Source organism: Pseudomonas fluorescens (assembly GCF_000967965.1).
In the GTDB taxonomy this organism is placed as follows: domain Bacteria; phylum Pseudomonadota; class Gammaproteobacteria; order Pseudomonadales; family Pseudomonadaceae; genus Aquipseudomonas; species Aquipseudomonas grandcourensis.
In genome coordinates this window covers 56,432-113,260 of sequence record NZ_LACC01000022.1, presented here as the reverse complement: position 1 = coordinate 113,260, position 56,829 = coordinate 56,432, and the positions used below count along the sequence as shown (strand labels likewise).

Genomic DNA, 56,829 nt, shown 5'->3' with positions numbered 1-56,829 from the left:
AACTCGATGCTTGATGAGGTGGCGGTGGTCTTCACGCTGATCGGCGAATTCCGCAACATGCTGTTGTTCAGCGTGCTGCTGACAGGTTTGCTGCTGCTGATGCGCCAATGGCGCCCGGCGATCTTCACCGCAAGCACCCTGCTCTGCACGGCATTGGCGAACACCGCGACCAAATACCTCTTTGCCCGAATGCGCCCCGAAGTGTTGAGCGATCCGCTCACCAGCTACAGCATGCCCAGCGGCCATGCTTCAGGGTCTTTCGCGCTGTTCCTCGCCCTCGCCGTCCTGGCGGGACGCGGACAACCGCCTCGGATGCGTCTGACCTGGTTATTGGTGGGCTGCCTGCCCGCAACGGCAATTGCGCTTTCGCGGGTTTACCTCGGAGCGCATTGGCCGACAGATGTATTGGCTGGCGCAATGCTGGCGGCGTGTGTCTGCGCGGCGAGCCTGTGGCTCATCCAGCGCAAGGAGCCGCTCAACGCCTTGCCCCCCAAGGTCTGGTGGCTGGTGTTGCCGGCGTTGCTGGCATTGTTCGGCTTCTTCGTGTTGCGGCATTTGCCGCATACGATGCTGCGGTATGCGTATTAGCAAAAGCGCCTGTCAGGCAAACAACTCCCCCTGCAACTCATCCAGCAACGCCTGAATCGCATCCAGTCGTTGCTGCGGATCATCGAGTTGCAGCAGGTCGATCTTGTCCAGTTCAGCGAAAGGCAACAGGTACGCCAACTGATTGGCCAGCGACTGCTGGCCGGTCGCTTCGGTGCCCATGTTCAAGGCTTCAACCATTGGGTGTTCCGCCAGGGCCTTGAGCAATGCCACCAGATCGGCGTCCTCATCCTGCAGTGGCTGCTCCGGTTCGTCTTCCAGCCACTCGACCTCGGCGACGGTCAACTGATCGCGCTGGACTTCCGTTCGCAATACATGGAATCGCCGTCCACCCTGAACCCGAATCCCCAGCAGACCGTTGTCCTGCTGTTTGAAATCGGTAATCAGCGCTTCACAGCCCACCAGCGCGTAGCCGGCCGGAGCGATCCCGACCTCTTCACCCTCGAGGATGCATACCACGCCGAAACCACCGCCCTGCTTCATGCAGCGGCCGATCATGTCCAGATAGCGCGCCTCGAAAATCTGCAAATCGAGGATGCAGCCTGGAAACAGCACTGTATTGAGCGGAAAAAGCGGCAGACTCATAGACATTTCCTTACACCACCATCGACACCGCCAACGGCAGGAACACCGCCGTGGCCACGCCCATCAAACTCATCGCCAGCGCCGCGAAGGCGCCGCACTCTTCACTTTCCTGCATCGCCACCGCCGTGCCGACCGCGTGGGCCGTCATGCCCAGCGCCATACCCCTGGCTTCCGGGCTATGCACGCCCAGCCTGGTTAACAGGGCTGGACCGAAAATCGCCCCGATCACGCCAGTAATCAAGACGAACACCGCTGCCAACGCCGCGACACCACCGATCTGCTCGGCCACCAACATAGCGATAGGCGAGGTCACCGATTTCGGCGCCATGGTCATCAGGATCATATGTTCGGCACCGAACGACCAGCCCAGCAACACGCCCATCCCCGTGGCCACCACCCCACCTATCACCAGCGTAGTAAATATCGGCCAGAACAACTGCCGAATCCGTCGCAGGTTGAGATAAAGCGGCACCGCCAGGGCGACAGTGGCAGGGCCGAGCAGGATGCTGAGAATCTCGGTGCTCTTGCGGTACTCGGCGTAAGTCAGGCCGCAGCCCACCAGCACGCCGATCACCAGCAACATGGAGACCAACACCGGCTGCAAAAAGATCCAGCGGGTTTTCTCGAATGCCGCCAGGACGAGTTGATAGGCGCCAAGGGTAATGCCGATACCAAACAAGGGATGATGAATCACCGACGTCCAGGCGCCGTGCCAGTCGAAGATCATTGGCTGTCCTCGGAGTGAGCATGACCCTTGACCATGCGTTGCATCAGCACCCCGGCGAAGGCCATGGAAAGCAGCAGCGACAACACCAGCGCACCGACAATGGCCCAGAAGTCCGCCGCGATGTCAGCGGCGTAGACCATCACGCCCACGGCCGGCGGCACCAGCAACAGCGGCAGGTAGCGCAGCAGGCTGCTGGCCGCCAGGTTCAGCGGCTCGCCGACCTGTCCGCGACAGATGAGGTACACCAGCAATAGCAGCAACCCCACAATCGGTCCCGGCAGCACCGGCAAGAACAAATGATTGATCGCAGTACCGAGCAATTGGAACAGCACCAGCCACGTCAGGCCCCGTAACAACATCAAAGATCTCCCGCAAAATCCGTCACCCGCATTGGCCAGGCATTATAAGCATGCTCGCGCTATAGACCGGCATTCGCCAAAAGCATGGTCAGTTGACCGGAGCGTTTGGCCATGTTGATCTAAAGTGGTAAGCCGGGAGGTCAGATCCCCGCAAGCCAAAACCATAAAACCGATGAACCCAAGGAGAGTCTCAATGCCCTATGTTCCAGTTGCAGAGCTCAAAGATTATGTCGGCAAGGAACTTGGACGTTCCGAATGGCTCACCATCGATCAGGACCGCATCAACCTGTTCGCTGAAGCCACAGGGGATTTTCAGTTCATCCACGTCGACCCGGTCAAGGCCGCGCAAACGCCATTTGGCAGCACCATCGCTCATGGTTTCCTGTCGTTATCACTGATCCCGAAACTGATGGAAGACATCCTCGTCATGCCCGAAGGCTTGAAGATGGTGGTCAACTACGGCCTCGACAGCGTGCGCTTCATCCAGCCGGTCAAGGTCAATTCGAAAGTGCGTCTGAAGGTCGACCTGACCGAAGTCATCGAGAAGAAACCCGGCCAATGGCTGCTCAAGGCCACCACCACCCTGGAAATCGAAGGTTCGGACAAACCGGCGTACATCGCCGAACCCCTGTCCCTGTGCTTCGTATAAACCGTCCTGGATGCGAAGCAGCTCACGCTGTTTCGCGCCCTCTGCCGGTACCTCGCCCTGTATAAGGGCACATAGCTGCGGCATACTCCCTCGCCTAATTGCCCGGAATCCGCTATGCGCCCACTTGCACTCCTCGCCTTGACCCTGATGCTCACCGCTTGCGGCAACGGCGAATCGCCATTGCCTCCTGACGCACGCCTACCCGACGGCGGACGCTATCGCGGTGACCTGGTCAATGGCTTGCTGCAAGGCAAGGGGCGTATCGACTACCCGAACGGCAGCTGGTACGCCGGCGAATTCGACAAGGGCCAGTGGCAAGGCCAGGGCGAATGGCATGGCAGCAATGGCGAAGTCTATCGCGGGCAGTTCAATCAGGGACTGTTCGACGGCCAGGGGGCACTGACCACCAACGCCAGCAGCTACAGCGGCGGCTTCAAGGCCGGCCGGCGCAACGGCGAAGGTACCCTCAAAGAAAACGGCATGAGCTATCGCGGAGAGTTCAAGGCCGATCAATACGCCGGCCTGGGTCGCCTCGAACTCGAAGACGGCAGCTCCTATCAGGGCCAGTTCGCCCACGGCAAACCCAATGGCGAAGGACAACGCGGCGACGGCAACGGCAATCAGTTCACCGGGCACTTCGTCGACGGCCAACTGGAAGGCAACGGGACTTTCAACAGCGCCGACGGCGACATGTATGTCGGCGGCTTCAAGAACAATCAACTGCACGGCAAGGGCCGCTACGAAAACGCCGACGGCGATGTCTGGCTGGGCCAGTTCAAGGAAGGCTCGCTGAACGGCAAGGGTGAGTTGATCGGCACTGACGGCAGCCACTACATCGGCCAGTTCAATGACTGGCGCTTTTCCGGCCAGGGCCGGCTGAACCTGTCCGACGGCAGCTTTTACACCGGCCAGTTCGACAACGACAGTTACCAGGGGCGCGGCACATTGGTGTTGACCGATGGCACCGTGCTCAGCGGCACCTGGATCAACGGCCAGCGTGTACGCGACGCCGAGGGCAAATTATTGCCCGACACCCTGGAGCTCGGCCTGCTGGCCCAGGGGCGCCTGCTCGACGCAGCGCTGGCCAACGTTCCACCCTCGACCCCGGCGGTGGAGCTGTATTCGTTGACCCTGGGTGGCGACGGCAAGCAAAGCGTGTTTCTGCGCGAATCCGACTACGTCGCCAACATGCTCAGCACCCGTTTTGGCACCCTTGGCCAGATCCGTCTGGTGAACCATCGTGACCACCTCGCCGACCGCCCGATGGCCACCCGGGAAAACCTGCGCCGGGCTGCCCTGACGCTGGCCGAACGCAGCGGTCCGGAAGACCTGATTTTCATCTACCTGACCAGCCACGGCACCAGCGAACACGAACTGGTGCTGGACCAGCCACGCATGGAATTGGCCGATCTGCCGGCCGACGAATTGGCCGCTGTTCTCGCCCCCCTGAAAAACCGCGACAAGATCATCGTGATTTCGTCCTGCTACTCCGGCGGTTTCATTCCCGCCCTCAAGGATGAACGGACCCTGATCATGACGGCCTCGCGAGCCGACCGAGTGTCCTTCGGTTGCTCGGAGGAAGCCAACTTCACTTACTTCGGCGACGCCCTGTTCGCCCAGGCCCTGAACCAGACCGATGACCTGGAACAAGCCTTCAAACTGGCCAAGGCCACTGTCGCCGAACGTGAGCTGGCAGACGGATTCGAAGCGTCCGAACCACAGATCTGGGCACCGAAAACCGTGCTCTCGCATTGGCAGTTACTGCGCAAACAGCAGGCACGAAAAGCCCTGCAAAGTGCGTCCATCGAAAGCAAGGATGCAAACAGCAACTAAGCTGAATAGTATCAAGGGAGAAACACTATGTACTTGACGCCTCAGCACGTATTGCTTGCCGGAGCCACCGGGCTGACCGGTGAGCATCTGCTTGATCGCCTGCTTAACGAGCCAACGATTACCCGGGTATTGGCCCCCTCACGCCGGCCGCTGGCCAAGCACCCGCACCTTGAAAACCCCGTCGGCAATCCGGCGGAGTTTCTGCCGCAGTTGAACGGCCGTGTCGACATCGCCTACTGCTGCCTGGGCACCACCATCAAACAGGCGGGCTCGGAACAGGCGTTCCGCGCGGTGGACCTGGACATGGTCGTGGCCTTTGCCAAACGCGCACGGGAGATGGGCGCACGGCACCTGATCGTGATCAGTGCTCTGGGAGCCGATCGCAGATCCTCGATTTTCTACAACCGGGTCAAAGGCGAGATGGAGTACGCATTGCGCGCGCAGGACTGGCCGCAGCTGACAATCTGCCGCCCTTCGCTGTTGCTGGGTGATCGCACTGAACCGCGACTGGGCGAGAAGTTCGCCGGTCCGTTGTCTCGGCTGATCCCTGGCAAATACCATGGTATCGAGGCATGCCAACTGGCTCGCGCGATGTGGCGTCTGGCGCTGGAAGAGCAGGACGGGGTCAGGGTTGTCGAGTCGGATGAGCTGCGCAAACTCGGCAAGTGATCCGCGGACCTGTGGCGAGGGGGCTTGCCCCCGTTGGGTCGCGAAGCGGCCCTCTTCGTTTGTTCAGTAACACTGAGTCGCACCGGATTACGACTGCTGCGCAGCCGAACGTGGCGGTGCGGCGTTCCGACAAGCCCCCTCGCCACAAAAGCGCTATACCTACAAACCACCCGTCGCCTGAAAACTCACCCCTATCACCGTCAGTAATGACAGCGGCAACAGCAGCGTGTCGAGCAACGCACTCGCCGGCAGATCAACGCCCGGGTAGCTCGGCGCTTCCGCGCCGAAACGGTCCATGGCGCAGCACCCACCGTTCATCGCGTACAAATCCAGACGAGTTCCCGAGTACACCACCGGCGCCCCCGGCTTGGCCGCATCGAGGGTGCGCGCCGTGGCGCACCCGGCCAATTGCAGCGCCAGCACCATCACCAGCAACTTATTCATCGCTGGTCAGATGATGCTCGCCCCAGCGCGGCAACATGTCCTGAGGAATATTCAGCAGGTTAAGGATCCGTGCCACGACGAAATCGATCAGGTCGTCGATGGTTTGCGGCTGATGATAGAAGCCCGGTGATGCCGGCAGGATTGTCACGCCCATGTTCGACAACTTGAGCATGTGCTCCAGGTGAATGCTCGAATACGGCGCTTCACGGGGCACCAGGATCAACTGCCGACGCTCTTTGAGCGTCACATCGGCGGCCCGTTCGATCAGGTTGTTGCAGGCGCCGGTAGCGATGGCCGACAACGTGCCCGTGGAACACGGCACCACCACCATTGCCGCTGGCGCGCCGGAGCCCGAAGCCACCGGCGACATCCAGTCTTCCTTGCCGTACACCCGAATCTGCCCGGCGGCAGCCCCCGTGTATTCGGTGAGGAACGCCTGCATCATCTGCGGCTTGGCCGGCAGCGTGACGTCGGTTTCGGTGGCCATCACCAACTGCGCGGCCTTGGAAATCATGAAGTGCACTTCACGATCTTCCCGCACCAGACAGTCGAGCAGGCGCAAACCGTACTGGGCGCCTGAAGCGCCGGTCATCGCCAGGGTGATGCGGTCCGGGCCGTTGTTCATTTAAGCGCCTCGGCCAGTTTGCCGTGCAGGCCGCCGAAGCCGCCGTTGCTCATGATCACCACGTGGGTGCCGGGCCGGGCCTGGCTTTTCACGCGCTCGATGATGCCTTCCAGGGAGTCGCTGACAATCGACGGCACGGTGCACAGCGCCGCGGTGCCCGCCAGATCCCAGCCGAGGTTGGCCGGTGCGTACCAGATCACCTGATCGGCATCGACCACGCTTTCCGGCAATCCGTCTCGGTGTGCGCCAAGCTTCATGGAGTTGGAACGCGGCTCGATGATCGCAATCAACGGTGCATCGCCGATGCGCTTGCGCAGGCCATCCAGCGTGGTGGCGATGGCAGTCGGGTGGTGAGCGAAGTCGTCATAAATGGTGATGCCACCGACTTCCGCGACTTTTTCCATCCGGCGCTTCACGCTTTTGAAAGCGCTCAACGCGGCGATGCCCATGGACGGCACCACACCGACGTGGCGTGCAGCAGCCAGGGTCGCCAGGGCGTTGGCGACGTTGTGCTGGCCAGTCATGTCCCACTCGACCACGCCCTGGGCGACACCTTCGAACATCACTTCGAACTTCGAGCCATCTTCACTGAGCAGCTTGACCTGCCACTGACCGCCGGCACCGGTGGTTTGCACCGGCGTCCAGCAACCCATCTCGATCACGCGCTGCAAGGCCGGCTCAGTGGTCGGATGAATCACCAAGCCTTCGCTCGGGATGGTCCGCACCAAGTGATGGAACTGCCGCTCGATGGCCGGCAGGTCCGGGAAGATGTCCGCGTGATCAAATTCAAGGTTGTTCAGGATTGCCGTGCGCGGGCGGTAGTGCACGAACTTGGAGCGCTTGTCGAAGAACGCACTGTCGTACTCGTCGGCTTCAATGACGAAGAACGGCGTATCGCCCAGGCGCGCCGACACCGAGAAGTTTTGCGGCACGCCGCCAATCAGGAAGCCCGGGGCCATGCCCGCGTGCTCCAGCACCCAGGCCAGCATGCTGCTGGTGGTGGTCTTGCCGTGCGTACCGGCAACCGCCAGCACCCAGCGACCTTGCAGCACGTGATCGGCCAGCCATTGCGGGCCGGAGACGTAAGGCAGGCCTTTGTTCAGCACGTACTCCACAGCCGGGTTGCCCCGGGACATGGCGTTGCCGATCACCACCAGATCAGGGGCCGGATCGAGTTGCGCCGGGTCATAGCCTTGGGTCAATTCAATGCCCTGGGCTTGCAGCTGAGTGCTCATCGGCGGATAGACGTTGGCATCGGAGCCCGTCACGTGATGGCCCAACTCCTTGGCCAGAACCGCCATTGACCCCATGAAAGTGCCGCAGATACCAAGAATATGAATGTGCATAGTCGACCTCGTAAAACATGGCCGCAGGTTAGCTTAGGGAGGGGAAAATCGCACCTTGTGTTTCAGTATATGAAGACGCCTTCGCGAGCAGGCTCGCTCCCACAAGGCCTGCGCAGACCCTGTGAGAGCGAACCTGCTCGCGAAGGGCGCGACACGGTCTACCGGGCAATCCCGTGTTTACGCAGCTTCCGATAGAGGGTGTTTCGACTGACCCCCAACTGCTCAGCCGTGTGAGTCATATGCCAGCGCGTCTGCCCCAGCGCCGTGAGCAACGCCAGCCGTTCGGCATCTTCCAGTGGATGCTCCGATGGCTCCTCGATAGCCTGTGCCACCGCCGGCCTGGCCGAACGAATCATCGCCGGCAAATCCTCCAGCCCGATCCGCCCGCCCTCACACAACGCCGACAACGTACGCAGCACATTTCGCAACTGCCGCACGTTGCCCGGCCAGGCAAACCCCAATAAGGCCTCCCGCGCCGGCCCGTCGATCAACACCGTTTCTCCGCCCGCTTCCTCGGCCAGCAAAAAATCGAGCAACCGAGATTTGTCGCTGCGATCACGCAAGGCCGGCAACGCGACTTCCAGCCCGTTGAGGCGGTAATACAAATCCTCACGGAAGCTGCCGCCCTGCACACGATCCAGCAAGTTGCGGTGAGTGGCGCTGATAATCCGCACATTCACCGCTTCCGGTTCGCCACCGATCGGCACCACTTGCCGGTCTTCCAGCACCCTCAGCAAGCGCGTCTGCAAGGCCAGTGGCATGTCACCGATTTCATCGAGGAACAACGTCCCGCCGTCGGCCTGTTGCAACTTGCCGCGCATGCCTTCTTTGCGCGCACCGGTAAAGCTGCCGCCGCGATATCCGAACAGCTCGCTTTCGATCAGGCTTTCGGGAATGGCCGCGCAATTGAGGGCGACAAAGGCTTTCTCCGCCCGCTGGCTGGCGTGGTGCACCGCTTTGGCAAAGGCCTCCTTGCCGGACCCGGTTTCGCCGTTGATCAGCAGCGGCACGTCGCGCTCATAGACGCGCAAGGCCTTGCGGAAGTCCGCCTGCAACGTCGCGTCATCCAGGCAAATGCCCGACAGGCGCGGCGCTTGTGCAACCTTGGCCGCTGGCACCATCGGAATCGGCAGCGGTCGCCGTGCCTCACCGCGCAATACCGCGAACAGCTTGCGACCATCACGGGTGCGCAACGGCCAACTGGCGGCGGCATTGGTGCTCGCGCGTCCGAGCAACTCATCGAGCGAGCAATCGAAAAACGCCTCAACCGGCTTACCCAGCAACCCGCCACGAATATGTCCCAACAGGTTCAGCGCACTCTGATTGACCGCGCAAATGCGCCCTTCCCCGTCGAACGCCAGCAACCCTTCGCTGAACAAACCGACGGACTCGGCCTGCAAGTGAAAACGCAGCAACCATTGATTGTCGAAGCAGCGCAGGAAGTAGCAACTCTCGATCATCTTCGCCGACAGATTGACCAGCGCCATGGTGTGGAACTGGCTTTGCCGCGACACATCACGCCGCGCCGACGACACGTCGAGCACCGCCAGCAATTCGCCATGGGGATCGAAGACCGGGCTCGCCGAGCAGGTCAGGCCGGTGTGGCGGCCGCGAAAGTGTTCGTCCTGATGGATGGTCAGCGACTGACGTTCCACCAGGCAGGTGCCGATACCATTGGTGCCTTCGCAGGCCTCGCTCCAGTCGGCACCAAGCCAGAGGCCGGCACGCTCGAAAATCTGCCGCTCGGAGGGCGCGGTGACGCAGTTGAGGATCACGCCGCGGGCGTCGGTCAGCAGCACAGCATGGCCGGCGCCGGAGAGTTGTTGATGCAGGCTGGTCATTTCATTGCCGGCGATGTGCAGCACTTGCTGCAAGCGTTCGCGGCTTTCCAGGACACGGCCGTGTTCCAGCACCGTCGGCGCGATGCTCAGGGCCGGATCGAGGTGATAGTCCTCAAGGCAGCGCAGCCAGGAACGGGCGATGGACGGATCACTGCCAGGACCGTGGAGGTGGGTCTTGCCCTGAGTCACCGTCAATACTTGCTGGGCATGGCGACTCAAATGATTGTCGTGCATTTCTTATTATTCTCCCCGGGGCTCGGCGTCCCGTGCATGAGGTGATGCCGAGCATCCTCCAGCCCGGCCCGCATTGCAATGCCTGCAAGACCGGTTGGTCACGAGCTGTGCCACAAAGGGTACAAAGTGTCACCATGGCTGTACCGAAAGCGTCACAGGCGCTGCCCGCCCGTCCGACAAAAACCTCGCAAGGCCTTGATTTACCTGACATGCAAGGCACTGGCCCGGCCCTTGCTCTACGCTTAAAGCAAGCGCACATGCGCGACTCCCTATAAGCACAAAAGCAAGGAGAGACCACCATGCGTTACGCTCACCCCGGTACTGAAGGCGCTATCGTTTCGTTCAAAGCCAAATACGGTAACTACATCGGCGGCGAGTTCGTCGCGCCTGTCAAAGGTCAGTACTTCACCAATACCTCGCCAGTGAATGGCCAACCGATTGCCGAATTCCCCCGTTCCACGGCCGAAGACATCGACAAGGCCCTGGACGCTGCCCACGCCGCTGCCGATGCCTGGGGCGCCACGTCCGCCCAGGCGCGCTCGCTGGTGCTGCTGAAAATCGCCGACCGCATCGAACAGAACCTGGAGCTGCTGGCGATCACCGAGTCCTGGGACAACGGCAAAGCCGTGCGTGAAACCCTCAACGCCGACATCCCGCTGGCCGCCGACCACTTCCGCTACTTCGCCGGCTGCATTCGCGCTCAGGAAGGCAGTGCTGCTGAAATCGACGGCAACACAGTGGCCTATCACATCCATGAACCCCTGGGCGTGGTCGGGCAGATCATCCCGTGGAACTTCCCGATCCTGATGGCCGCCTGGAAACTCGCCCCGGCTCTCGCCGCTGGCAACTGCGTGGTACTCAAACCCGCCGAGCAAACCCCGCTGGGCATCACCGTGCTGCTCGAACTGATCGGCGACCTGCTGCCACCCGGCGTGCTGAACATCGTCCAGGGTTTCGGTCGCGAAGCCGGCGAAGCGCTGGCCACCAGCAAGCGCATCGCCAAGATCGCTTTCACCGGCTCGACCCCGGTCGGCTCGCACATCATGAAATGCGCGGCGGAAAACATCATTCCGTCCACTGTTGAACTGGGTGGCAAGTCGCCAAACATCTTCTTCGAAGACATCATGAAGGCCGAACCGTCCTTCATCGAGAAGGCCGCCGAAGGCCTGGTGCTGGCGTTCTTCAACCAGGGCGAAGTCTGCACCTGCCCATCCCGCGCCCTGGTGCAAGAGTCGATCTACGACGAATTCATGCAAGTGGTGATGAAGAAGGTCCTGCAAATCAAGCGTGGCGACCCGCTGGATACCGACACCATGGTCGGCGCCCAGGCGTCCGAGCAGCAATTCGACAAAATCCTTTCGTACCTGGAAATCGCCAAGGGCGAAGGCGCCGAGCTGCTGACTGGCGGCAAGGTGGAAAAACTCGAGGGTAGCCTGGCAAGCGGGTATTACATCCAGCCGACCCTGCTCAAGGGCACCAACAAAATGCGCGTGTTCCAGGAAGAAATCTTTGGCCCGGTGGTGAGCATCACCACCTTCAAGGACGAAGCTGAAGCCCTGGCCATCGCCAACGACACCGAGTTCGGCCTGGGTGCCGGCCTCTGGACCCGCGATATCAACCGCGCCTACCGCATGGGCCGTGCCATCAAGGCCGGCCGGGTGTGGACCAACTGCTACCACCTGTACCCGGCGCACGCCGCGTTCGGTGGTTACAAGAAGTCCGGCGTCGGTCGTGAAACCCACAAGATGATGCTCGACCACTATCAGCAGACCAAAAACCTGCTGGTGAGCTACGACATCAATCCGCTGGGCTTCTTCTAAAAACCGGGGGCGACACAGGTGTTTCTGTGTCGCCCTTTCTACCGCCTTCGCGAGCAAGCCCGCTCCCACAGGTTTTTGTGGTGAATCCACCTTTTGAGACCTGACACAGAACCCTGTGGGAGCGAGCTTGCTCGCGATGGCATCCTAAATGACTCAACACTCAAGGCCTGGCCGCTCTGGCACGGGCCTTGCCTACCCATCATTCAGGATTTGCACCCAACCCGTCGTACCCGAAAGTCCAAAAGATCGAACAATAAAAATTAGAGAGGACTTATGACTACTTCTTCCACACAGCTCAAACCCACACTCGGCACCCTGCATTTATGGGGTATTGCCGTCGGCCTGGTGATTTCCGGCGAGTACTTCGGCTGGAGTTACGGCTGGGGCACCGCAGGCACGCTGGGTTTTCTCGTCACCGCGTTGATGGTGGCGACGATGTACACCTGCTTCATCTTCAGCTTCACCGAACTGACGACGGCGATTCCCCACGCTGGCGGACCGTTTGCCTACAGCCGCCGGGCCTTTGGTGAGAAAGGCGGGTTGATCGCCGGCATCGCCACCCTGATCGAATTCGTCTTTGCGCCACCGGCCATCGCCATGGCCATCGGCGCCTACCTCAACGTGCAATACCCGGAACTTGACCCGAAAATCGCCGCTGTTGGCGCCTATTTCGTGTTCATGGGCCTGAACATCCTCGGCGTCAGCATCGCGGCCACCTTCGAGTTGGTGGTCACTGTGCTGGCGGTCGCCGAATTGCTGGTGTTCATGGGCGTGGTCGCCCCGGGCTTCAGCTTCAGTAACTTCGTACTCAATGGCTGGTCCGGTTCGAACGAGTTCACGATGGGCTCGATTCCCGGTATTTTCGCCGCCATTCCCTTCGCGATCTGGTTCTTCCTCGCCATCGAAGGCGCGGCCATGGCCGCCGAGGAAGCCAAGGACCCGAAACGCACGATCCCCAAGGCCTACGTCAGCGGCATTCTGACCCTGGTGTTCCTGGCCATCGGCGTGATGGTGATGGCCGGCGGCGTCGGCGACTGGCGTCAATTGTCGAACATCAACGATCCGTTGCCCCAGGCGATGAAAGCCGTGGTCGGCAATAATTCGACCTGGATGCACATGCTGGTATGGATCGGTCTGTTCGGCCTGGTGGCGAGCTTCCACGGGATCATTCTTGGCTATTCCCGGCAGTTCTTCGCCCTGGCTCGCGCCGGTTACTTGCCCAAAGGCCTGGCCAAACTCTCGCGCTTCCAGACGCCGCATCGGGCGATTCTGGCCGGTGGCGTGATCGGCATCGCGGCGATCTACAGCGACGGCCTGGTCAACCTGCAAGGCATGACCCTGACGGCGGCGATGATCACCATGTCGGTATTCGGCGCCATCGTGATGTACATCATCAGTATGCTGAGCCTGTTCAAGCTGCGTAAGACGGAACCGAACCTGGAGCGCACCTTCCGCGCGCCGGGCTATCCGATCGTGCCGGGGATCGCGTTGTTCCTGGCGGTGGTGTGCCTGGTGGCGATGGCCTGGTTCAACACCCTGATCGGCCTGGTTTTCCTCGGCTTCATGGTTGCCGGTTACCTGTACTTCCAGTTGACCGCCAAGCAACGTTCCGAGGCACCGGCAGACGCTATGCTCGAAGGTATATGAATGCACCGGCGCCGGGCCCCGAGCCTGGCGCCTGCATTATTGAAGTGCATGCAATTCCCCACAGAAAAGCGGATCGAATTTTTGAATTGATCAGGAGGCCCCGCCCCATGGCCGTATATGCCCATTCCGTCGGCGCCCAGACCTATCGCTTCGACAGCCTCAAGGATGTGATGGCCAAGGCCAGTCCGGCGCGTTCCGGGGATTTTCTGGCCGGTGTCGCGGCCCTCAATGACGGCGAGCGCGTCGCGGCACAGATGACTTTGGCCGACATCCCGCTATCCCACTTCCTGCAGGAAGTGTTGATTCCCTATGAGTCCGATGAAGTCACCCGACTGATCATCGACACCCACGACAAACAAGCCTTCGCGGTCGTCAGCCACCTTACCGTCGGCGGCTTTCGCGACTGGCTGCTCAGCGATGCCGCCGACGAGCCGGTCCTGCGCGCCCTCGCCCCCGGCCTGACTCCGGAAATGGCCGCCGCCGTGTCGAAGATCATGCGTGTGCAGGATCTGGTGCTGGTGGCGCAGAAAATCCGCGTGGTCACGCAGTTTCGCGGCACCCTGGGCCTGCGCGGTCGCCTGTCCACGCGCTTGCAACCGAATCACCCCACCGACGAACCGGCCGGCATCGCCGCGAGCATTCTCGACGGCCTGCTGCACGGCAACGGCGATGCCATGATCGGCATCAACCCGGCCACCGACAGCATCGCCTCGATCTGCGCCATGCTGGAGATGCTCGACGCAATCATCCAGCGCTACGAAATCCCGACCCAGGCTTGCGTGCTGACCCATGTCACCACGTCGATCGAAGCGGTAAATCGCGGTGTACCGCTGGACCTGGTGTTCCAGTCGATCGCCGGCACCGAAGCGGCCAACGCCAGTTTCGGCATCAACCTCAATATATTGCAGGAAGGTTACGACGCAGGATTGAGCCTCAATCGCGGCACGCTGGGCCAGAACCTGATGTACTTCGAAACCGGCCAGGGCAGCGCCCTGTCGGCCAACGCCCACCATGGCGTCGATCAGCAAACCTGCGAAACCCGGGCCTATGCCGTGGCGCGGCATTTCAAACCGTTCCTGGTCAACACAGTCGTAGGCTTCATTGGCCCGGAATACCTGTACAACGGCAAACAGATCATCCGCGCCGGCCTGGAAGACCACTTCTGCGGCAAATTGCTCGGTGTGCCCATGGGTTGCGACATCTGCTACACCAACCACGCCGAAGCCGACCAGGACGACATGGACACCCTGCTGACCCTCCTGGGCGTCGCCGGGATCAACTTCATCATGGGCATCCCCGGCTCCGACGACATCATGCTCAATTACCAGACCACCTCGTTCCACGATGCGCTCTACGCCCGACAGACCCTGGGGTTGAAGCCCGCTCCGGAATTCGAACAGTGGCTGGCGAAAATGGGCATTTTCACTCAAGCCGATGGCCGGGTTCTCTTCGGCGACAGCCTGCCGCCAGCCTTCCGGCAGGCCTTGGCGCAACTGGGATGAGCATTGATATGGATAAACTACCCTTCGATCCACACAACCCCTGGTTGGAACTGCGGCGCCTGACGCCAGCGCGAATCGCTCTGGGCCGCACCGGCACCAGCATTCCCACCCACGCGCAACTGGACTTCCAATATGCCCACGCTCAGGCGCGGGATGCGGTGCACTTGCCGTTTGACCATGCCTCCCTCGGCGCGCAATTGGCCGAACGTGATCGCGAGTGTCTTTTGCTGCACAGTGCTGCGACGGATCGCAACACGTACCTGCAACGCCCCGATCTGGGGCGAAAACTCAGTGATGCATCGGCGCAGACCCTGCGTGATTACGCGACGGCCCATCCGGGAGGCGTGGATCTGGTGATTGTGGTCGCCGACGGCCTGTCGGCATTGGCCGTTCATCGCCATACCCTGCCGTTTTTGACACGCCTCGAAGAGCAAATGGCAGGCGACAGCTGGACTGTTGCGCCAGTCATACTCGTGGAACAGGGCCGGGTAGCCGTCGCCGATGAGATCGGTGAGTTACTTGGCGCAAAAATGACCGTGATTCTCATCGGCGAACGCCCTGGCCTCAGCTCCCCGGACAGCCTGGGTTTATATTTCACCTACAATCCCAAGGTCGGCCTTACCGATGCCTACCGTAATTGCATCTCCAATGTCCGGCTTGAAGGGCTGAGCTACGGCATGGCGGCACACCGTTTGCTGTATTTGATGCGTGAAGCCTGCCGGCGGCAGTTGTCAGGGGTCAATCTGAAGGACGAAGCGCAGGTTCAGACACTGGAGTCGGACACAGGAGGCGACATGAAAGGTAATTTCCTGCTCGGCCCCCCGAATGCCTGAACCACCTCCGCATTGCACATTCGTACCAGTTTCAGGCAGGATCGTTGCGCGGCCGCCAAGGGTTTCCCATCGCCGTCAGAGACGTAAGACAGCCACTTGAAGACGAGACCTACCATGCGGATTATTCAAGCGACCCTCGAACACCTGGACCTGCTGACCCCGTTGTTCGTCAAATATCGCGAGTTTTATGGTTCCCTGCCGTATCCGGACTCGTCCCGGGCGTTCCTCGAAAAACGCCTGCGTCGCAAGGAGTCGGTGATCTACCTGGCCCTGTCCGATGACGACAGCAACAAACTGATGGGTTTCTGTCAGCTTTACCCGAGCTTCTCTTCGCTTTCGCTCAAACGTGTGTGGATCCTCAACGATATTTATGTCGCCGAGGACGCCCGCCGCCAGTTGGTGGCCGACAACCTGATCCGCACCGCAAAAAAAATGGCCAAGGAAACCAATGCCGTGCGCATGCGTGTTTCCACCAGCAGCAACAACAAAGTCGCGCAGAAAACCTACGAGTCCATCGGATTCAAGGAAGACACCGAATTCAAGAACTACGTGCTGCCGATCAGCGACGAACTCTGAATCACCTGCACCCTGCTCGCGATGGCATCGACCGGACTAGACTGGCCCAACGATGCGCCGGCATCGCGAGCAGGCTTGCTCCCACCTGTTCGTTATCAAACATCAGCCCTGCGATGAAATTCCCCGCTACAATCTCGACGCGATTTTCACCTCTCGCCTCGTATAATCCCGATATTCCCGGCTTGTAAGAAAAACTACCCCTATCCGTAGTCTTACGCGAAGTCATCCGCACAGGCCTGCTGAGTCGGGCCGTCACCACAGGTGCTATCCATGGATTTCAACCCGATCGACATTGTCCTGCATCTCGACGTCTACCTCGACATGCTTGTAACCAACTACGGGGCATGGATCTACGCCATTCTGTTTATGGTGATCTTCTGTGAAACGGGCCTTGTGGTCATGCCCTTCCTGCCGGGCGACTCCCTGCTGTTCATCGCCGGTGCCGTGGCAGCCGGTGGCGGCATGGACCCGGTACTGCTCGGCGGCCTGCTGATGCTGGCGGCGATTCTGGGCGACAGCACCAACTACATCATCGGACGAACGGCGGGTGAAAAACTGTTCAGCAATCCGAATTCGAAGATCTTCCGTCGCGACTACCTGCAACAAACCCACGACTTCTACGACAAGCATGGCGGCAAAACCGTGACCCTGGCGCGCTTCCTGCCGATCATCCGCACCTTTGCACCGTTCGTCGCCGGTGTTGGGAAAATGCCTTATCCGCGGTTCTTCGCCTTCAGCGTCTTTGGCACCGTTCTGTGGGTCGGCGGGCTGGTGACGCTCGGTTACTTCTTCGGCAACGTACCGTTCATCAAGAAGAACCTGTCGCTGCTGGTAGTCGGCATCATCCTGCTCTCGCTGGTGCCGATGATCATTGGCATGGTGCGTAACCGCCTCGCCGGCTCGAGTTCCAAAGCCGAATCGCGCTGACACGATGTGGTCCCTGAGCGCCTGGCGTCGCCGGCGCACTCTGGCGAAGCACCCGATTGCCGATGACATGTGGCAACGGGTGCGCCATCACCTGAGCTTTCTCGATGGCATCAGCGCCGCCGAAGACCAATGGCTGCGCGAAGCCTGCGTGCTGTTCCTCGAAGACAAGCACTTGAGCGCCCTGCCCGGTGTCGAACTGCATCAGGAACAACGCTTGCTGCTTGCGGCCCAGGCGCAATTGCCGCTGCTGCACCTCGGCGACCTGAACTGGTATCAGGGCTTCCACGAAATCATCCTCTACCCCGACGACTTCCTCAGCCCCCAGCGCCATCGCGATGCCAGCGGCGTCGAGCACGAATGGGACGGTGAGCACAGCGGTGAAGCCTGGCAGCAAGGCCCGATCATCCTCGCCTGGCCCGGCGTAATGGCCAGTGGTGGCTGGGAAGGCTACAACCTGGTGATCCACGAACTGGCACACAAGCTCGACATGCTCAACGGCGTCGCCAACGGCCTGCCGCCACTGCATCCCGACATGCGCGTCAGCGACTGGGCCAGCGTCATGCAAGAGGCCTACGACGACCTCGACCGGCAACTGGAACGCAATCCCGATGCCGAAACAGCCATCGACCCGTATGCCGCCGAGAACCCTGCCGAGTTCTTCGCCGTCACCAGCGAATACTTCTTCAGCGCCCCGGATTTGCTCCACGAGGCTTATCCACAGGTGTACCAGCAGTTGAAGCTGTTCTATCGCCAGGACCCGTTGGCGAGGTTGAAGCAACTTCAGGCGCATGACCCTGTCTATCAGGCACACCAGTGAGCGCCATACGACTTCTGGTCCATGGCGTCGACACGGGAATATGCCTATAATCGCCGCCACTTTTTGGTCAATCCGGCCAAGTGTTTTTGGTCAACTAACGGGGGCAACGCCCAATGAGCTACAGCAAGATTCCGGCTGGCAAAGACCTGCCGAACGACATCTACGTCGCGATCGAGATTCCGGCCAACCACGCGCCGATCAAATACGAAATCGACAAAGACAGCGATTGCCTGTTCGTTGACCGTTTCATGGCCACCCCAATGTTCTACCCGGCCAACTACGGTTACATCCCGAACACCCTGGCTGACGACGGTGATCCCCTCGACGTGCTGGTCGTAACCCCTTACCCGGTTGCTCCAGGTTCAGTGATCCGCGCCCGTCCGGTCGGCATCCTGAACATGACCGACGACGGCGGCGGTGATGCCAAAGTCATCGCAGTCCCACACGACAAGCTGTCCCAGCTGTACGTCGATGTGAAGGAATACACCGACCTGCCAGCGCTGCTGATCCAGCAGATCGAGCACTTCTTCGCGAACTACAAAGATCTCGAAAAAGGCAAATGGGTGAAGATCGAAGGCTGGGCCGGCGCAGACGCCGCCCGCGACGCGATCACCAAGTCGGTTGCTGCCTACAAAGGCTAAGCTCGGCTGCTGGCTTTTAGCTGTAAGCGGCAAGAAAAACCCCGGGTAATCCGGGGTTTTTTGTGGGCGCTTGATAAGCACGCCAAACACCCCGTTTAAATAGACCCTCCAATGGTTTTTGCTTGTTTAAAATTCCCCAAGAGCGTCTTACATCCAGTCGTAAATTTCCCGCGAAATTTGAACGAGGCGTTTATTCAAACCCTTGTTAGCCGCCAGTAGACTCGCGTTCATGAAAAAGAACACTAGCGGCCCACGCTTCAAAGCGCTCCTCGAAGCAGCGAACATCACGACCACCGGATTTGCCGAATTCCTGGATACGGCTCCGCAAAATGTACATAACTGGTACACCCGCGGTGTGCCTGCCCATTGCATGGAGGAAGTCGCTCGAAAACTCTCCGTCAGCAGCGACTGGCTGAAAACCGGTGAAGGCTCGAAAGATGCCCAACATCTGCGCCTGCTCGACGAAACCGGCAACACCTTCGATGCCCAGACCATCCGTGGTGTCTACACGGTCATCGAGCCTGTCGACGTCGAACTGCCATTCCTCAAGGAAGCTGTCACCGCCCCGGGCTCCAACAAAACCCACGTCATAGAAGACTCCGAGAAATCCATCCGTCTGCCCCGCAGCCACCTCGACTCCCTGGAAATCAACCACGCCGACGCCATCTGCGCCCTGATGAGCGGCAACAGCATGGGTGAGAAAATCGAAGACGGTTCAACCCTGGCGATTGACCGTGGCCTGACCCAGATTGTCGATGGCGAGATCTACGCCATCGAACATGACGGCATGCTGCGCATCAAGTACCTGCACCGACTACCGGGCAACTCCCTGCGACTGCGCAGCCACAACCGCGCCGAATACCCGGATGAAATATTCAGGACCGCACAAATCGAAGAGCAGAACATCAGGGTACTGGGCTGGGTATTCTGGTGGTCGACCCTGAACAAACGACGGCCGACGGTGCCGTTTCTTTAAGCACTCCAGAACGCCCATCGGCCGCCCACCCGGGTGGCCAAACGGCTCTGCCCGGCACTTCCCGCTGGGAATTTCCATCAAACCTGCGTATGCTGCGCCCCACATTTGCGCATCGATCCGCCCTGCGGCTCAGATGCTCTGGCCTGACAGATGACTTTCTCACCAGGTCCCACAGCCGGACGCAAGATCCGGGTGTACGTTTTGAAGGCTGGCGCGGTTTACCAAAAATGATCCAAGCCAGTCCCCGAGAAGCCGGCCACAAGCCGGCTTTTTAATGCCTGAACGAAAGTGATTCACAACAAAACTCACTCAACCCCTTCAGTATTCAGTGCATAAAACTCCTGCAGCTTGGCTTGCAACAGTTTCTTGTCTGGCAATTGGGTGTGGTACTCCGCGATCAAGGCAGGCGACAGTGAGCGGTTCAGGGCGTATTCGACGATTTCGTCCTCTTTGCTCGCGCACAGCAATACACCGAGCGCCGGGTTTTCGTGTGGCTTGCGGACATTACGGTCCAACGCTTCAAGATAAAAATCCATCTTCCCCAAGTATTCCGGCTCAAAGCGCCCGACCTTGAGTTCGATCGCCACCAGGCAGTTCAGCCCACGGTGGAAAAACAACAGATCCAGCGCAAAGTCCCGTCCACCTACCTGCAACGGATATTGCGAACCCACAAAGCAGAAGTCCCTGCCCAGTTCGATCAGAAAATCCCTGAGCTTGTGCAGCAGGCCTCCATGCAAGTCTGTCTCTGCATGACCACGCTCCAGAGCCAGAAACTCGACCACGTAGGCATCCTTGAACACGTCCAGGGCCTGGGGATGAATTTGTCGCAGCGGTGCTGAGACTTTTGCCGGGCTGACCACTGAACGCTCAAACAGAGCCGCCTTGAACTGACGCTCCAGTTCGCGGCTCGACCACTTTTCCTGGATTGCCATGCGCAGGTAAAACTCACGCTCTTCCGGGCGTTTGCTCTGATTGAGGATGATCAGATTCTGGGTCCAGGGCAATTGTCGCAGCAGTGCTGCGACTTTTGCGTCATGCCTATAAGCCTCGTAAAACTTGCGCATGCGAAAAAGATTCGCACGGGTGAACCCCCGCAATCCAGCCTGCGTATAGGCCAGGTGCTGAGCCAGTTGTGCCACCACCCCATCACCCCACTCCGCCGCTTCAATTTTGCGACTGATGTAGGCCCCCACCTGCCAGTGCAACTCAATCAGTTCGGTGTTGACCGCCTGCATGGCGCGTTGTCGCGCGGTCACAATCAGTTGGGTGATTTCGTTGAAAGCAGAATCGAGAGAGGTATCGCTACGAAGATCATTCACGTCAGGGCATTTCCATGTCGGTTGGAGGGCCCTTTCAATTACTCCTGATACCGACGCAGAAACATTCACAATGTATTTCTGCATGAAACAACGCTAATAAGCCTCCATCCCACCCAGAGAACACTTGCCAAGCCAAAATGGCCGATGCTAAATCCACCCAGTCCAAAGACCGCTACCCTTACCCCGGAGAAGCTCTGCCGGTCGGACTTCGCTTTCAAGCTCAACGGGAACCTTCGCAATGGATCTGCACATCCCGACCCTGCTGGTAGTCTCGGTCTTCGTTTTCATTCTGATGGGTTTGTTGACCTGTCATGCCTGGTGGCGTGAAACCCGTGAGCGGCCTCTGGCTTATCTGGGTGCAATGATGCTGCTGGCTGCCCTTGGCGTGGTGCTGGTCAGTTGGCGGGGTCGTGGGGTCGATGTTATCCCGCTGATTTTCGGCAACATGGCTCTGTTGCTGAGCGCAGCGATGAACTGGACCGCCATGCGCGTATTTGTCGGGCGCGCGCCTTCGCTGCCGGGAGTTTTCGCGGGCGCCGGCATCTGGCTGATCCTGTGCCTTATCCCGGCGTTCTATGACGCCATGCCCGTGCGAGTCGTGGTGTATTCACTGCTGACGGCCGGTTATGGCGTGCTGACGGCATCGGAGTTCTGGCGCAGCCGGAAAAAGCTTGAAGTCGCGTACATGCCGGCGCTGGTTCTGACGCTGCTGCACACGGCTTTCTATATCGTTCGCAGCGTGATCGATAAGAGCCTGCCTCTGGATCAAGCGCTGTCAGGCATCGGCGATGGCGTACGTTTTTTCTCCTTCATGCTGTTCGAATCCATGCTGTATGTCATCGGGATCGCTTATGTGACGCTGGCCATGGTCAAGGAGCGCGCGGAGCTGAAGTTCAAAGCTGCCGCGTTCTGTGATCCGCTGACAGGGATCGGCAACCGTCGCGCCTTCATGTCGCACGGTGAACAATTGCTGACCAACTGCAAGCGCCGGGCAGAACCCGTTGCGTTGCTGCTGTGCGACCTGGATCACTTCAAGCGCCTGAACGATAGCTTTGGCCATCCGATGGGGGATCAGGCACTGATCGCGTTCAGCCGGATTCTGACAGGCAACCTGCTCAATCACGATGTGTTCGGTCGTATCGGGGGAGAAGAGTTTGCCTGCCTGCTCAAAGGGGCGGATGAGCAGGAGGCGGTTCAGGTGGCTGAACGCATCCGTCAGGCGTTTTCCCGGCTGTCGCTGCTGGAGCCGGGGATACTCAGTGTCAGTATCGGCGTCGTCACCACCGGCGAGTCGGGCTACGAGCTTTCGAGCCTGCTTTCACAGGCGGATGAAGCCCTGTATGGCGCCAAGGATCACGGGCGCAATCGTGTGCAAACCCTGCGCAAGTTGTACCTCAACCTCACGGATAGCTGAACGACTTCACCAACGTCAGCTCCCCCACCGCGCGCATCGGCACCAGGAACGTTTCCATCTTCTCGCTCGGCGTGCCTTCCTCGGTAATCACCGTCACCTGCGCCGTGGTCAGCGGTTGGACCGCGTCTTCCTGCCCCTCTTCATCACTGCTGTAGCCGCCGCCAAAGTAGTTCACGTAGACCAGATATTGCCCTTTGATCGGCGCGGGCATGGCGAAGATTTCCGGGCCGTAGCCGGTGGTGACGTCGACGTCGAGCGCGGCGCCGTTGGGGGCGACCCGGTCGCCGTACCAGATGTGCGCTCCGTCGGGGGTGATCAGGTGCAGGTCGAGGTCGGTGCTGTCGCTGTCCCAGGACAACAAAACGCGCAATTTGGCCGGAGTCGCACCGCCGCTGCTGTTGAGAAATTGCGTGCGCTGACGTTGTTGGCCATCAGGGCTGCGAACCTCGACGCTGTTGCTGCCGTTGGGGAATGAGAACGGGCGATCGAAGCGGCCGGCCGGGTCGATTTTCAGCGGCATGCTCACCCCGTTGACGATCAGCCGGCCGGGGTCTGTGGATTTGGCTGTGGCCTTGATCTGCCCGCTGATGCGAGCGGTGTTGGCCTGCCCTGCCGGGGTATTCACCGACGAGGCCGGGTAGTTGACGGTCTGTCGGAAGTTTTCCCCTTCGCCCTCAGGCGCGCCGGTGCGCCAGCCACCTGCGGGGGTGTCGAGTTTGACGCTGTCAGCCGCCATCACCGATGGCAACGCCACCAGCGAACAGAGCAACAGCAAGACCTGTGGATAACGGAGCTTCATGGACTATTCCAGCAAGAGGTGGCGGGCGAGCCCTTCGATGTAGGTTTCATCCTGGCCATTGGGATGTGCTTCGAAGGCCAGGTGCAGGTATTCATGGGTCAGGTCGAGGCGGTCTTGCAGTGTCTGCGCGCCACGCACGTAGATGCGCAGACGTTCGCGGTCGACATAGGGGCGGCCGAAGGCCAGGCGGCATACGGCGAAGGTGCTGACTTCGCTGTAGCCGGTTTCGCTTTCAAGTTTCTGGCGCCAGCCGCGCCGTTGTTTCTGCAGCCATTCTTGTGCGGCGGGCAACGCTTCGCAGGACGCGACCGGGTTGTCCCAGCGACTGAGACTGGCGCGTGGGTAGGCGTGCAGCAGGATGGCGTCGTAGCGCTGGCCGGCACGGGCCTGTTCGACGGCTTGCTGCCAGGACAATTTGTCCGGTCCGGGTTGATCGGAATGGTAGGTGACGGTGCTGCCGGCCAGCACCAGGTCGCTGGTCCACGCCGCGATATCGCGAGACTCGGACGACGCCGGACTCGGTGCGACCCGCTGACGGCTGCTGCTATCGTCGATGCTCAGGCAGTCACCGCTGCGCGTGGCGTTTTGCAGCAAGTATGTGCGAATGGCCACGGTCAGGGCTTTGGCGGCCTCGACCGGTTCGGCACTGGCTTCGCGCTGGAGAACGCGGGCGACGTACTCTTCGCGATCCAGACGAGCCACGAGCTTGTGGTTCAGCAGAAACAGTTCGCCGTCGCTGTGGATATCCAGCCCATTGCCGTTGGCGAATTCGACGCGGTAATCACCCTGCAACGCCCCGGAGGACACCACACCGTTCCCTGACAGCACGCGCCGAAGTGGGTAGCGGGAGAACAGGTCGACCTCTACGCACTGCCCTGCATCCGTAGGCCATGCAACAGGAATCACCGTAGACAGTGCCTGCGCGTAATCTCGAAGTACCCGTTGACTGGTACCGCGTCCACCGGCCCAGACCGGGGTACCGTCCGCCGTCCAACCGGCAAACCCGCCCTGACGCGATGTTGCATCCTGATCCGCCAGCCAGCTCCAGGTCTTCACCCGCAGGCGGCTGCCGAGTTCGCCGACGACATGACCATCAGCGGCATTGAGCAGCACATCGAGCAAAACTCGCCGGGCTTGATCCTGCGCCGGCAGCACGGCCAACACCTTCAACAGTTCCGCCACCGAAACCCGGGTAGCTGGTTGCAACGAAGGCAAATCCAGCAACCATTGCGGCGCCTGCCGCGCCTGCCAATAGGCTCGCCAGTCGGCATCACGAATGCCCAGCCGCGCGGGTTCGAAATACAGACCGCATGACTTCACCAACGCCTGATCACGCTCGATCCTGCCGCCCGCCGTGCAGCAATAAACCTCTTCTTTCGACTGCCCGCGGCATTCGTAAGCCGGCTCGCGCGCGCCGGTGTCCACCAGCCAGGCGTAGACGAACAACTTCCACACACTGCCCAGTGGCGTCTGCAAGGTCGGCGGCAATGGCTCGCGGGTGATCACCTGCGTTCGGCTCAGCGACAACAAATCGCCCTTGAAGGCCAGGCGCAAAGGTTCGTCCTGCGCCGTTGCCAGCACAGGGATCAAACACAGCAACCAACCTATCAGCAGCCTGTGCACGTCAGTGAACCGTGACCTGGCCAAGGGCGGCTTTTTGTTCAAGCGCCTGATGCTGCGGCGCATAAACTTGAGTGAAACGCACCGGCGGCAAGTTGAACTGCCCCTTCTGCGAGAAACGCACCAAGTGCCGCAGGCGCAATTCGCCACTCAAGGCATCGACCGGAACGGCATAAGCCATTTGCCCCGGTTCGAATCGCGCCTTCTCCAGCGATGTCGGTTCGGTGCCAGCCTTGCCCATGAGCTTGATGCCCCAGGTCGTGCGTTCGACATCGGCACCCGGTGGCAGCGGCACCTCCAGCAGGCCATAGCGCAACGGCCTGGCGGCTTTGCTGGTGACGATCACTTCATCGAGATAGAGGTTGTCGCTGGACAACGACGCGTTGCCGACCGCTTCGAGTTTGAAGGTGAAGGCTTCATCCCCCGGCACCAGTCGCGACAGGCGACGGGTGATGGTCACGGCCATCGGATCGACCGCCGGCTGTTGGCTGCGGTAGCTCAATGCAGCGCGCAGCGGACGCTCTTGCGCGCCAGTCAGCGTCAATACCGTCGGCACTGGCGCAGGCCCCTGCCACGTCCAATACATCTCACCAGAAACCCCGTACTGCTTCTTCCAGCCGTCACCAGGCGCCAATGCAATGGTGGGCGATGCCTGCTCGATGCTGCGTTGCAGCCAGGTGAGTGCCAATGCACGTTCCAGGGTCGATTGCTGCGGCAACAGGCGTTGCAGCAAGGCCTGGGCGTGAGACTGATCGAAGGGTTGCAGCGACAGGTTCAGCGCTTCGGCAAACGGCTGGGAACTGACCGCCAGACGTTGCTGTGCGTCGGCCAGTTGACGGTTGAACGCATCCGGCAATGCGACCTTCGCCTGCCTGGCCAGCGATGCCGTCAGCACTCGTGCGCCCGCCAGCCCCAAGGCTGAATCCGGATCGCTCATGACGAGGCTGTCTTCGCCGTCTTCCATCAGGTTCGCGGCAGTGCCCTCGCCCGCTTTCGCCAGGTCATCCATCAAGCCACTGAGCAAGGTATTGACCGGCAACTGCATTTGTTTGGCGAACGACAGGATCAGCGCCCGCTGCAACAGCGGCGTGTTCTTCGCCTGCTTGGCGTAGACCTCCAGCACCCGCTGCCAATGCTCCGGCGGCAGGCTCAGTTCCAGCACCTGGCTGGCGTGCCAGTCGGCGTAATAGGCGTAGGCGGTGAGGAAGGCATCCGGCTCGCCGTCCATGCCCCACCAGGTGAAGCTCGCCGAAGGGCCGGCCATTTGTACCAGGCGCAAGCGACTGGTTTGCATGATCAGGCGCAGGCGATCGCGGATCTGCGCATTCGCCGCCAGCGTCGGGTAGGCAATGCTCAACGGCAACAGGCGGCTGGCGGTCTGCTCGACGCCACCGTAGGGGTAGCTCAGCAGATCGTCGAGTGCAGAACGGAACAACGCTTGCGGGCTGTCGTCCAGACGCAGGCGGATATCACTGGCGTCTGCCGGCAACGTCAACGGCGTATCGCCCTCACCCGCATCAAGGCTCTGGGTTTGAGTCACCTGCCAACCTTCACCGGTCGCGCTCAAGTGTACCGCCAGGGCATCAGCGGTTTTGCCATCCTGCACCAGTTCGGCGCTCCACTCGCCATTGGCCAGTTCAAAGGTCGGCAACGGGATGTAGTTGATGCCGCTGTTCAGGGTCACAGGCACGCGCTGTTCATTGCCGGCGAAATGGGTGACCAGTTCGGCCTTGACCGGTTTCTCGGCCTGGCTGAAAGCAAACACACCGAGCTCCGGTTTGTCGCCAGCGCGGAATCGAGTCGGGCCGCTCCACTTCAGGTACAGCGGTTTTTCCGAGCGCACGAATTGCTTCTTCTGCCCGACCTGACCGCCATCGGCAATGGCCCTGGCAGTGATGCGCCAGCGGGTCAGGGAGTCGGGCATCTTGAAGGTGAAGCGGGTTTTGCCGTTGGCATCGGTCAGCAATTCAGGTTGCCACGCAGCGGTGTCGACATCCTCACGACGGGGTCGCTCCAACACCTTCACGCCCCGCTCACTGCGATTGGCTTTGCCCGGTGCACCGGGGCTGCCCGGCAAGGCGACGTCATAACTGATGAACGACAAACTGGCGCTGGTACGCACGTTGTTGCGGCGTGGGTGATAGAAGAACTGGTCGATGCTCGGCGCGACTTCAGGTTGCAGGGCGTAGACCATTTCATCGACCACGCTGACCGTCAGGTGCGCGGGAATCGCTTTGCCGGCGAACTGGGTGGTCAGGTCCACCGAGACGATTTCACCCGGCTGATAGGTTTCCTTATCCGTGGTGATGGCCACGTCGATCTGAGGCGTGACCACCTTGATGCCGGCGTTCTGGAAACTGTACTGGCCGCCCTTGGTGTACAGCACCGAGAAGGTCAGGTTCGGCGCGAAACCGTCCTTCACCGGGATGCGTGCGCGGTATTGGGTATCGCTGAGTTTTTCCATCTTCAGCCAGTCGCCGCCCTTGGACAGCAACGCGGTCGCTTCGACCTTGTCGCGTTCCAGAGACAGCAGCGCATCGCTCACTGGCTCGGGGAAAGTGATCAGTGCCAGCGCTTCATCGCCTGCGATGTACTCGGGCTTGTCGAGGACGATTTCCACGGTGCCGGGTACGGCTTTGACACCTTCGCCGGTAACCGAATGGCCGGTGGCGCCGACCACCCGGCCATGATCATCCTTGAGCGTCAGGTTGTAGGTGCCCGGCCGGTCAAAGGCCAGGGTGAAACCCTTGTCGGTTGCCGCGAGTTTTCCTTCGCCGGTGCTCTGGTCTTCCAGTCGTACCCAGCCGTAGCTGCCTGGCGTAACGGCATCGGCCTGCTCGCCTTCGCGGGTGTAGCTGAACGCAACCTTGTCACCCACCGCGCTGAAACGCCGAGGCGCGCTCAAGCGGAAATTCGCCGCGCCACGGTCGATCAGGATTTCCTTGGTGGTCTTGACCCGATACGCCGCACCGTCGCTGGCAAACACCGTGAGCATGTAGCGACTCGGTTTGTCGGCTGCCGGCAGGTCGAGGGACGCATTGCCCTTGGCGTCGGTGGTCAATTCGGTGCTTGTCAGCTCCACCGGAAACTGCCCGAGGTATTGCAGTTCGTTGTCGACCATCGACAGCTGTTGGGCGCGCAGGCTCAGGCTCAATTTCGCATTGGCCACCGGTTTGCCGTCCGGGTACAGCAGCACCAGGTTGCCCTTGACCGGCTCGCCAGTACGGTAATCCTGCTTGGCCAGATTGAGCGATATCTCGAAGTGCGGCTTGATGTATTCAGCGACGCGAAAGGCGCTGCTGTAGGCCTGATCCTTGTAGTTGAAACGCAGTTCATATCCACCGGCCACGGCGTTGTCCGGCAACTGGAATCGGCCCTGGGTGCCAGCCTTGGAATCGAGCTTCAGATCGAGGGATTGCAGCGCCGTGCCGGTCGCATCCAGCACGGTCACATTGACGTCGGCCGCGCTTGGCTGCACCGAGTCCCGCGCGTTCTTGAATTCACGGCCGACGATTTTCAGCGACACCCAATCCCCCGGCCGATACAGCGGCCGGTCGGTGAAGGCATAGAGTTTGGTGTCGTAGATTTCGCTGTCGTAGTAGAAGTTCTCGGAGACGAACACCCCGCCCTCTTCGTCCTCGCCGATCACGAACGAACGCTCGGGGCTGACGTGTTTCAGGCGTAGCAAACCATCGGCATCCGTGGCGCCGCTGCTCATCACACCGAGGCCGTCAGTCCACAGCACATTGACCTTCGGCACCGAGCTGCCTTCGTGTTTGCGCGCGGCCCACACCAGCAATTCGTCGCCGGCGATCTTGCTCACCGCCACGGTGTTGGAGACGAACACCATAGTGGTCGCGCGGTACTTGCCGATCAGCGCTTCCACCAGATAAAGACCTGGTTTGAGATTGCCCAACGGGATGTACACGTTGCCCGGCGCGACGCTGACGAACTCGCTGGAAGAACCGGCCAGGTTCACCCCCGCAGGTGGCTGGATCGGCTTGGCCTGCCACAACGGATAACGGAACTGGCTGACCACCGGCAAACCCGGTATCAGCGCGAATTGCGGCTGCGCATCGTAGGGCGTTGGCGCGGCCATCGCATTGCCCATCTTCAGTTCCGGCACTTCCTCGGTGACTTGTTTACGCGACTCGTAGGAAAACGCCCGCTGCATCACCCGACGGGATTTGCGATACCAGTTATCCCACAGGTAAGCGAGGGTGTTCGACAGACCTTCACCCTTGAACTGGCCATCGCTGACCACTCGATGCAGGTTCTTCTGGCGCTTGAGAAAATCCAGCGGTCTGTCGATGCGATACACCCGAATGTCGGCGCCGCCGTAGGGCTCCATGCGAAACCGGCGATAGTCGCGGCCCGGCGCTTCGAGACGCACCATCGCCTGTTCATCGCTGGCAAAACTGCTGTCGGCCAGCAGGAAAAAACTCTCGCCGGCCACCGGCGCATAGCCGCTGGACGGGACCGAGTCGTCGGCATCAACCGCCGAGAACGGCAGCACCAATACCAACATCAGAGACAGAAAACGCAGCATGCGGGCACCGGTCATTGGGAAACAAAATTCAGTCGATAGACGCCGATGAAGTTGGGGTTGGCTGCGTCGGGTATCCATCGGGTGTCCTTCCATGTCATGAGTTGCTGCAGGCTTGCCGAACGCATGCCGTTGTCGGTGGGTGTGCTGGTGCCGGTGTGATAGGCGATGTAACGGCCCATCCAGATCATCAGGTGCTGGTCGTCGCCCTGATCGAAAAACATCAGGTCGCCAGGGCGTGCTTGAGACACATCGCGGCTGACCAGATGGCTGTTGAACTGAATCAATTTGATTGCATTGACGTATGGCCCGACCTTGCCGCCGCCCTGCTGCCATTGCTGGGCAAGACCGCGCTGGGCGTCGCTCAGTTGCAGCTCCGGCGGCAGGTAACGATTGGACAGGCCATTGCTGCGCAGCCATTTGTCGTCATGGACTTTCAGCGCTTCATTGGCGGCGAAGCGCACCAGCCCGGCGCAGTCTTGCTGATACCAACGGGGGCTCGGCCCCTGGCTCAGTTGCTCCTGGGCGATGCGCACGAACCAGGCACGGAAGACCTGGGACTGCTGAGGGTCGAGCGATGGTGCCTCGATAGCCCGGGCACCCGCGCTCATCAACAAGGCCAGCAGGCCGAGACTTCGGATCAATGCCGTCACAGGGCTTTCCACTCCAGCGGCAGCCACTGCCAGTGGCCGTCCGGCTCGCTGCCTTCGGGCAAGGTCAGGGCGTATTTACCGTAGCCGCCGAGCTTGCGCAGTTTTGGGATCAGGTAGGTTTGCGCGGCGTTGTAGAACACCGGCTCCATGTCCTGGGGCAGGCTGTCGAGGGTTTCCTGCTGCATCAGTTGCGCCATGGAATCCGGGCCGAAATAGACCGGCATCAGCAGGTCCTTGGGCACCACATCGGCCATCGGCGGGAAGCGTTTGTCGAGGGTGCCGAGGGCCTTGTCCACAAGCTTGTCGTCGAGGGAAAACAGCAGCGTCGAACCATGCCGCGCCAGACTGACTTTCATGAACGCCTTGCCGGTGATGGCGTCGGGGTCTTGAGCGTCCTTGACCGCATAGGGACCGAAACTGGAGCTGACCTGACGTTGCCACTGGTGGCTCTGGCCTTCCTGTTTTTCCGCCACCGGGAAGGCCCCTTCTTCGACATTGCTCTCGTAGGCGCCGACCATCGAGCCGAACAGGCTGCCCAAATCCCCATCGAGTTTGCCGCTGTCGTCATCGTTGAGGCTTGCCACCAGCAAGGGCGTATACAACCGCGAATCGGCATACCAGCACAGGCCCGCCGCGCCGGCCATGTGTTCGGTCAGCGCCTGAGCCACCTTCTCCTCGGCACCGAGTTTCACCAGCAGCGGTTTCTGTTGCTCGGCAGCCAGCGGCAACGCCACGCAAGCGCTGGCGCCCATGGGCATGGCTTGCCAGATCGGTTTGAAATCGAAGTCCGGCTGATTCTCCAGTTCATCCATGGCCAGGAAGCTGTGCCAGCCCTTGTCGTCCATGTCGAAACGCAAACCGGCGAAATTCGGAATGAAGCGCTGATAACCCATGGCCAGCACGCTGGCATTCACCGACAGGCGTTGTTTCACCTCCGGCGTACGAGGCGGCAGGCCGAAGGCTTCGGGGAACAGTTTGTCGCCATTGAGCAACGCGGCAATGGCCGTGGTCGACACGCTGCCCGATTCTTCCGTTGCGCCACTTTGCGGATCGTAGAGTTTCGCCGGATTGGACAGCACCACCAATTTGTCGCCATGGGACGCGAACAGCAGCGCCTTGCTCGCGTTGTAACTGAGTTGATAGAGCCCCACGTCGTCGGTGCCGACCTTCACGTCAGCGACTTTGCTCAACTGCGAGTCGTCCAGCGCCACTTTGGCCAGCGGCTCCAGCACCTTGGCCAGCCCGCCGCGATCCATCACCAGCAGGAAATCCTTGAGCCGCCCATCCGCCCCGCGCCACAACGCTACGTCCGCCGGTTGATCGAACAGTTGCTCGATCAAGGTGTCCTGCAGTTTCAGGTCATGTTCGTAGATGATTCGCCGCAAGCTGCCGATCAACCCCAGGCGGTCGGCATGGGTTTCGTAATAGAAGACGAAGTCTTCGGTCAGGGTTTCCTTGAGGAACGGCACCGCCAGCAGGTCCTTGGGCAACTGGCTCAGGGAATGGGTTTCCAGCAGGCCATCCGGGCGGCTCATGCCCAGTTTGTCACTGGCCAACACAGGCGCTGGGGCCTTGGGTTTGTGCATGAACCACCCCAACCCAGCAGCCACGCCAACGACCAGGCATATCCCGATCAGCAGCGTCGGCCAATGCAGGGAAGATTTGGCCGCTGGTGCGCCAGCGGCCGGAGTAACAGTGCTATCACTCATGTTCACAAAACCCGATGTTCATCCGTGGAGCGGGGATGCTTAGTAGTTGAAAGTCTTGACCAGCAGCAGGTCGCCGATTGCGCGCAGGGGCACGATGAACGTCTCGCGTTTTTCATCGACGGTGTTTTCGTTGAGCACCAGATTGATTTGCGAGGTAATGACCTCGTTCTGATTGCCGGACTCATCGAAGTTATAGCCGCCGCTGCCGAAGTTGCCCCAATAGTTCACGTAAACAAGATAGGTGCCACGTAGCGGTGCGGTCATGGTGAACATTTCCGGACCCGGGCCATCGACGCCGTCAGGGTCGAGGCCGCCGCCATTGGTCAAGGCCGGGTGCGCCCAGAAGGCATGCTGGCCATCGGGCGTGACAATATGCAGGTCGAGTTCGGCTTTCGGATCATCCCAACCCAGCACCACGCGAATCCGCGCCGGGGTGCGCAGGTTGTTGGCTTCATAGAATTGAACACGCTTGAGGGACTGGCCTTCGGCGCTGCGCACTTCGACGCTGTTGGAGCCGGCGCCAAACGCATAGGGCCGGGCAAAACGCCCTTGCTCGTCGGTATAGAGATTCAGCGGATTGCCGTTGACCGCCAAGGTGTGCGGCCCGCGCTGGGTGCCGAGGGCCTTCAGTTGGCCTTCGATCATCGTGCGATTGCGCTGTACGCCCCGATCAATCGGCGGCGTGGGATAGGCGACTTGCGGGTTTTCGCTACGGTCCAGCAGACCGTTGTAACGCCAGCCGCCCACCGGCTCCGACAACTCGGCATTCGGCGCAGCCAGAATCCCGGGCGCGAAAACCAGCCCGATCAGCAGCAAAAGAAATGAGCGCATGCGACGCCTCCTGCCATGCAGGACGAAACCTTGCGCCTGATCCTGGGCGCGTCACAGATGTGAATACTGCGTTTCGTCTGAAAGACCCGTGACTATTGGGTCGTAGATGGCGCAAAGATTAGCCATTCGGATGTTTTTTAACAATCGGATAGCTCCGAAATTGCGGTGGGAATCACGATAACGGGTGGACGGTGAGCCGAATACGCGCCATATTCGGCTCATTATGTGAGCCGAATAACCTTTCCAATCGGCTCACCTCCCACTTAGAGCATCAAGTTCATGACACCTCAATGGATATGGCAGCAGCCTGATTGGCCGGGGTTCACCTGGAATGCCGAACGCCTGGCGCCCTTGTTACGCGAGTGCGTTCAAGCTCAAGGTCGGCTAATGGGCATGGCCAGTTCCGTGGGCAGTTCGCTGAGCGTGCAAAGTGAGCTGGATGCGTTGTTGCAAAACATCGTCACCTCATCGGCCATTGAAGGAGAACAACTGAACGTCGGCTCCGTTCGTTCGTCGCTGGCTCGACGCTTGGGCCTGGATCTACTTGATGGCGATAGAGTCAGCCAACGCAGTGAAGGTCTTGCGCAATTGATGCTCGATGCTACGCAGCATTTTGCCGAGCCGCTGACGCTGGATCGCTTGCTGCACTGGCATGAATGGTTGTTTCCAGAGCAGGACGGCGACCTCGCCGCCCGGGCGATACGTGTCGGTGCATTGCGAGGCGACGAACCGATGCAGGTCGTCTCCGGTCGTCTCGACAAGCCGACCGTGCACTTCGAAGCGCCGCCTCGACTGGGCCTTGAGCGTCAACTCGAAATCTTCCTCGACTGGTTTGAGAGCGGCCGAAACCAGGCCGGACTCGACCCATTGCTGCGTGCTGGCATCGCACACTTCTGGTTTGTCACACTCCACCCTTTTGACGACGGCAATGGTCGCCTCACACGCACCATCACCGATCTGGCATTGGCACAGGGCGAGGCTCAGGCGATTCGTTTTTACGCAATGTCGGCAAGCATTCTTGAGGATCGCACCGGTTACTACCGGGTGCTGGAAACCAGTCAAAAGGCTACGACAGATGTCACTGAGTGGCTGGAGTGGTTCCTGCAAACTCTTCTGCGCAGCCTGCAACAAGCCATGACGCGGATCGACAGTGTGCTGGGTAAGGCGCGATTCTGGCAGGCACACCAGAGATCCGAGCTGTCGGCCGAGCAAACAAAGGTACTTAATCGCTTGCTCGATGGCGGCGAAAGAGGCTTCGAGCACGGCATCAGTGCGGCTCAGTACCAGGCCGTCGCCAAAGTATCCAAAGCGACCGCGACCCGTCATCTGAGCGAACTGCTGAACAAAGACTGCCTGCAACGCCTGCCCGGTGGTGGGCGCAGTACCCGGTACCAGATCAAATACCCCGATACGACGGACACCTGATGCCTGTAGACAGGAAGCTTGTTCCCTCTCCACAGTGTTTGTTCATCCAGAAATTGCGACAGCAAATCCCCCCGCTCATTTGCCCATACCCCCCCTATCTGCTAGTGTCGCGCCGGTTTAACGTCAACCGGAAATCGCCGCCATGGCCCGCAAAAAAGCTGCACTGGATTTCGAACAGTCCCTCGCCGACCTGCAAACGCTGGTGGAGCGTCTGGAGAATGGCGAATTGTCGCTGGAGGACTCGCTGGCCGCTTTCGAGCAAGGCATCGGTCTGACCCGCGATTGCCAGGCGGCGCTGGCCCAGGCAGAGCAAAAGGTTCAGGTGCTGCTCGAGCGTGATGGCGAGCTGGCCGAGGAACCCTTCGACGCGGACCAACCAGAATGATTGCAGCGTACTCGGCAACCAGCCAGGCCCGCGTCAATGCGGCTCTGGAAACCCTGTTCACTGCACCGGGCCCCGAGTTGGCGCGTCTGTATGAAGCCATGCGCTACAGCGTGATGAATGGCGGCAAACGGGTGCGTCCACTGTTGGCCTACGCCGCGTGCGAAGCGTTGGGCGGCAAAGCCGAGCAAGCCAACGGCGCGGCCTGTGCCGTGGAGCTGATCCACGCCTATTCGCTGGTGCATGACGATTTGCCGGCGATGGACGATGACGATCTGCGTCGCGGCCAGCCCACCACCCACAAGAAATTCGATGAAGCCTGCGCGATCCTCGCCGGCGACGGCTTGCAGAGCCTGGCCTTCAGCGCCCTGCTCGACCCGCGCCTGAGCACATTGGACGCCGAGGTCCACCTGCAAATGGTCAGCGCCTTGGCACTGGCCGCAGGCCCGGCGGGCATGGTCGGCGGTCAGGCCATCGACCTCGGCTCGGTCGGTCTGAAGCTCGACCAGCAAGCCCTGGAGTACATGCACCGGCACAAGACCGGTGCGTTGATCGAGGTCAGCGTCAAGCTCGGTGCCCTGGCCAGCGGCCGTGCCGAGAAAGACGAACTCAAGTCCCTGCAGACTTATGCACAGGCCATCGGCCTGGCATTCCAGGTTCAGGACGACATTCTCGACGTCGAAAGCGATACCGAAACCCTCGGCAAACGCCAGGGCGCCGACATTGCCCGGGACAAGCCGACCTACCCGGCCCTGCTCGGCCTCGACGCCGCAAAGGCCTATGCCCTGGAACTGCGCGATCAGGCCCTGCACGCGCTGCGACCGTTTGACGCGGCGGCCGAGCCGTTGCGCGATCTGGCCCGGTATATCGTCGATCGCCGCAGCTGACGGCGATTGCGCCAAAAAAGACCAACGCGTGGGCAGGGGGCGAAGCATCAGGTAAACTGCCGCATCTTTTATACCTATAACGATTCGCCTGATGCCCACGACGTTTCATGAGATTCCCCGCAAGCGCCCGACCACGCCCCTGCTCGACCGCGCGAACACGCCGGACGGCCTGCGCCGGTTAGGCGAAGCCGAGCTGGAAACCCTGGCCGATGAGTTGCGCCTGGAATTGCTCTACACGGTCGGCCAGACCGGTGGGCATTTCGGTGCCGGCCTGGGCGTGATCGAGCTGACCATCGCGCTGCATTACGTCTTCGACACCCCGGACGACCGGTTGGTGTGGGACGTGGGTCATCAGGCTTATCCACACAAGATCCTCACCGGTCGCCGCGAGCGCATGGGCACCCTGCGCCAGAAGGACGGCGTCGCTGCGTTCCCGCGCCGCTCCGAGAGCGAGTACGACACCTTTGGCGTCGGCCACTCCAGCACCTCGATCAGTGCCGCGCTGGGCATGGCGATTGCCGCCCGCCTGCAAAACAGCGAGCGCAAGGCGATCGCGGTGATCGGCGACGGCGCGTTGACCGCGGGCATGGCGTTCGAGGCGCTGAACCATGCGCCGGAAGTGGACGCCAACATGCTGGTGATCCTCAACGATAACGACATGTCGATCTCGCGCAACGTCGGTGGCTTGTCGAACTACCTGGCGAAGATCCTTTCCAGCCGCACCTACGCGAGCATGCGCGAAGGCAGCAAGAAAGTGCTGTCGCGCCTGCCCGGTGCCTGGGAAATCGCCCGTCGGACCGAAGAATATGCCAAAGGCATGCTGGTTCCCGGCACGCTGTTCGAAGAGCTGGGCTGGAACTACATCGGCCCGATCGATGGCCACGACCTGCCGACCCTGATCGCCACCCTGCGCAACATGCGCGATCTGAAAGGCCCGCAGTTCCTGCACGTCGTCACCAAGAAAGGCAAAGGCTTCGCCCCAGCGGAAGTCGACCCGATCGGTTACCACGCCATCACCAAACTTGAACCCCTGGACGCCCCGGCCGCCGCGCCGAAAAAGGCCAGCGGGCCGAAGTACTCCGGTGTGTTCGGCGAATGGCTGTGCGACATGGCGGCTGCCGATCCACGCCTGGTCGGGATTACCCCGGCGATGAAGGAAGGCTCGGACCTGGTCGCTTTCAGCGAACGCTTCCCGCTGCGCTACTTCGACGTGGCCATTGCCGAGCAGCACGCGGTGACGTTTGCCGCCGGCATGGCCTGCGAAGGCGCGAAACCGGTGGTGGCAATCTACTCGACGTTCCTGCAACGCGGTTACGACCAATTGGTGCATGACGTCGCCGTGCAGAATCTCGACGTGCTGTTCGCCATCGACCGCGCCGGTCTGGTGGGCGAAGACGGCCCGACTCACGCCGGCAGCTTCGATCTTTCGTACCTGCGCTGCATCCCCGGCATGCTGGTGATGACCCCGAGCGATGAAAACGAGCTGCGCAAGATGCTCACCACCGGCCATCTGTACGAAGGCCCGGCGGCGGTGCGTTATCCACGGGGCAACGGCCCGAACGCGACCATCGAGAAAGACCTCGAGCCTATCGAGATCGGCAAAGGCGTAGTCCGCCGCCAGGGCAGCAAAGTCGCCCTGCTGGTGTTCGGCGTGCAACTGGCCGAAGCCCTGAAAGTCGCCGAGACGCTGGACGCGACCGTGGTCGACATGCGTTTCGTCAAGCCGCTGGATGAAGCGCTGGTTCGCGAAATCGCCGGCAGCCACGAGCTACTGGTGACCGTCGAAGAAAACGCGATCATGGGCGGCGCCGGTGGCGCGGTCAGCGAATTCCTCGCCCGCGAAAACATCCTCAAGTCGGTGCTGCACCTGGGCTTGCCGGACATTTACGTCGAACACGCCAAGCCTGCGCAAATGCTGGCTGAGTGCGGTCTGGATGAGGCGGGAATCGAAGCGTCCATTCGTGAGCGCCTGCAACTGCTCAACATCTAAACGCAAAACCCTGTGGGAGCGAGCTTGCTCGCGATGGCGGCCTGTCAGTCGACTCAAATGCTGACTGATACACCGCTATCGCGAGCAAGCTCGCTCCCACAGTGGTTTTCAGCGTCTATCAAAACTGTATTCGCCTCAAAGCACCAACGGACTCCCCATGAAACTCTCCCCCTTCGCCCTGACGCTGACCCTGCTGCCGGCCGGTCAATTGCTGGCCGACACCTTCGAACGCGACCAGGCCCTGAAGCTGCCCGACGTGTTGATCAGCGCCAACCGCCAGGTCGAAGCGCGTAACGACAGTAGCGCCGCCAACACCGTATTCACCCGCGAAGACATCGATCGCCTGCAACCCGATAGCGTCACTGACCTGTTGCGGCGGGTACCGGGTGTGCAAGTCTCGCAGTCCGGCGGGCGCGGCAGCATTCCGGGTGTCTACATCCGTGGCACCCAGTCGGCCCAGAGCCTGGTGCTGGTGGATGGCCAACGCATCGGCAGTTCGACCTCCGGCGACAGCAACCTGCAACACATCAATATCGAGCAGGTCGAGCGCGTGGAAGTGCTGCGCGGCTCCCGCTCGGTGATTTATGGCAGCGATGCGATTGGCGGGGTGATCCAGATCTTCACCCGCCGTGGTGGTGAGCAAGGCCTGCAACCTCGATTGCACATGGGATTTGGCAGCAACCAGACATGGGAGCGCAGTCTCGGTTTGTCCGGCGGTGATGAGCAAACCCGCTTCAACCTCGGCGCCAGCCTCGATGAAACCGCCGGCATCAATCGCACCCATGAGTCGTATCCCAGTGATGGCGACCATGACGAATATCGTAACAAGTCGCTCAGCCTGAGCCTGAGTCACGCCCTGACGGAAGACATCGAAGTCGGCGCCAACCTGCTGGATAACCGTGGCAAGAGCGAGTTCGACAACCCGTTCGGCCGCTTCGACATGAATACGTTCGAGTCGGTCCAGCAACAGCCCTACAGCGACTTCGATGTGAGCAGTGTCAGCAGCTATGTCGATGCACGGATCAACGATCTCTGGAAAACCCGCGTTGATGTCGGCCACAGTGAAAACCGCGAGAAGACCCTCGACAAGCTCAGCGATGAACGCACCGTATTCAACACCTATCGCGACTCGGTGACCTGGCAGAACGACCTGACGCTCAACGAGCGCAACAGCCTGATGCTCGGTGGTGACTGGTACGAAGACCGGATCAACAGCACCACGGCGTTCGACGAAGACAGCCGCTGGAACCGAGCCGCGTTTATCCAGCATCGCTTTCAGGCAGACAGTTTCTCCACGGAGTTGGGCCTGCGTCACGACGATAACCAGCAGTTCGGCAGCCAGAACACCTGGAGTGGCACCTTCACCCTGCCGCTGAACCCGGACAACGAAGTGCTGCTGACCTACAGCGAAGGCTTCCGCGCGCCGACGTTCAACGACCTGTACTACCCGGACTTCAGCAACCCCGACCTGAAGCCTGAAACCTCGAAAAGCTATGAGCTGCAATGGCGCAGCCAATTGACCGAGAACAGTCGCCTGGAGGCGTCGCTGTATCGCACCGACCTTGAAGACGCGATCATTTTCGGCAGCAACTCACGCCCTGAAAACGTCGCCTCGGCGCGGATCAACGGCTTCGAAGCCGCGCTGAAGCAGGAACTGTTCGGCTGGCAGAGCAATCTGGGCGTGGCGATCATCGACCCACGAGATCGTGACACGGGCCACACCCTGGCCCGTCGCGCGCGGCGCACCTTGAGCTGGGATCTGGACCGTCAGTTCGATCGCCTGGGCCTCGGCGCCAGTTGGCAAGCGGTCAGCAGCAGCTATGACGACTTGAACAATCAACAACCGTTGGATGGTTATGCCTTGTTGGGGCTGCGCAGCAGTTGGGAGCTCAATCGTGAAGTCCAACTGGAGCTGAAGGTCGATAACCTGCTGGACAAGGGTTACAGCCGGGCGCTGTACAGCTTCCAAGGTAGCCAGTACGGGTATCGCGAGGAAGGTCGGGCGTGGATGTTCGGGGTGACCTGGACGCCGGAGAGCTGAGGCTGGCGCGAATCATTGTGGCGAGGGAGCTTGCTCCCGTTCGACTGCGTAGCAGTCGCAATCAACGCTGACCGGGGCAATCAGACAAATTGCAGTGTTAGTTTTTGGGCTGCTTCGCAGCCCAGCGGGAGCAAGCTCCCTCGCCACAGTTACAAATTCGGTGCAATCAACTGGCAGAGTTTGGCAGTTGCCTCAATCATCTGCCCACTCGGCCGCTCCAGGCCCTTGTCCGTCACCAGGCGCAACTGTCCCTGTGCCACGGCCGCCACCTGCGGCCAGGCTTTCCACGCATCGAGCTGCGCCTGTTCGCTGGCCAGAATCACCTCGGGATTGCGCTGCAACACCGCTTCCACACTGACTTGCGGTGCCGGCAGTTTCAGGTCGGCAAACACGTTTTGCGCACCGCAGACCTCCAGCGCATCGCTGATGATCTGTTCACCACCAACCGTGTACAGCGGCCGATCCCAGACTTGATAGAACACTCGTAACGGCTTGTCCCGGCGATAGCGCTGACGCAACTCATCCAGCCGCTGGCGTAAATCGCTGGCCAATGAAATTCCGCGCTCAGGTCGACCGAGCTGAGCGGCTATGGTCTGAATCTGTGCGGCAAGCTGGTCCAGGCTGTGGGGTTCGGCGACGTAGGTGGGAATATTCAGTCGCTTGAGCTGGTCACGCTGGGCCGGGCCGACGCTACCAGGCCATAGCAGCAACAGATCGGGTTTCAGGCTGAGCAAGCGCTCCATATCCAGCTGGCCATAGCGGCCAACGGAAGGCAGGCCCTTGAGTTCGGCAGGTCGTTCACCAGCGTCCAGCACACCCACCAAGAGGTCGGCGGAACCCAATTCAACGACGATTTCAGAGAGCGACGGTGCGAGGCTGACAACCCGTTCGACCGCGATGGCCGGGCCACTGGCGGCCAGCAGCAACACCGCCAGCCAGAGCGCGCGCATCAACCGAGTTGACGCGGAATACGGTAGAGGTAGAACAGCACGGCGGTCGACAGTGCCAGCAACATCAGCGGCACGGCTTCGAGACCGACGAACACCGCCAGGGCACCGATCCAGGCCGGCAGCCCGGCGGCCAGGAATGCGGTGCGCCGCTTGGCCGCCAGACTGATCCAGGCGGCAGGTTCGTCAGGGGTATCGAGGGCTTTCTGGGTGGCGATCAGCGCGTGTTTGTAGGCGCCGAAAAACTTCAGGCTGACAAACATCGAGGCGACTCCGGCGATGAACAACGGCATCGCCAGCACCGGCAGAATGGCTTCGCCCTGGCCGAACAGCGCATTGATCACAAACAGCGGCAACAAGGCCAGTGCCAGGTATTGCCACCAGTTGACGGACAGTCGCCGCCGCACCTGACCGCGGGTCACGCCCGGTCAACCTCGCCCTGATGCTCATTGCCCATCATGTGGTCGAGCTTGCTTGCCTTGGTTGCCAGGTAGAGTCGGTTATGCGGGTTGTGGCCGGTGTGCAGCGGCACGCGCTCGGCGACCACGATCCCCATGTCGGTCAAGGCTTTGACCTTGCGCGGGTTGTTGGTCATCAGGCGCAGGGACTTCACGCCCATGTGCTCCAGCATCGGCAGGCACATGGCGTAGTCACGCTGGTCGGCGGCAAAGCCCAGACGTTCGTTGGCTTCAACGGTATCGGCGCCGCCATCTTGCAGCTCATAGGCGCGGATCTTGTTCAGCAGGCCAATGCCACGGCCTTCCTGACGCAAGTAGAGCAACACGCCACGACCTTCACGGGCGATGGCCTGCAAGGCAGCTTCCAGTTGCGAGCCGCAGTCGCAACGTTGGCTAAACAGGGCATCGCCCGTCAGGCATTCGGAGTGCAACCGGCCGAGTACCGGGGCACCGTCATCGAACTCACCCAGGCTCAGCACAACGTGCTCGCGGCCGGTGGCTTCATCGAGAAAGCCATGCATGGTGAATTGCGCAAAAGGTGTTGGCAGCTTGCAAGCGGCGACAAAAGCGACAGGCACCGGTGTGCTCCTGATCTAAAAGTCTGAAGATTCGCAGAGCCGGCATTGTAACAGCAGGTTCCGGAGGACGCTTAGGCTGAATTATCGGCGATAACTATCAAAATGTTTGATATACGCCCCGGCACATACCCTGTGGGAGCGAGCTTGCTCGCGATTGCGGTGTATCAGCAGCGTATTCGTCAACGGAAAGTCTGCCATCGCGAGCAAGCTCGCTCCCACAGGGTTCTGTGTCGGTCATCGGCTCTGGGAAGCATTCGAATCAAACGGATACGGCTGTTTCCAGCGTTCAAAAATCGGTTTCAGCTCGCCGCGTTTCACCAGTTGCTCCATGCGCTGGTCGAACAGGGCCATTAACGTACGCGCCTTCGGGGTCTTGGCGAAGCACAGATACAGCGGCAACTCGGCGATATGGGTGCGCCGCAGCTGGGACGGATCCTTGGCGCGGTTGATGACATAATCGACTTCGGTCAGGGCATCGATGTAGAAGTCGGCACGATTGTGGATCAGCATCGACACGATGCCGGTACGCCGCTGCACTTCGTCGAAGTGGCGCACATTGGGCAAGTAATCCTGGTAGTCGTAGCCGCGGACCCAGGCCAGTCGATAATTGCCCAGGGTTTGCGGGGTGGGTACCGGACTGCTGGCCAGGCCCAGGGCATAGATGTGATCGGTGTCGAAGCTCCAATGGGGATAGAGCACACCCTCGGACTCGTCACGATAGGATCCGACGCAGGCATCGACTTCGCCACGTTCGGCCAGGCCCAGCGAACGCAAGTAGGGTTCGGTGCGGATGTCGACCTTGACGCCCGCCGGCTCGAACACTTGCCGTAGTACGTCCCAACCCAGTCCATGACCGTCAGCGGCGGTGTAGTCTTCCCAGTCTTCGCTGGCCAGATGAATCACCGACGGCGGCGCAGCACTCCCTCCCCCCGCCTGGACAAAAGAGCAAAACATCGCGAACGCCATCACCATCAATCCGCGTACAGCCATCCCCCGCTTCCCCCGATAAACAGCTCTCATGATCAACGCCTGGAAATCCCCGGTCAGGCGAAAAACCACACCAGTCCCTGCATCGCCAACCAGGCGAACACCCCGGCCAGGACATCATCGAGCATGATGCCCACGCCGCCATGTACGTGCCGGTCAATCCAGCGTATCGGCCATGGCTTGAGAATGTCGAAGAAGCGGAACATCAAGAAACCCGCCAGCAACCACTGCCAACCTTCCGGCACCAGCCACAGGGTGATCCACATCCCGACCATTTCGTCCCAAACGATGCCTTCATGGTCGTGTACCCGCAAATCGTCGGCCACTTTGCCGCACAGCCAGAAGCCGAACAGCATGGTGATGCCCAGCATCAGCCAGTAACCCCAGTCGGGCAGCATTTGCCACAACGGAATAAAGGGTAGCGCAACCAGCGACCCCCAAGTGCCAGGCGCCTTTGGCAAGGTGCCGGAGCCGAAGCCGAACGCCAGGAAATGCCATGGATTACGCCAGACCGACGGCGGTACGAATTCCGCCGGAACCTGTTTGGGATGATCTGTCACGGTGACTCCCGAAAATGTTGATAACCCCGGGCTTGCGGGGTGATGTCTTGTCCGTTGGCATCCAGCAGTGTCACACCTTGCCCATTCACGACGCGCCCAATCACATGGATCGGCCAGCCATCGGCCAGCAATAGCGGCAACTCGACGGACGGTAAGGTGAAGGCCAGGACGTAATCGTCGCCGCCGCTCAAGGCCGCAACCTGTGCATCCGATTGGCCGAGAAAGTCGACCAGGCTCTGCGACAGCGGCAAACGATCCCGCTCGACCTCGATACCGACCTTCGACGCCAGCGCGATATGCCCGCAATCCGCGAGCAGTCCGTCAGAGATATCCATTGCCGAAGTGGCCTTGCCCCGTAGCGCCTGACCCAAGCCGAGCTGCGGTTGCGGCGACCAGTAATGCGCCAACAACGGCTCGGCAATGCTCGCTTCGGCTGTGCGCTGGCCGAGCACCAAGGGCAAGGCACCGGCGGCATTGCCCAGGTTGCCGCCGACACACAGCAGGTCGCCCGGTTGCGCACCGCTGCGGGTCAGCGCCAGACCGGCCGGCACGCGCCCGAACACGGTCATGGTCAGGCTCAACGGCCCGCGGGTCGTGTCACCGCCCACCAGCGCCACGCCACAGCTTCGCGCCATCTGGTTCAAACCTCGGGCATAGGCTTGCAGCCAATCGGCGGTCACCGTCGGCAAGGTCAGGGCAAGGGTAAAGGCAATCGGGGTAGCGCCCATGGCGGCCAGGTCGCTGACCGCAACGGCCAGCGAGCGCTGACCGAGCAGAAACGGATCGCAGGGATCGGCGAAATGCACGCCGGCCACCAACGTATCGGTAGAGATCGCCATCTGTTCCCCGGAGGGAACAGCCAGCAAGGCGCAGTCATCGCCAATCCCGAGGGCAACGCCTTCGCCGCCCTGCGCACAAGGCGCGGCGGCGAAGAAATTGCGGATCAGCTCAAACTCACCCATTGGGTATCCTGTCTCACCAATACTGTTCATTTTTTAGCGGCGTCTGGTGTCGCCATACTGCGTTGCCGCTCCTCGCCATAGCACGCTATGACTCGTCGCGGCGCCTTGTCTGACAACACCAGTCACTCGCTAAAAAACGAACGTATCGGCGAGACAGGACACTAGATCCAAGCGCTAATCAGCGCTTGAACGCCTTGACTTCAGCTTCACGCAGACGCGGGGCCAGCTTGTCGAGCACACCGTTGACGAACTTGTGGCCGTCGGTGGAACCGAAGACCTTGGCCAGTTCGATACCCTCGTTGATCACAACGCGGTACGGCACGTCGACGCGCTTGAGCAGCTCCCAGGTGGACAGGCGCAGAACGGCCAGTTCAACCGGGTCCAGCTCTTCGATGGTCAGGTCCAGGCATGGCGTGAGCGCGGTGTCGATTTCGGTCTTGAACTGCGGAACCCCGTGCAGGATCTCGCGGAAGTACGCGCCGTCGACATCGCTGAAATCGTTATCGACCCGGAACTGCGCTTCGATCTCGTTCAGCGACTGCTTGGCCATGTGCCATTGGTACAGCGCCTGGGTTGCGAGCTGACGGGCTTCGCGACGCTTGACGCTTTTCGATGGCTTGCCGGCATCCGCAGGCTTTGGATCGCGCGGGTTGAAACGATCGCTTTCGTCGCTAATCACTTGGCCTCCAACTGCGCCAGCAGGCTGACCATTTCCAGAGCGGACAGGGCAGCTTCAGCACCTTTGTTCCCGGCCTTGGTGCCGGAACGTTCAATGGCTTGCTCGATGGAATCAACGGTCAGGACGCCGAAAGCGACCGGAACGCCGAACTCCATGGACACCTGGGCCAGGCCCTTGGTGCACTCGCCAGCCACGTATTCGAAGTGCGGAGTGCCGCCACGAATGACCGCGCCCAGGGCGATGATTGCCGCGAATTCGCCTTTCTGGGCGACTTTCTGCGCAACCAGCGGAATTTCGAAGGCGCCAGGCGCGCGGATGATGGTGATGTCGCTTTCGCTCACGCCGTGGCGAACCAGGGCATCAACTGCACCGCTGACCAGGCTTTCAACGACGAAGCTGTTGAAACGGCCCACTACCAGAGCGTAGCGGCCTTTAGGGGCGATGAAGGTACCTTCGATGGTCTTCAGGGTCATTCGATAGATCTCTTAAAGAGCCGGGACGCGTCTCGTACGCGCCCCTCGGTGATATTTGAACCGCGAATTCAAGGCCGGAAACAACCGGTCATTATTCGGAGGGCACGTATTCTACAACTTCCAGATCGAAACCGGATATCGCATTAAATTTCATGGGTGCCGACATCAGGCGCATTTTGCGCACGCCGAGGTCACGCAGGATCTGCGAACCGGCACCGACAGTGCTGTAGGTGGTCGGTTTTTTCACCGCGGCGTGATCGGCGGTTTCGCGGATGTGCGCGAGCAACACGTCGCCATCGAGCGGGTGACCGAGCAACAGCACAACACCGCTGCCGGCCTCGGCAACCGTGGCCATGGCGGCGCGCAGGCTCCAGCGGCCCGGTTGCTTGACCATCAGCAGGTCGCGCAGCGGGTCCATGTTATGCACCCGAACCAGGGTCGGTTCTTCGGCACACACGTTGCCCAGGGTCAGCGCCATGTGCACGTCGCCTTCCACGGAATCACGATAGGTCACCAGGTTGAATTGGCCCAGTTCGCTGTCCAGTGGCTGCTCGGCAATCCGCTGAACGGTACGTTCGTGGATCATCCGGTAGTGAATCAGGTCGGCGATGGTGCCGATCTTGATGTCGTGCTCGGCGGCAAATGCTTCCAGCTCGGCGCGACGGGACATGGTGCCGTCGTCGTTCATCACTTCGCAGATCACGCCGCTCGGCTCGAAACCGGCCATGCGCGCCAGGTCGCACGCCGCTTCGGTGTGGCCGGCACGGGCCAGGGTACCGCCGGCCTGGGCCATCAGCGGGAAGATGTGGCCCGGGCTGACGATATCTTCAGCCTTGGCATCACGGGCGGCGGCAGCCTGCACAGTGCGCGCACGGTCGGCGGCGGAAATACCGGTGGTCACACCGGTGGCCGCTTCGATCGATACGGTGAACTTGGTACCGAAACCGGAACCGTTGCGCGGGGCCATCAACGGCAGCTTGAGCAGTTCGCAGCGCTCGCGGCTCATCGGCATGCAGATCAGGCCACGGGCGTGCTTGGCCATGAAGTTGATGTGCTCGGGCTTGCAGCACTCGGCGGCCATGATCAGGTCGCCTTCGTTCTCGCGGTCTTCGTCATCCATGAGGATGACCATCTTGCCTTGGCGGATGTCTTCAACCAGTTCTTCGATGCTATTGAGCGCCACAAGGCACCCCCTTGAGTCAGGATTTGAGGTAGCCGTTTTGGGCCAGAAAGCTTTCGGTAATGGTGCTGCCAGGCTTTTGCGAAGAGCCTGGCTCTGCGGCCTTGTCGCCCAAAAGCAGACGCTCCAGGTAACGGGCCAGCAAATCCACTTCCAGATTCACCCGGCGGCCAGGCTGGTACGACGCCATGATGGTTTCGCTCAGGGTGTGCGGAATGATGGTCAGCAGGAACTCGGCGCCATCGACTGCGTTCACGGTGAGGCTGGTGCCGTCGACGGTGATCGAGCCTTTATGGGCGATGTACTTGGCCAGGTCCTTTGGCGCGCGGATGCGGAATTCCACGGCGCGCGCGTTCTCGGTACGGGCAACCACTTCGCCCACGCCGTCGACGTGACCGCTGACCAGATGCCCGCCGAGGCGAGTGGTCGGGGTCAGGGCTTTTTCCAGATTGACCGGGCTGCCGCTTTTCAGGTCGTTCATGGCGGTGCAGTCGAGGGTTTCGCGACTGACGTCCGCCGCAAAGCCATTGCCCGGCAGTTCAACGGCAGTCAGGCACACGCCGTTGACCGCGATGCTGTCGCCCAGTTTGACGTCGCTCAGGTCGAGCTTGCCGGTTTCGACGTGAACCCGCACATCACCGCCCTTTGGGGTCAATGCACGAATACTGCCGATGGATTCGATGATGCCGGTAAACATGAGGTTCTCCTCGAGAACAAAGCCAGCGCTGTAGCGTTGACCGGAAATTATACGCTCGCGGTTGACGTAGGAATGGCAATGACTCGCCAGTCATCGCCCACTGCGCGAATTTCAATGATTTTAAGCTCGGGCGCATCCTTCATTTGCGCGAGCGGCCAGTCCAGCAGCGGCCGCGCCGAAGAGCCCAGGAACTTGCCGGCAATGAAAATCTGGAACTCGTCCACCAGACCGAGTTGGGCAAAGGCACCTGCCAGGCGCGGACCGGCCTCAACCAGCACCTCGTTGACGCCACGGGCTGCGAGTTCAACCAATAGCTGACGCAGATCGACCTGGCCGTCGTAACCCGGCACGATCAGGCATTCCGGACCATTGGCGTATTGCTCTTCCACCGCCACGCAGGTGGCAACCAGCGCCGGGCCGGCCTTGAAGAACGGTGCATCCAGTGGCACCCGCAGACGACCGTCGACCAGCACCCGCAGCGGCAGGCGGCTCATGGCCAGTGCGGTTTGCTCGGCATCCAGCCCCAGCTCATCGGCTCGCACGGTCAGCCGCGCGTTGTCCGCCAGAACCGTGTCGGCGCCGGTCAGTACCACGCTGGCCTGGGCACGAAGGCGTTGCACCGCAGAACGTGCGGCCGGACCGGTGATCCACTGGCTTTCGCCGCTTTCCATCGCCGTGCGCCCGTCCAGGCTCATGGCCAACTTGACCCGCACGAACGGCAAGCCGTGTTCCATGCGTTTCAGGAAACCTTGGTTAAGCTTTCGCGCCTCGCTTTCCAGTACGCCGCTTTCGGTGGCGATACCGGCCTGTTCCAGGCGTTGTAGACCACGACCGGCGACTTCCGGGTTCGGGTCCTGCATCGCCGCGACCACCCTGGCCACACCGGCATTGACCAGTGCATCGGCGCAAGGCGGTGTGCGGCCGTGGTGGCTGCAAGGTTCAAGGGTCACGTAAGCGGTGGCGCCACGAGCCTGCTCACCGGCCGCGCGCAAGGCGTGGACTTCAGCGTGGGGCTCGCCGGCGCGCTCGTGCCAGCCTTCGCCGACAATCTGCCCGCCCTGCACAATCACGCAACCGACCCGCGGATTGGGGTGCGTCGTGTAATGCCCCTTGCGCGCCAGCTCCAGGGCACGGGCCATGAAATGAGCATCGAGGATGGCTTGTTCTGCGGGCGTGGTCATTCTTTCACCGGTTCACGGGCCAGGCGATCGATCTCTTCGCGGAACTCGTTGAGGTCCTGGAAGCGGCGATATACCGAAGCGAAGCGGATGTAGGCGACTTCATCGAGCTTCTGCAGCTCGGCCATCACCAGTTCGCCGACCACAAGGGATTTGACCTCGCGCTCGCCGGTGGCGCGCAGTTTGTGTTTGATGTGCACCAGCGACGATTCGAGGCGCTCGACACTCACCGGGCGCTTTTCCAGCGCGCGCTGCATGCCGGCGCGGAGTTTTTCTTCGTCGAACGGCTGGCGACTGCCGTCGGTTTTGATCAGGCGCGGCAACACCAGTTCAGCCGTCTCGAACGTCGTGAAGCGCTCGCCGCAGGCCAGGCATTCACGCCGGCGGCGCACCTGTTCGCCCTCGGCGACCAGACGCGAGTCGATGACCTTGGTGTCGTTGGCACCGCAGAAGGGACAGTGCATGGTGGCAGGCAACAAAAAAAGGGAGGGCCATGGTAGCGCATCCCGGTGGCAAGACAAGCCATAGGGTTTGCGGTATACAGACGGGATGATCACTTGATCCATGGAATTCAGCTTTATGGAGCCACCAATGTCGTTACGTCCGCTCATTTTGCTCAGTGTTTTCAGCCTGCTGGTGGCTTGCGGCAGCGATGCACCCAAGCCCCAGCCGCCAACGCCTGGCCCGGCGCCGCAGCAAGCGCAGAAGAAGGCCCGGGAGGCCGCCAACCTCGGCCCCCTGCCTGCCTATCAGCGTGAACTGAGCGGTACCCTACAAGGCGTTCCAGCCGGCGCTGAAGTCGAACTGGCATTGCTGGTGATCGACGAAAAGAACCGCCCGCAGCAATTGCTCGCCAGTTCCAGCCTGATCGGCAACAACCAGGTGCTGGCGTTTCACCTGCGTTTCAACCCGGAATCCTTCCCGGCCGGGGCCCGCGTTGAACTGCGAGGCCGCGCCAGCCAGTCCGGACAGTTGATCCTGCACCTGCCGTCGCAGCTGATTACCCAGCCGACCACCCAGGCCCTGGGCCAACTGCAATTCGTCAAAGCCCCATGAATGCACCGCTCGACCTGCAAAAGGCGTTGGGTGAACTACTCGGTGATGCGCAATTGGTCGCCTGTGAGTTACCAGGGACCGACCTGAAGTTGTGGCTGATCGACGGCGACAACATGGACCGCGCCTTCAGCCCGGAAGAAACCCGGCGCATCCTGCATGAGCCACCGTACTGGAGCTTTTGCTGGGCCAGCGGGTTGGCCGTGGCCCGTTACCTCGCTGACAACCCGCATTGGGTCGAAGGCAAGCGTGTGCTGGATTTTGGCGCCGGGTCTGGCGTGGCGGGGATTGCCGCTGCCAAGGCCGGGGCGCTGGAAGTGCTGGCCTGCGACCTCGACCCGCTGGCGATTGCCGCGTGTCGGGCCAATGCCGAGCTCAATGACGTAGAGCTCAACTACTCGACGGATTTTTTCGCCGAGGCTGATCGCTTCGATCTGATCCTGGTGGCGGATGTGCTGTACGACCGGGCCAACCTGCCGCTGCTCGACCAGTTCCTCAGCCGCGGCCGAGAGGCGCTGGTGGCGGATTCCCGAGTGCGGGACTTCCGCCATCCGTTATACCGGCGCATAGAGATGCTGGAGGCGATGACCCTACCGGATCTGGCCGAGCCCCACGAGTTTCGGCATGTGAGCCTCTACCACGCCGCCCGCGCCTGACCGTATAGTTGCCCCATTCACGCTTTTACGAGATTGCCCATGAGTCAGGAAACGCCGTACATCTTCGACGCCACGACTGCCGATTTCGACCAGTCGGTGATCGAGAACTCTTTCCACAAGCCGGTGCTGGTGGATTTCTGGGCCGAATGGTGCGCGCCCTGCAAAGTGCTGATGCCGATGTTGCAGAGCATTGCCGAGAGCTATCAGGGTGAGTTGCTGCTGGCCAAGGTCAACTGCGACCTCGAACAAGACATCGTCGCCCGCTTCGGCATCCGCAGCCTGCCGACCGTGGTGCTGTTCAAGGACGGTCAGCCGGTAGACGGCTTTGCCGGTGCCCAGCCGGAATCCGCCGTGCGCGCCCTGCTCGAACCCCATGTGCAGATGCCGCCACCGGCCGCTGCCGATCCGTTCGAACAAGCCCAGGCGCTGTTCGATGACAGCCGCTTTGCCGATGCCGAAGCGCTGCTCAAAGTGATCCTGGGTGAAGACAACACCAACGCCAAGGCACTGATCCTCTACGCCCGCTGCCTGACCGAGCGCGGTGAACTGGGCGAAGCGCAAGCCGTGCTGGATGCGGTCAAGAGCGACGAGCACAAGGCCGCGCTGGCTGGCGCCAAGGCACAGATCAAGTTTCTCGGTTTGGCCAAGGACTTGCCGGATGCCGCCGACCTGAAGGCCCGGCTGGCAAAAGACCCGCTGGACGATGAGGCGGTCTATCAACTGGCGATCCAGCAACTGGCCCGTCAGCAGTACGATGCCGCGCTGGATGCCTTGCTGAAGCTGTTCATCCGCAATCGCAGCTACAACGAAGGCTTGCCACACAAGACCTTGCTGCAGGTGTTCGAGTTGCTGGGCAATGATCATCCGTTGGTGAGTACCTACCGCCGCAAGTTGTTTGCCGCGCTGTACTAAGCCGTCTCGATCCAGCTGTAGAGCGGCGTATCCCCGCCGCTCACTACCTTCACATCCGAACTATGGCGCAAACGCACCAGCAGGCGCTTGCCCGCCGCCGCGCTCCCGGTCAGGCCTTCGAGTTGATCGAGCAAGTCCGGCCCGCTCAACTGCCCGGTCTTGCGCAGCAAATCCCTGGCGATCTGCCACAGCGCATCATCCGGATTCAGCGGTTTCGCCGCTGGCGCGCTGACAGGGGATTTTTCCACCTGCAACTGCGCCCCTAGCCGCGCCCAGTCCGCGTCGTCCATCTCCAGGGTCAAATCCACCGGCCAGTCGCCGATGCTTCCGCGAATTCGCAACATAGGTCTGCTCCCGCACATTTCTTCCCGGCATGCTCCCATGGGACTTGTGCAACGCCAAGCGGGCAGTCAAACTCTCCGCACTTACGTTATAAGATTACATAACAATTTCTTCATTTTACTTTTCGGAGACTCGTCATGCGTCGTCTGCTTCTCGCCCTGCCGTTTGCCATGTTGCCGCTGGCTATCGCCCATGCCGCCGACGAACACGATCATGAGCATGGCAGCCTGGGTGCCCACGAACATGGCGTGGGACGCCTGAACGCGGTGCTGGATGGCAAGACCCTGGAGCTGGAGCTGGAAAGCCCGGCCATGAACCTGGTGGGTTTCGAGCACGTCGCCACCAGCGACGCAGACAAAGCCAAAGTCACCGCCACCCGCGCACAACTTGAGCAACCACTGGCCCTGTTCAACCTGCCAAAAGCCGCCGGTTGCGTGGTAGAGAACCAGGAACTGGAAAGCCCGTTGTTCGGCGACAAGCCCGATGCCGACGATGATCACGATGAAGACGCCAAGGACGAAGACGGCCACGAACATCATCACGATCACAGCGAAATCCACGCTCGCTATCAGTTCACCTGCGCCACGCCTGCGGCACTGAAGTCGCTGGACCTGGCGAATATTTTCACCAGCTTCCCAGCCACCCAAAAAATTCAGGTACAACTGATCGGTCCGAGCGGGCAGCAAGGGGTTGATGTGACGGCCAAGGCTGCGGCCCTGAAGTTCTGAATTCACTCACCACCAACCAGACCGGTTTCACATGACCCAAGCACTCATCGAACTGTCCGACCTGAGCTTCAGCTGGCCCGGTCACCCGCCGCTGCTGGACATCCCGGCGTTTCGCCTGGAGCGCGGCGAGACCCTGTTCCTCAAAGGCCCCAGCGGCAGCGGCAAGACCACCCTGCTCGGCTTGCTCGGCGGCGTGCAGAAGCCTGATCGCGGCAGCATCCGCCTGCTCGGCCAGGAACTGACGCAACTTTCGGCCGGCGCCCGCGACCACTTCCGCGTCGATCACACCGGCTACATCTTTCAGCAGTTCAACCTGCTGCCGTTTCTGTCGGTGCGTGAAAACGTCGAACTGCCCTGCCACTTCTCGAAACTGCGCGCGGAACGGGCGAAACAACGCCACGGCAGTGTCGACAAAGCCGCCGCCACGCTGCTCGCCCACCTGGGTTTAAAGGATGAAAACATCCTCGGTCGCCGCGCCGACTCGCTTTCCATCGGCCAGCAGCAACGAGTCGCCGCCGCCCGCGCGCTAATCGGGCAACCGGAACTGGTTATCGCCGACGAGCCGACCTCGGCCCTCGATTACGACGCCCGCGAGAACTTCATTCGCCTGCTGTTCGCCGAGTGCCGCGAAGCCGGGTCGAGCCTGTTGTTCGTCAGCCACGACCAGAGCCTGGCGCCGCTGTTCGACCACAACCTTTCGCTGGCCGAACTCAATCGCGCCGCTACCCCGTCCGAGGTCTGAGATGTATCTGTTTCGTCTAGCCATGGCCAGCCTGGCTAACCGTCGCTTCACCGCGATCCTCACGGCGTTCGCCATTGCCTTGTCGGTGTGCCTGTTGCTGGCAGTGGAGCGCGTGCGCACCGAAGCCAAGGCCAGTTTCGCCAGCACCATCAGCGGCACCGACCTGATCGTCGGCGCCCGCTCCGGCTCGGTGAACCTGTTGCTGTACTCGGTGTTCCGCATCGGCAACGCCACCAACAACATCCGCTGGGACAGCTTCGAACACTTCGCCAGCAACCCGAAAGTGAAGTGGGCGATTCCGATGTCTCTCGGCGACTCCCATCGCGGCTACCGGGTGATGGGCACCACCGAAGCCTACTTCGAGCATTATCAATACGGACGCCAACAACACCTGGAACTGGCCGATGGCCGGGCCTTTGCCACTGACCCGTTCGAAGTGGTTCTCGGCGCCGAAGTGGCCGATGCACTGCACTACAATCTCGGCGACAAACTGGTGCTGGCCCACGGCGTGGCGGCAATCAGCCTGGTCAAGCACGACGACAAACCGTTCACCGTGGTCGGCATTCTCAAGCGCACCGGCACCCCGGTGGACCGCACGCTGCACATCAGCCTCGGTGGGATGGAAGCGATTCACATCGACTGGCACAACGGCGTGCCGGCCCGGGGCGAGGGGCGCATCACCGCCGATCAGGCGCGCAACATGGACCTGACGCCGCAAGCGATCACCGCGTTCATGCTCGGCCTCAACAACAAGATTTCGACCTTTGCCCTGCAGCGGGAAATCAACGAATTCCGTGGTGAGCCGATGCTGGCGATCCTGCCGGGTGTGGCGTTGCAAGAGCTGTGGAGTCTGATGGGCACCGCGGAAAAAGCCTTGTTCGTGGTCTCGCTGTTTGTGGTGCTGACCGGGTTGATCGGCATGCTCACCGCCATTCTCACCAGCCTCAATGAACGCCGCCGGGAAATGGCGATCCTGCGCTCGGTGGGCGCACGCCCCTGGCACATCGCGACGCTGTTGGTGCTCGAAGCCTTTGCGCTGGCGCTGTCGGGCGTGATCGCCGGCGTGGCGTTGCTGTATGTGTGCATCACGGCGGCCCAGGGTTATGTGCAAGCCAACTACGGCCTGTTCCTGCCGCTCTCGTGGCCGAGCGAGTATGAATGGACGCTGCTCGGTGGCATCCTGATCGCCGCGCTGCTGATGGGCAGCGTGCCGGCCTGGCGCGCCTATCGCCAATCCCTGGCCGATGGCCTGTCGATCCGTTTATGAGGACGTTGAAAATGCCCCGCGCTGTACTTGCGCTGTTGATGCTGATCGCCCTGCCCCTGTGGGCGGCACAGCCAAAAGACCTGACCTGGTCGGAGATGATCCCGCCCGACGCGCCGAAAGAAGTCCCGAACATGACGCCGCTGCACGATCTGTCGCAGATGAGCAGCACGCTCTCGGCAGAGTCGGCACCAGCAGCCAAACAGGACATGCCCAACGCACCGGTGGTCAAGGCCCTCGACGGCCAGAACATTCGCCTGCCGGGCTACATCGTGCCGCTGGAAGTGAGCGAGGAAGGCCGCACCACGGAGTTTCTGCTGGTACCGTATTTCGGCGCCTGCATCCATGTGCCGCCACCGCCGTCGAACCAGATCGTGCACGTCAAGAGCGAAGTCGGCGTGAAGCTCGACGAGTTGTATCAGCCTTACTGGATCGAAGGCGCGTTGCAGGTCAAGGCGTCCACCAGCGAGTTGGCGGATGCCGGGTATCAGATGGCGGCGGACAAGATTTATCTGTATGAATTGCCGGAGTGAGCCCGGTGGTTTTGTGCTGTCTGTCAGTCCCTCTTCGCGAGCAGGCTCGCTCCCACATTTGGAATGCGTTCCACCTGTTGGAGCGAGCCTGCTCGCGATGAGGCCAGCAAAAACACCATAAAATCCAACCCCTTCCCACTTTCATTGAGCTGCATCAAAAGACCGAATAGTTAGCCGGCTTACCATTGGACATCGCAAATTTTTAACGTCCTCTGGAGCCCCCCATGAACAAGTCCATGCTCAGCGCTTCGCTGGTTGCCCTCGCGCTCGCAGCCCCGCTCGCCCACGCCTACGAGGCCGGCGACATCATCCTTCGTGCGGGCGCCATCACCGTTAACCCGAAAGCCGACAGCTCCAGCGTAAAGGTCGACCAAGGTCCGCTGGCCGGTACCAACCTGGGCGGCAAGGCGACCATGGACAGCGACACACAGCTGGGCCTGAACTTCGCCTACATGCTCACCAACAATTGGGGGATCGAACTGCTCGCCGCCACTCCGTTCGAGCATGACGTGAAACTCAAAGGCACCGCCCTGCCTGCCGCCAATGGCAAACTCGGCTCCCTGAAACACCTGCCGCCGACCCTGAGCGTGGTGTACTACCCGCTGGATTCGAAGTCGGCCTTTCAGCCGTACGTCGGTGGTGGCATCAACTACACCTGGATCTACGACGAAAGCCTCAGCAGCGAAGCCAAGTCCGCCGGCTTCAGCAACTTCAACGCGAAGAACTCCTGGGGTCTGGCCTGGCAGGTCGGTGCCGACTACATGCTGACCGAACATGTCATGCTCAACGCCCAGGTGCGCTACATCGACATCGATACCCGCGCCACCGTCGAGAACAACTCGATTGCACCGGGCACCCGCGCCAAGGTCAACGTAGACGTCGATCCGTTTGTGTACATGGTCGGCCTGGGCTACAAGTTCTAAGCGACATCGCTGGAAGAATGTTCACGTGGTGGTGAACCTGGCTGTTGTGGCGAGGGAGCTTGCTCCCGCTGGGTTGCGAAGCGACCCTAAAACCGGCAAAAGCGGTGATTCAAACAAACCGCATTGACTGGATTTACGACTGCTGCGCAGTCGAGCGGGACGATGCGGCGCTCCGACAAGCTCCCTCGCCACAGGAATTGCACAAGCTGTAACGTAAATTCCGGCCGTGAAAAAGGCGCCTGTCAAAGGGCGCCTTTTTCATGTTCGCGATTCAGGTTTGTAAAACCCTCAGCGCCCCAGCAACCGCGCCAGCCCGACACGCATCGGTGTCTGCTCCGTGGTAGTGAAACGTTCCAACAGACGCCGGTTGTTCGCCCGGGAATGACGAATGTCACCGGAGCGCGCCGGGCCGTAGCTCACCGGTGGCAACTTGCCGACCACGGCTTCGAGCGCTTCGAGCATTTGCTTGAGGGTCGTCGCCTGGTTCCAGCCAACGTTGACCGCACCGTCTTCGACCCGGGGCTTCTCGATGGCCTGCACCAGCAAGTCGACCAGGTCTTCGACGTAGACAAAATCCCGAGTCTGCTCACCGTCGCCGAACACCGTGATCGGCAAGCCCTTCAGTGCACGCTCGCTGAATATGCTGATCACCCCGGAGTACGGCGAGGACGGATCCTGGCGCGGACCGAAGATGTTGAAGAAGCGGAAAATCACCGGTTCCAGCGCATGCTGGCGGCGGTAGAAGTCGAAGTATTGCTCGCTGGCCAGTTTGTCCACCGCGTAAGGCGTCAGAGGCGCCTTGGGCGTCTCTTCGTCGATCGACTCACCTTCGCCATTGTTGCCATACACCGCTGCGCTGGAGGCAAACAGCACGCGTTTGACCCCGGCCTGGCGCATGGCTTCGCAGACGTTCAGCGTGCCGATGAAGTTGCTCTGGTGCGTACGCACCGGATCGTCCACCGAAGCCTGCACCGAAGCCACGGCCGCGAGATGCGCCACGGCGCTGCAACCGGCCATCGCTTGGGCAACCAAAGCCGCATCGGCCACGTCGCCGACGATCAGTTCGACCCTGGGATTGTCCAGCGGCAGATTGCTGCGCTTGCCGGTGGACAGGTCATCGAGAATCCGCACCGCATGGCCCTTGGCAAGCAGCGCGTCAGTCAGGTGTGAACCAATGAAACCGGCACCACCGGTGATAAAAACGGGGCCGTCAGCCATGGCGATAGAACCTGTCCAGTAGACCGGGAAGCGCCGCACGCCAGGCGCGTGGTTTGATCCCGAAGGTGTGCAGAATTTTCTTGCAGGCCAATACCGCGTGTTGCGGCTCTTCGGCAGCATCCGGACGCGCGGCGTGGGCCTGGGCGGTCGGGGCTTCGATGGCCAGCGGATGCAGGCTGCGGGCTTCGGTCAGAATCGCCTGCCCCAGCGCCAGCGGCGTGGTCGCCTCATGCCCGGCGTAGTGGTAGGTGCCCCACAGCGGTGCGGCGCAATCGAGTTGCTTGAGCACTGAAATGATCACGCGGGCAGCATCGTCGACCGGCGTCGGATTGCCGCGCCGGTCGTCGGCCATCAGCAGTTCTTCGGGTTGTTCGGCACGGGCGAGGAAGCGGCCAAGGGCGCCGTCCGGGCTGTCGTCCAGCAGCCAGCCGAAACGCAGCAGCACGTGTTGCGGGCAGGTGGCGCGCACGCTTTGCTCGATCCGCC

At 61.1% G+C, this 56,829-nt stretch carries 56 protein-coding genes (2 of these 56 only partly in view); 27 read left to right on the top strand and 29 right to left on the bottom strand.

Features of this window, described 5'->3' with window-relative positions:
* Positions 1-588 carry the final stretch of a bifunctional DedA family/phosphatase PAP2 family protein gene (locus VC35_RS17430; protein ID WP_046041676.1) on the top strand. It extends 729 nt beyond the left edge of the window, so the window shows 588 of its 1,317 coding nt (coding positions 730-1,317); its start codon lies beyond the left edge, outside the window; it ends in the stop codon at positions 586-588.
* Positions 589-600: 12 nt separating this feature from the next.
* Here VC35_RS17430 and VC35_RS17425 read toward each other — a convergent pair whose 3' ends face one another.
* The 3 genes from VC35_RS17425 to VC35_RS17415 are packed head-to-tail and all read right to left on the bottom strand — an operon-like array spanning position 601 to position 2,277.
* On the bottom strand, positions 601-1,191 hold the full coding sequence (locus VC35_RS17425; RefSeq protein WP_046041675.1) for an LON peptidase substrate-binding domain-containing protein: 591 nt from the start codon (positions 1,189-1,191) through the stop codon (positions 601-603).
* Positions 1,192-1,201: 10 nt separating this feature from the next.
* Positions 1,202-1,918, bottom strand: coding sequence for an LrgB family protein (locus VC35_RS17420; protein WP_046041674.1), 717 nt, complete (start codon positions 1,916-1,918; stop codon positions 1,202-1,204).
* Complete coding sequence (locus tag VC35_RS17415) at positions 1,915-2,277, bottom strand: CidA/LrgA family protein (RefSeq protein ID WP_046041673.1); 363 nt, start codon at positions 2,275-2,277, stop codon at positions 1,915-1,917. Before VC35_RS17415 ends, VC35_RS17420 begins: the two co-directional genes overlap by 4 nt.
* Before the next feature lie 193 nt (positions 2,278-2,470).
* Between VC35_RS17415 and VC35_RS17410 the strand changes: the two genes are divergently transcribed.
* From VC35_RS17410 to VC35_RS17400, 3 genes are all read left to right on the top strand, one after another.
* On the top strand, positions 2,471-2,926 hold the full coding sequence (locus tag VC35_RS17410; protein ID WP_046041672.1) for a MaoC family dehydratase: 456 nt from the start codon (positions 2,471-2,473) through the stop codon (positions 2,924-2,926).
* Positions 2,927-3,040: 114 nt separating this feature from the next.
* Positions 3,041-4,759 (top strand): C13 family peptidase, encoded by a 1,719-nt coding sequence (locus tag VC35_RS17405; RefSeq protein WP_046041671.1) that lies wholly within the window; start codon positions 3,041-3,043, stop codon positions 4,757-4,759.
* 27 nt (positions 4,760-4,786) lie between these two features.
* Complete coding sequence (locus VC35_RS17400) at positions 4,787-5,428, top strand: oxidoreductase (RefSeq protein ID WP_046041670.1); 642 nt, start codon at positions 4,787-4,789, stop codon at positions 5,426-5,428.
* 159 nt (positions 5,429-5,587) lie between these two features.
* Here VC35_RS17400 and VC35_RS17395 read toward each other — a convergent pair whose 3' ends face one another.
* The 4 genes from VC35_RS17395 to VC35_RS17380 form a co-directional block, all read right to left on the bottom strand.
* Complete coding sequence (locus VC35_RS17395) at positions 5,588-5,872, bottom strand: YceK/YidQ family lipoprotein (protein ID WP_046041669.1); 285 nt, start codon at positions 5,870-5,872, stop codon at positions 5,588-5,590.
* Positions 5,865-6,497, bottom strand: coding sequence for a flavin prenyltransferase UbiX (ubiX, locus tag VC35_RS17390; RefSeq protein WP_046041668.1), 633 nt, complete (start codon positions 6,495-6,497; stop codon positions 5,865-5,867). Before ubiX ends, VC35_RS17395 begins: the two co-directional genes overlap by 8 nt.
* Positions 6,494-7,843, bottom strand: coding sequence for a UDP-N-acetylmuramate:L-alanyl-gamma-D-glutamyl-meso-diaminopimelate ligase (gene mpl, locus VC35_RS17385; protein WP_046041667.1), 1,350 nt, complete (start codon positions 7,841-7,843; stop codon positions 6,494-6,496). The genes ubiX and mpl overlap by 4 nt, the downstream gene beginning before the upstream one ends.
* A 158-nt stretch (positions 7,844-8,001) precedes the next feature.
* Entirely contained in the window at positions 8,002-9,918 is a 1,917-nt protein-coding gene (locus VC35_RS17380; protein ID WP_046041666.1) for a sigma-54-dependent Fis family transcriptional regulator, read from the bottom strand.
* Between the two features lie 299 nt (positions 9,919-10,217).
* Here VC35_RS17380 and exaC point away from each other — a divergent pair, with 299 nt between their 5' ends.
* From exaC to VC35_RS17335, 9 genes are all read left to right on the top strand, one after another.
* Positions 10,218-11,738: an acetaldehyde dehydrogenase ExaC gene (gene exaC / locus VC35_RS17375; protein ID WP_046041665.1), complete on the top strand. Its 1,521-nt coding sequence runs from the start codon at positions 10,218-10,220 to the stop codon at positions 11,736-11,738.
* Positions 11,739-12,011: 273 nt separating this feature from the next.
* Positions 12,012-13,385 carry an ethanolamine permease gene (eat, locus tag VC35_RS17370; protein WP_008052345.1) on the top strand — a complete coding sequence of 458 codons (1,374 nt, stop codon included), beginning with the start codon at positions 12,012-12,014 and terminating at the stop codon, positions 13,383-13,385.
* Positions 13,386-13,492: 107 nt separating this feature from the next.
* Positions 13,493-14,887 carry an ethanolamine ammonia-lyase subunit EutB gene (locus VC35_RS17365; RefSeq protein WP_046041664.1) on the top strand — a complete coding sequence of 465 codons (1,395 nt, stop codon included), beginning with the start codon at positions 13,493-13,495 and terminating at the stop codon, positions 14,885-14,887.
* An 8-nt stretch (positions 14,888-14,895) separates the two neighbouring features.
* Complete coding sequence (gene eutC / locus VC35_RS17360; protein ID WP_046041663.1) at positions 14,896-15,720, top strand: ethanolamine ammonia-lyase subunit EutC; 825 nt, start codon at positions 14,896-14,898, stop codon at positions 15,718-15,720.
* A 114-nt stretch (positions 15,721-15,834) separates the two neighbouring features.
* On the top strand, positions 15,835-16,296 hold the full coding sequence (locus tag VC35_RS17355) for a GNAT family N-acetyltransferase (RefSeq protein WP_046041662.1): 462 nt from the start codon (positions 15,835-15,837) through the stop codon (positions 16,294-16,296).
* Between the two features lie 270 nt (positions 16,297-16,566).
* The gene (locus tag VC35_RS17350; protein ID WP_046041661.1) at positions 16,567-17,223 is read left to right on the top strand and encodes a DedA family protein; all 657 of its coding nucleotides are present in this window, start codon (positions 16,567-16,569) and stop codon (positions 17,221-17,223) included.
* Positions 17,224-17,227: 4 nt separating this feature from the next.
* Complete coding sequence (locus VC35_RS17345) at positions 17,228-18,040, top strand: M90 family metallopeptidase (protein WP_046041660.1); 813 nt, start codon at positions 17,228-17,230, stop codon at positions 18,038-18,040.
* Between the two features lie 113 nt (positions 18,041-18,153).
* Positions 18,154-18,681 (top strand): inorganic diphosphatase, encoded by a 528-nt coding sequence (ppa, locus tag VC35_RS17340; RefSeq protein ID WP_007894323.1) that lies wholly within the window; start codon positions 18,154-18,156, stop codon positions 18,679-18,681.
* A 229-nt stretch (positions 18,682-18,910) separates the two neighbouring features.
* Positions 18,911-19,657 (top strand): S24 family peptidase, encoded by a 747-nt coding sequence (locus VC35_RS17335; RefSeq protein WP_046041659.1) that lies wholly within the window; start codon positions 18,911-18,913, stop codon positions 19,655-19,657.
* Between the two features lie 305 nt (positions 19,658-19,962).
* On the opposite strand, the gene VC35_RS17330 is transcribed toward VC35_RS17335, so the two are convergent.
* A complete protein-coding gene (locus tag VC35_RS17330) occupies positions 19,963-20,976 on the bottom strand; it encodes a PDDEXK nuclease domain-containing protein (protein WP_046041658.1) in 1,014 nt (337 codons plus the stop codon).
* 238 nt (positions 20,977-21,214) lie between these two features.
* Here VC35_RS17330 and VC35_RS17325 point away from each other — a divergent pair, with 238 nt between their 5' ends.
* Positions 21,215-22,390 (top strand): GGDEF domain-containing protein, encoded by a 1,176-nt coding sequence (locus VC35_RS17325; protein WP_046041657.1) that lies wholly within the window; start codon positions 21,215-21,217, stop codon positions 22,388-22,390.
* Here the strand turns inward: VC35_RS17325 and VC35_RS17320 are convergent.
* From VC35_RS17320 to VC35_RS17295, 6 genes are read right to left on the bottom strand one after another with little or no spacing between them, the layout of a single operon-like run.
* The gene (locus VC35_RS17320) at positions 22,377-23,189 is read right to left on the bottom strand and encodes a YfaP family protein (protein ID WP_046041656.1); all 813 of its coding nucleotides are present in this window, start codon (positions 23,187-23,189) and stop codon (positions 22,377-22,379) included. The two genes, VC35_RS17325 and VC35_RS17320, sit on opposite strands and share 14 nt — an antisense overlap.
* Before the next feature lie 3 nt (positions 23,190-23,192).
* Positions 23,193-24,836 carry a DUF2300 domain-containing protein gene (locus VC35_RS17315; RefSeq protein ID WP_404942361.1) on the bottom strand — a complete coding sequence of 548 codons (1,644 nt, stop codon included), beginning with the start codon at positions 24,834-24,836 and terminating at the stop codon, positions 23,193-23,195.
* Positions 24,814-29,373, bottom strand: a complete 4,560-nt coding sequence (locus tag VC35_RS17310; RefSeq protein WP_080925330.1) for an alpha-2-macroglobulin family protein — start codon at positions 29,371-29,373, stop codon at positions 24,814-24,816. Before VC35_RS17310 ends, VC35_RS17315 begins: the two co-directional genes overlap by 23 nt.
* Positions 29,370-29,966, bottom strand: a complete 597-nt coding sequence (locus VC35_RS17305; protein WP_185754809.1) for a DUF1175 domain-containing protein — start codon at positions 29,964-29,966, stop codon at positions 29,370-29,372. The genes VC35_RS17310 and VC35_RS17305 overlap by 4 nt, the downstream gene beginning before the upstream one ends.
* Positions 29,967-30,004: 38 nt before the next feature.
* On the bottom strand, positions 30,005-31,717 hold the full coding sequence (locus tag VC35_RS17300; RefSeq protein WP_046041653.1) for a DUF2138 domain-containing protein: 1,713 nt from the start codon (positions 31,715-31,717) through the stop codon (positions 30,005-30,007).
* Between the two features lie 39 nt (positions 31,718-31,756).
* Entirely contained in the window at positions 31,757-32,548 is a 792-nt protein-coding gene (locus VC35_RS17295; RefSeq protein ID WP_046041652.1) for a YfaP family protein, read from the bottom strand.
* A gap of 279 nt (positions 32,549-32,827) precedes the next feature.
* Between VC35_RS17295 and VC35_RS17290 the strand changes: the two genes are divergently transcribed.
* From VC35_RS17290 to VC35_RS17270, 5 genes are all read left to right on the top strand, one after another.
* Positions 32,828-33,973 (top strand): Fic family protein, encoded by a 1,146-nt coding sequence (locus VC35_RS17290; RefSeq protein ID WP_046041651.1) that lies wholly within the window; start codon positions 32,828-32,830, stop codon positions 33,971-33,973.
* A gap of 142 nt (positions 33,974-34,115) precedes the next feature.
* Positions 34,116-34,358 (top strand): exodeoxyribonuclease VII small subunit, encoded by a 243-nt coding sequence (locus VC35_RS17285; RefSeq protein WP_007970180.1) that lies wholly within the window; start codon positions 34,116-34,118, stop codon positions 34,356-34,358.
* The gene (locus VC35_RS17280) at positions 34,355-35,242 is read left to right on the top strand and encodes a polyprenyl synthetase family protein (protein WP_046041650.1); all 888 of its coding nucleotides are present in this window, start codon (positions 34,355-34,357) and stop codon (positions 35,240-35,242) included. Before VC35_RS17285 ends, VC35_RS17280 begins: the two co-directional genes overlap by 4 nt.
* A 91-nt stretch (positions 35,243-35,333) precedes the next feature.
* Positions 35,334-37,232 (top strand): 1-deoxy-D-xylulose-5-phosphate synthase, encoded by a 1,899-nt coding sequence (dxs, locus tag VC35_RS17275; protein ID WP_046041649.1) that lies wholly within the window; start codon positions 35,334-35,336, stop codon positions 37,230-37,232.
* Between the two features lie 157 nt (positions 37,233-37,389).
* Positions 37,390-39,273 carry a TonB-dependent receptor domain-containing protein gene (locus tag VC35_RS17270; RefSeq protein WP_046041648.1) on the top strand — a complete coding sequence of 628 codons (1,884 nt, stop codon included), beginning with the start codon at positions 37,390-37,392 and terminating at the stop codon, positions 39,271-39,273.
* 149 nt (positions 39,274-39,422) lie between these two features.
* On the opposite strand, the gene VC35_RS17265 is transcribed toward VC35_RS17270, so the two are convergent.
* The 12 genes from VC35_RS17265 to nrdR all read right to left on the bottom strand — a co-directional run bounded on the left by VC35_RS17265 (position 39,423) and on the right by nrdR (position 48,436).
* Complete coding sequence (locus VC35_RS17265) at positions 39,423-40,223, bottom strand: cobalamin-binding protein (RefSeq protein ID WP_046041647.1); 801 nt, start codon at positions 40,221-40,223, stop codon at positions 39,423-39,425.
* Positions 40,223-40,642 (bottom strand): hypothetical protein, encoded by a 420-nt coding sequence (locus VC35_RS17260; protein ID WP_046041646.1) that lies wholly within the window; start codon positions 40,640-40,642, stop codon positions 40,223-40,225. Before VC35_RS17260 ends, VC35_RS17265 begins: the two co-directional genes overlap by 1 nt.
* The gene (ribA, locus tag VC35_RS17255) at positions 40,639-41,256 is read right to left on the bottom strand and encodes a GTP cyclohydrolase II (RefSeq protein WP_046041645.1); all 618 of its coding nucleotides are present in this window, start codon (positions 41,254-41,256) and stop codon (positions 40,639-40,641) included. The genes VC35_RS17260 and ribA overlap by 4 nt, the downstream gene beginning before the upstream one ends.
* Positions 41,257-41,490: 234 nt before the next feature.
* Positions 41,491-42,246, bottom strand: coding sequence for a substrate-binding periplasmic protein (locus VC35_RS17250; protein ID WP_046041644.1), 756 nt, complete (start codon positions 42,244-42,246; stop codon positions 41,491-41,493).
* Positions 42,247-42,299: 53 nt separating this feature from the next.
* A complete protein-coding gene (locus VC35_RS17245) occupies positions 42,300-42,803 on the bottom strand; it encodes a phosphatidylglycerophosphatase A family protein (RefSeq protein ID WP_007970166.1) in 504 nt (167 codons plus the stop codon).
* Positions 42,800-43,765: a thiamine-phosphate kinase gene (gene thiL / locus VC35_RS17240; RefSeq protein WP_046041643.1), complete on the bottom strand. Its 966-nt coding sequence runs from the start codon at positions 43,763-43,765 to the stop codon at positions 42,800-42,802. The genes VC35_RS17245 and thiL overlap by 4 nt, the downstream gene beginning before the upstream one ends.
* 178 nt (positions 43,766-43,943) lie before the next feature.
* On the bottom strand, positions 43,944-44,444 hold the full coding sequence (nusB, locus tag VC35_RS17235; protein ID WP_003185935.1) for a transcription antitermination factor NusB: 501 nt from the start codon (positions 44,442-44,444) through the stop codon (positions 43,944-43,946).
* Positions 44,441-44,917 carry a 6,7-dimethyl-8-ribityllumazine synthase gene (gene ribH, locus VC35_RS17230; RefSeq protein ID WP_003228649.1) on the bottom strand — a complete coding sequence of 159 codons (477 nt, stop codon included), beginning with the start codon at positions 44,915-44,917 and terminating at the stop codon, positions 44,441-44,443. The genes nusB and ribH overlap by 4 nt, the downstream gene beginning before the upstream one ends.
* Before the next feature lie 91 nt (positions 44,918-45,008).
* Positions 45,009-46,100 (bottom strand): bifunctional 3,4-dihydroxy-2-butanone-4-phosphate synthase/GTP cyclohydrolase II, encoded by a 1,092-nt coding sequence (gene ribBA, locus VC35_RS17225; protein ID WP_007984459.1) that lies wholly within the window; start codon positions 46,098-46,100, stop codon positions 45,009-45,011.
* 16 nt (positions 46,101-46,116) lie between these two features.
* Positions 46,117-46,794, bottom strand: a complete 678-nt coding sequence (locus tag VC35_RS17220) for a riboflavin synthase (RefSeq protein ID WP_046041642.1) — start codon at positions 46,792-46,794, stop codon at positions 46,117-46,119.
* Between the two features lie 47 nt (positions 46,795-46,841).
* Positions 46,842-47,975 carry a bifunctional diaminohydroxyphosphoribosylaminopyrimidine deaminase/5-amino-6-(5-phosphoribosylamino)uracil reductase RibD gene (gene ribD / locus VC35_RS17215; RefSeq protein ID WP_046041641.1) on the bottom strand — a complete coding sequence of 378 codons (1,134 nt, stop codon included), beginning with the start codon at positions 47,973-47,975 and terminating at the stop codon, positions 46,842-46,844.
* Positions 47,972-48,436, bottom strand: a complete 465-nt coding sequence (gene nrdR / locus VC35_RS17210; RefSeq protein ID WP_003228656.1) for a transcriptional regulator NrdR — start codon at positions 48,434-48,436, stop codon at positions 47,972-47,974. The genes ribD and nrdR overlap by 4 nt, the downstream gene beginning before the upstream one ends.
* A 127-nt stretch (positions 48,437-48,563) precedes the next feature.
* Between nrdR and VC35_RS17205 the strand changes: the two genes are divergently transcribed.
* Genes VC35_RS17205 through trxA form a run of 3 tightly spaced genes read left to right on the top strand, consistent with a single transcriptional unit; the run spans position 48,564 to position 50,593 of the window.
* Positions 48,564-49,028, top strand: a complete 465-nt coding sequence (locus VC35_RS17205) for a YbaY family lipoprotein (protein WP_046041640.1) — start codon at positions 48,564-48,566, stop codon at positions 49,026-49,028.
* A complete protein-coding gene (locus VC35_RS17200; protein ID WP_046041639.1) occupies positions 49,025-49,681 on the top strand; it encodes a class I SAM-dependent methyltransferase in 657 nt (218 codons plus the stop codon). The genes VC35_RS17205 and VC35_RS17200 overlap by 4 nt, the downstream gene beginning before the upstream one ends.
* Before the next feature lie 39 nt (positions 49,682-49,720).
* Entirely contained in the window at positions 49,721-50,593 is an 873-nt protein-coding gene (gene trxA / locus VC35_RS17195; protein ID WP_046041638.1) for a thioredoxin, read from the top strand.
* Here the strand turns inward: trxA and VC35_RS17190 are convergent.
* Positions 50,590-50,937 carry a hypothetical protein gene (locus tag VC35_RS17190; protein WP_046041637.1) on the bottom strand — a complete coding sequence of 116 codons (348 nt, stop codon included), beginning with the start codon at positions 50,935-50,937 and terminating at the stop codon, positions 50,590-50,592. The genes trxA and VC35_RS17190 overlap by 4 nt on opposite strands.
* A 135-nt stretch (positions 50,938-51,072) precedes the next feature.
* On the opposite strand from VC35_RS17190, the gene VC35_RS17185 reads away from it, so the two are divergent.
* The 5 genes from VC35_RS17185 to VC35_RS17165 all read left to right on the top strand — a co-directional run bounded on the left by VC35_RS17185 (position 51,073) and on the right by VC35_RS17165 (position 55,125).
* On the top strand, positions 51,073-51,663 hold the full coding sequence (locus VC35_RS17185; protein ID WP_046041636.1) for a DUF2796 domain-containing protein: 591 nt from the start codon (positions 51,073-51,075) through the stop codon (positions 51,661-51,663).
* A gap of 31 nt (positions 51,664-51,694) precedes the next feature.
* A complete protein-coding gene (locus tag VC35_RS17180) occupies positions 51,695-52,405 on the top strand; it encodes an ABC transporter ATP-binding protein (protein WP_046041635.1) in 711 nt (236 codons plus the stop codon).
* A gap of 1 nt (position 52,406) precedes the next feature.
* The gene (locus VC35_RS17175; RefSeq protein WP_046041634.1) at positions 52,407-53,672 is read left to right on the top strand and encodes an ABC transporter permease; all 1,266 of its coding nucleotides are present in this window, start codon (positions 52,407-52,409) and stop codon (positions 53,670-53,672) included.
* 11 nt (positions 53,673-53,683) lie between these two features.
* Entirely contained in the window at positions 53,684-54,202 is a 519-nt protein-coding gene (locus VC35_RS17170; protein ID WP_046041633.1) for a DUF3299 domain-containing protein, read from the top strand.
* Between the two features lie 224 nt (positions 54,203-54,426).
* Entirely contained in the window at positions 54,427-55,125 is a 699-nt protein-coding gene (locus VC35_RS17165) for an OmpW/AlkL family protein (protein WP_046041632.1), read from the top strand.
* Between the two features lie 288 nt (positions 55,126-55,413).
* Here the strand turns inward: VC35_RS17165 and VC35_RS17160 are convergent, their stop codons facing one another.
* Positions 55,414-56,343 carry an NAD-dependent epimerase/dehydratase family protein gene (locus tag VC35_RS17160; RefSeq protein WP_046041631.1) on the bottom strand — a complete coding sequence of 310 codons (930 nt, stop codon included), beginning with the start codon at positions 56,341-56,343 and terminating at the stop codon, positions 55,414-55,416.
* On the bottom strand, positions 56,336-56,829 hold the 3' portion of the coding sequence (locus VC35_RS17155) for a sugar nucleotide-binding protein (RefSeq protein ID WP_046041630.1). The gene runs 391 nt beyond the window's last position; the window shows 494 of its 885 coding nt (coding positions 392-885); its start codon lies off the right edge, out of view; its stop codon occupies positions 56,336-56,338. Before VC35_RS17155 ends, VC35_RS17160 begins: the two co-directional genes overlap by 8 nt.

Coding starts and splice junctions, on each gene's coding strand:
- VC35_RS17425 (WP_046041675.1), bottom strand. CDS start 1,191: ATGAGTCTGCCGCTTTTTCCGCTCAATACAGTGCTGTTTCCAGGCTGC.
- VC35_RS17420 (WP_046041674.1), bottom strand. CDS start 1,918: ATGATCTTCGACTGGCACGGCGCCTGGACGTCGGTGATTCATCATCCC.
- VC35_RS17415 (WP_046041673.1), bottom strand. CDS start 2,277: ATGTTGTTACGGGGCCTGACGTGGCTGGTGCTGTTCCAATTGCTCGGT.
- VC35_RS17410 (WP_046041672.1), top strand. CDS start 2,471: ATGCCCTATGTTCCAGTTGCAGAGCTCAAAGATTATGTCGGCAAGGAA.
- VC35_RS17405 (WP_046041671.1), top strand. CDS start 3,041: ATGCGCCCACTTGCACTCCTCGCCTTGACCCTGATGCTCACCGCTTGC.
- VC35_RS17400 (WP_046041670.1), top strand. CDS start 4,787: ATGTACTTGACGCCTCAGCACGTATTGCTTGCCGGAGCCACCGGGCTG.
- VC35_RS17395 (WP_046041669.1), bottom strand. CDS start 5,872: ATGAATAAGTTGCTGGTGATGGTGCTGGCGCTGCAATTGGCCGGGTGC.
- ubiX (WP_046041668.1), bottom strand. CDS start 6,497: ATGAACAACGGCCCGGACCGCATCACCCTGGCGATGACCGGCGCTTCA.
- mpl (WP_046041667.1), bottom strand. CDS start 7,843: ATGCACATTCATATTCTTGGTATCTGCGGCACTTTCATGGGGTCAATG.
- VC35_RS17380 (WP_046041666.1), bottom strand. CDS start 9,918: ATGCACGACAATCATTTGAGTCGCCATGCCCAGCAAGTATTGACGGTG.
- exaC (WP_046041665.1), top strand. CDS start 10,218: ATGCGTTACGCTCACCCCGGTACTGAAGGCGCTATCGTTTCGTTCAAA.
- eat (WP_008052345.1), top strand. CDS start 12,012: ATGACTACTTCTTCCACACAGCTCAAACCCACACTCGGCACCCTGCAT.
- VC35_RS17365 (WP_046041664.1), top strand. CDS start 13,493: ATGGCCGTATATGCCCATTCCGTCGGCGCCCAGACCTATCGCTTCGAC.
- eutC (WP_046041663.1), top strand. CDS start 14,896: ATGGATAAACTACCCTTCGATCCACACAACCCCTGGTTGGAACTGCGG.
- VC35_RS17355 (WP_046041662.1), top strand. CDS start 15,835: ATGCGGATTATTCAAGCGACCCTCGAACACCTGGACCTGCTGACCCCG.
- VC35_RS17350 (WP_046041661.1), top strand. CDS start 16,567: ATGGATTTCAACCCGATCGACATTGTCCTGCATCTCGACGTCTACCTC.
- VC35_RS17345 (WP_046041660.1), top strand. CDS start 17,228: ATGTGGTCCCTGAGCGCCTGGCGTCGCCGGCGCACTCTGGCGAAGCAC.
- ppa (WP_007894323.1), top strand. CDS start 18,154: ATGAGCTACAGCAAGATTCCGGCTGGCAAAGACCTGCCGAACGACATC.
- VC35_RS17335 (WP_046041659.1), top strand. CDS start 18,911: ATGAAAAAGAACACTAGCGGCCCACGCTTCAAAGCGCTCCTCGAAGCA.
- VC35_RS17325 (WP_046041657.1), top strand. CDS start 21,215: ATGGATCTGCACATCCCGACCCTGCTGGTAGTCTCGGTCTTCGTTTTC.
- VC35_RS17320 (WP_046041656.1), bottom strand. CDS start 23,189: ATGAAGCTCCGTTATCCACAGGTCTTGCTGTTGCTCTGTTCGCTGGTG.
- VC35_RS17310 (WP_080925330.1), bottom strand. CDS start 29,373: ATGACCGGTGCCCGCATGCTGCGTTTTCTGTCTCTGATGTTGGTATTG.
- VC35_RS17305 (WP_185754809.1), bottom strand. CDS start 29,966: ATGAGCGCGGGTGCCCGGGCTATCGAGGCACCATCGCTCGACCCTCAG.
- VC35_RS17300 (WP_046041653.1), bottom strand. CDS start 31,717: ATGAGTGATAGCACTGTTACTCCGGCCGCTGGCGCACCAGCGGCCAAA.
- VC35_RS17295 (WP_046041652.1), bottom strand. CDS start 32,548: ATGCGCTCATTTCTTTTGCTGCTGATCGGGCTGGTTTTCGCGCCCGGG.
- VC35_RS17290 (WP_046041651.1), top strand. CDS start 32,828: ATGACACCTCAATGGATATGGCAGCAGCCTGATTGGCCGGGGTTCACC.
- VC35_RS17285 (WP_007970180.1), top strand. CDS start 34,116: ATGGCCCGCAAAAAAGCTGCACTGGATTTCGAACAGTCCCTCGCCGAC.
- VC35_RS17280 (WP_046041650.1), top strand. CDS start 34,355: ATGATTGCAGCGTACTCGGCAACCAGCCAGGCCCGCGTCAATGCGGCT.
- dxs (WP_046041649.1), top strand. CDS start 35,334: ATGCCCACGACGTTTCATGAGATTCCCCGCAAGCGCCCGACCACGCCC.
- VC35_RS17270 (WP_046041648.1), top strand. CDS start 37,390: ATGAAACTCTCCCCCTTCGCCCTGACGCTGACCCTGCTGCCGGCCGGT.
- VC35_RS17265 (WP_046041647.1), bottom strand. CDS start 40,223: ATGCGCGCGCTCTGGCTGGCGGTGTTGCTGCTGGCCGCCAGTGGCCCG.
- VC35_RS17250 (WP_046041644.1), bottom strand. CDS start 42,246: ATGGCTGTACGCGGATTGATGGTGATGGCGTTCGCGATGTTTTGCTCT.
- thiL (WP_046041643.1), bottom strand. CDS start 43,765: ATGGGTGAGTTTGAGCTGATCCGCAATTTCTTCGCCGCCGCGCCTTGT.
- ribH (WP_003228649.1), bottom strand. CDS start 44,917: ATGACCCTGAAGACCATCGAAGGTACCTTCATCGCCCCTAAAGGCCGC.
- VC35_RS17220 (WP_046041642.1), bottom strand. CDS start 46,794: ATGTTTACCGGCATCATCGAATCCATCGGCAGTATTCGTGCATTGACC.
- ribD (WP_046041641.1), bottom strand. CDS start 47,975: ATGACCACGCCCGCAGAACAAGCCATCCTCGATGCTCATTTCATGGCC.
- nrdR (WP_003228656.1), bottom strand. CDS start 48,436: ATGCACTGTCCCTTCTGCGGTGCCAACGACACCAAGGTCATCGACTCG.
- VC35_RS17205 (WP_046041640.1), top strand. CDS start 48,564: ATGTCGTTACGTCCGCTCATTTTGCTCAGTGTTTTCAGCCTGCTGGTG.
- VC35_RS17200 (WP_046041639.1), top strand. CDS start 49,025: ATGAATGCACCGCTCGACCTGCAAAAGGCGTTGGGTGAACTACTCGGT.
- trxA (WP_046041638.1), top strand. CDS start 49,721: ATGAGTCAGGAAACGCCGTACATCTTCGACGCCACGACTGCCGATTTC.
- VC35_RS17190 (WP_046041637.1), bottom strand. CDS start 50,937: ATGTTGCGAATTCGCGGAAGCATCGGCGACTGGCCGGTGGATTTGACC.
- VC35_RS17185 (WP_046041636.1), top strand. CDS start 51,073: ATGCGTCGTCTGCTTCTCGCCCTGCCGTTTGCCATGTTGCCGCTGGCT.
- VC35_RS17180 (WP_046041635.1), top strand. CDS start 51,695: ATGACCCAAGCACTCATCGAACTGTCCGACCTGAGCTTCAGCTGGCCC.
- VC35_RS17175 (WP_046041634.1), top strand. CDS start 52,407: ATGTATCTGTTTCGTCTAGCCATGGCCAGCCTGGCTAACCGTCGCTTC.
- VC35_RS17170 (WP_046041633.1), top strand. CDS start 53,684: ATGCCCCGCGCTGTACTTGCGCTGTTGATGCTGATCGCCCTGCCCCTG.
- VC35_RS17165 (WP_046041632.1), top strand. CDS start 54,427: ATGAACAAGTCCATGCTCAGCGCTTCGCTGGTTGCCCTCGCGCTCGCA.
- VC35_RS17160 (WP_046041631.1), bottom strand. CDS start 56,343: ATGGCTGACGGCCCCGTTTTTATCACCGGTGGTGCCGGTTTCATTGGT.